The 56899-nt window shown below is 67.5% G+C and carries 51 protein-coding genes and 1 pseudogene (2 of these 52 cut by a window edge); 25 read left to right on the forward strand and 27 right to left on the reverse strand.

The annotated features are described in order from the left end of the window. Both ACWEV3_RS19810 and ACWEV3_RS19815 read right to left on the reverse strand, forming a co-directional pair. Positions 1-263 carry the 5' portion of an RNHCP domain-containing protein gene (locus ACWEV3_RS19810; RefSeq protein ID WP_452615288.1) on the reverse strand. It extends 106 nt beyond the left edge of the window, so the window shows 263 of its 369 coding nt (coding positions 1-263); the start codon lies at positions 261-263; its stop codon lies beyond the left edge, outside the window. 532 nt (positions 264-795) lie between these two features. Then, entirely contained in the window at positions 796-1203 is a 408-nt protein-coding gene (locus tag ACWEV3_RS19815) for a hypothetical protein (protein WP_452615289.1), read from the reverse strand. 399 nt (positions 1204-1602) lie between these two features. On the opposite strand from ACWEV3_RS19815, the gene ACWEV3_RS19820 reads away from it, so the two are divergent. Further along, positions 1603-2076, forward strand: a complete 474-nt coding sequence (locus tag ACWEV3_RS19820) for a hypothetical protein (RefSeq protein WP_452615290.1) — start codon at positions 1603-1605, stop codon at positions 2074-2076. Positions 2077-2714: 638 nt separating this feature from the next. Here the strand turns inward: ACWEV3_RS19820 and lepB are convergent. The 6 genes from lepB to ACWEV3_RS19850 all read right to left on the reverse strand — a co-directional run bounded on the left by lepB (position 2715) and on the right by ACWEV3_RS19850 (position 7690). Further along, on the reverse strand, positions 2715-3536 hold the full coding sequence (gene lepB / locus ACWEV3_RS19825) for a signal peptidase I (protein ID WP_452615291.1): 822 nt from the start codon (positions 3534-3536) through the stop codon (positions 2715-2717). Between the two features lie 343 nt (positions 3537-3879). Next, the gene (locus ACWEV3_RS19830) at positions 3880-4560 is read right to left on the reverse strand and encodes a hypothetical protein (protein WP_452615292.1); all 681 of its coding nucleotides are present in this window, start codon (positions 4558-4560) and stop codon (positions 3880-3882) included. 60 nt (positions 4561-4620) lie between these two features. After that, positions 4621-4779 (reverse strand): hypothetical protein, encoded by a 159-nt coding sequence (locus ACWEV3_RS19835; protein ID WP_010694616.1) that lies wholly within the window; start codon positions 4777-4779, stop codon positions 4621-4623. Then, positions 4780-5613 carry a class E sortase gene (locus tag ACWEV3_RS19840; protein WP_452615293.1) on the reverse strand — a complete coding sequence of 278 codons (834 nt, stop codon included), beginning with the start codon at positions 5611-5613 and terminating at the stop codon, positions 4780-4782. A gap of 145 nt (positions 5614-5758) precedes the next feature. Next, positions 5759-6298 carry a DUF2020 domain-containing protein gene (locus ACWEV3_RS19845; protein WP_452615294.1) on the reverse strand — a complete coding sequence of 180 codons (540 nt, stop codon included), beginning with the start codon at positions 6296-6298 and terminating at the stop codon, positions 5759-5761. 240 nt (positions 6299-6538) lie between these two features. Beyond that, the gene (locus ACWEV3_RS19850) at positions 6539-7690 is read right to left on the reverse strand and encodes a Dyp-type peroxidase (RefSeq protein ID WP_452615295.1); all 1152 of its coding nucleotides are present in this window, start codon (positions 7688-7690) and stop codon (positions 6539-6541) included. A gap of 81 nt (positions 7691-7771) precedes the next feature. Here ACWEV3_RS19850 and ACWEV3_RS19855 point away from each other — a divergent pair, with 81 nt between their 5' ends. Continuing rightward, positions 7772-9094 (forward strand): right-handed parallel beta-helix repeat-containing protein, encoded by a 1323-nt coding sequence (locus tag ACWEV3_RS19855; RefSeq protein WP_452615296.1) that lies wholly within the window; start codon positions 7772-7774, stop codon positions 9092-9094. A 7-nt stretch (positions 9095-9101) separates the two neighbouring features. Here the strand turns inward: ACWEV3_RS19855 and ACWEV3_RS19860 are convergent, their stop codons facing one another. After that, on the reverse strand, positions 9102-9812 hold the full coding sequence (locus tag ACWEV3_RS19860; protein ID WP_452615297.1) for a hypothetical protein: 711 nt from the start codon (positions 9810-9812) through the stop codon (positions 9102-9104). Positions 9813-10257: 445 nt separating this feature from the next. Between ACWEV3_RS19860 and ACWEV3_RS19865 the strand changes: the two genes are divergently transcribed. Beyond that, on the forward strand, positions 10258-12564 hold the full coding sequence (locus ACWEV3_RS19865; RefSeq protein WP_452615298.1) for an SdrD B-like domain-containing protein: 2307 nt from the start codon (positions 10258-10260) through the stop codon (positions 12562-12564). A 146-nt stretch (positions 12565-12710) separates the two neighbouring features. Here the strand turns inward: ACWEV3_RS19865 and ACWEV3_RS19870 are convergent, their stop codons facing one another. Continuing rightward, complete coding sequence (locus ACWEV3_RS19870) at positions 12711-13289, reverse strand: DUF4232 domain-containing protein (protein ID WP_452615299.1); 579 nt, start codon at positions 13287-13289, stop codon at positions 12711-12713. A gap of 239 nt (positions 13290-13528) precedes the next feature. Between ACWEV3_RS19870 and ACWEV3_RS19875 the strand changes: the two genes are divergently transcribed. Further along, complete coding sequence (locus ACWEV3_RS19875) at positions 13529-14113, forward strand: hypothetical protein (protein WP_452615300.1); 585 nt, start codon at positions 13529-13531, stop codon at positions 14111-14113. Between the two features lie 250 nt (positions 14114-14363). Here ACWEV3_RS19875 and ACWEV3_RS19880 read toward each other — a convergent pair whose 3' ends face one another. Then, positions 14364-14516: a hypothetical protein gene (locus tag ACWEV3_RS19880; protein ID WP_452615301.1), complete on the reverse strand. Its 153-nt coding sequence runs from the start codon at positions 14514-14516 to the stop codon at positions 14364-14366. A 64-nt stretch (positions 14517-14580) separates the two neighbouring features. Here ACWEV3_RS19880 and ACWEV3_RS19885 point away from each other — a divergent pair, with 64 nt between their 5' ends. After that, complete coding sequence (locus ACWEV3_RS19885) at positions 14581-14745, forward strand: hypothetical protein (protein ID WP_452615302.1); 165 nt, start codon at positions 14581-14583, stop codon at positions 14743-14745. Between the two features lie 36 nt (positions 14746-14781). Here the strand turns inward: ACWEV3_RS19885 and ACWEV3_RS19890 are convergent, their stop codons facing one another. Next, positions 14782-15540: a GntR family transcriptional regulator gene (locus ACWEV3_RS19890; protein ID WP_452615303.1), complete on the reverse strand. Its 759-nt coding sequence runs from the start codon at positions 15538-15540 to the stop codon at positions 14782-14784. Between the two features lie 77 nt (positions 15541-15617). Between ACWEV3_RS19890 and ACWEV3_RS19895 the strand changes: the two genes are divergently transcribed. From ACWEV3_RS19895 to ACWEV3_RS19905, 3 genes are read left to right on the forward strand one after another with little or no spacing between them, the layout of a single operon-like run. Beyond that, a complete protein-coding gene (locus ACWEV3_RS19895; protein ID WP_452615304.1) occupies positions 15618-16865 on the forward strand; it encodes an MFS transporter in 1248 nt (415 codons plus the stop codon). Then, positions 16865-18490: an N-acyl-D-amino-acid deacylase family protein gene (locus ACWEV3_RS19900; RefSeq protein WP_452615305.1), complete on the forward strand. Its 1626-nt coding sequence runs from the start codon at positions 16865-16867 to the stop codon at positions 18488-18490. The genes ACWEV3_RS19895 and ACWEV3_RS19900 overlap by 1 nt, the downstream gene beginning before the upstream one ends. Positions 18491-18530: 40 nt before the next feature. Continuing rightward, on the forward strand, positions 18531-19670 hold the full coding sequence (locus tag ACWEV3_RS19905; RefSeq protein WP_452615306.1) for a mandelate racemase/muconate lactonizing enzyme family protein: 1140 nt from the start codon (positions 18531-18533) through the stop codon (positions 19668-19670). 347 nt (positions 19671-20017) lie between these two features. Here the strand turns inward: ACWEV3_RS19905 and ACWEV3_RS19910 are convergent, their stop codons facing one another. Beyond that, the gene (locus ACWEV3_RS19910) at positions 20018-20938 is read right to left on the reverse strand and encodes a LysR family transcriptional regulator (protein ID WP_452615307.1); all 921 of its coding nucleotides are present in this window, start codon (positions 20936-20938) and stop codon (positions 20018-20020) included. 117 nt (positions 20939-21055) lie between these two features. Between ACWEV3_RS19910 and ACWEV3_RS19915 the strand changes: the two genes are divergently transcribed. Both ACWEV3_RS19915 and ACWEV3_RS19920 read left to right on the forward strand, forming a co-directional pair. Further along, the gene (locus ACWEV3_RS19915; RefSeq protein ID WP_452615308.1) at positions 21056-22384 is read left to right on the forward strand and encodes an MFS transporter; all 1329 of its coding nucleotides are present in this window, start codon (positions 21056-21058) and stop codon (positions 22382-22384) included. Positions 22385-22479: 95 nt separating this feature from the next. Then, positions 22480-24096, forward strand: a complete 1617-nt coding sequence (locus ACWEV3_RS19920) for an amidohydrolase (protein ID WP_452615309.1) — start codon at positions 22480-22482, stop codon at positions 24094-24096. A gap of 271 nt (positions 24097-24367) precedes the next feature. Here ACWEV3_RS19920 and ACWEV3_RS19925 read toward each other — a convergent pair whose 3' ends face one another. Continuing rightward, the gene (locus ACWEV3_RS19925; RefSeq protein WP_452615310.1) at positions 24368-24862 is read right to left on the reverse strand and encodes a M23 family metallopeptidase; all 495 of its coding nucleotides are present in this window, start codon (positions 24860-24862) and stop codon (positions 24368-24370) included. Between the two features lie 215 nt (positions 24863-25077). Further along, complete coding sequence (locus ACWEV3_RS19930; protein ID WP_452615311.1) at positions 25078-25578, reverse strand: M23 family metallopeptidase; 501 nt, start codon at positions 25576-25578, stop codon at positions 25078-25080. Between the two features lie 397 nt (positions 25579-25975). On the opposite strand from ACWEV3_RS19930, the gene ACWEV3_RS19935 reads away from it, so the two are divergent. Then, positions 25976-26443, forward strand: a complete 468-nt coding sequence (locus tag ACWEV3_RS19935) for a hypothetical protein (RefSeq protein WP_452615312.1) — start codon at positions 25976-25978, stop codon at positions 26441-26443. Continuing rightward, on the forward strand, positions 26443-27339 hold the full coding sequence (locus ACWEV3_RS19940; RefSeq protein ID WP_452615431.1) for a TIGR01777 family oxidoreductase: 897 nt from the start codon (positions 26443-26445) through the stop codon (positions 27337-27339). The genes ACWEV3_RS19935 and ACWEV3_RS19940 overlap by 1 nt, the downstream gene beginning before the upstream one ends. A gap of 102 nt (positions 27340-27441) precedes the next feature. Here ACWEV3_RS19940 and ACWEV3_RS19945 read toward each other — a convergent pair whose 3' ends face one another. Both ACWEV3_RS19945 and ACWEV3_RS19950 read right to left on the reverse strand, forming a co-directional pair. Continuing rightward, positions 27442-28278 (reverse strand): MBL fold metallo-hydrolase, encoded by an 837-nt coding sequence (locus ACWEV3_RS19945; RefSeq protein ID WP_452615313.1) that lies wholly within the window; start codon positions 28276-28278, stop codon positions 27442-27444. A gap of 37 nt (positions 28279-28315) precedes the next feature. After that, positions 28316-29650 (reverse strand): MFS transporter, encoded by a 1335-nt coding sequence (locus ACWEV3_RS19950; RefSeq protein ID WP_452615314.1) that lies wholly within the window; start codon positions 29648-29650, stop codon positions 28316-28318. A gap of 258 nt (positions 29651-29908) precedes the next feature. Here ACWEV3_RS19950 and ACWEV3_RS19955 point away from each other — a divergent pair, with 258 nt between their 5' ends. The 6 genes from ACWEV3_RS19955 to ACWEV3_RS19980 all read left to right on the forward strand — a co-directional run bounded on the left by ACWEV3_RS19955 (position 29909) and on the right by ACWEV3_RS19980 (position 34380). Beyond that, positions 29909-31384, forward strand: a complete 1476-nt coding sequence (locus tag ACWEV3_RS19955) for a 2-hydroxymuconic semialdehyde dehydrogenase (RefSeq protein WP_452615315.1) — start codon at positions 29909-29911, stop codon at positions 31382-31384. Beyond that, positions 31381-31512, forward strand: a complete 132-nt coding sequence (locus tag ACWEV3_RS19960; RefSeq protein WP_452615316.1) for a hypothetical protein — start codon at positions 31381-31383, stop codon at positions 31510-31512. The genes ACWEV3_RS19955 and ACWEV3_RS19960 overlap by 4 nt, the downstream gene beginning before the upstream one ends. Next, a complete protein-coding gene (locus tag ACWEV3_RS19965; RefSeq protein WP_452615317.1) occupies positions 31509-32276 on the forward strand; it encodes a 2-keto-4-pentenoate hydratase in 768 nt (255 codons plus the stop codon). The genes ACWEV3_RS19960 and ACWEV3_RS19965 overlap by 4 nt, the downstream gene beginning before the upstream one ends. Further along, on the forward strand, positions 32273-32686 hold the full coding sequence (locus ACWEV3_RS19970) for a RidA family protein (RefSeq protein ID WP_452615318.1): 414 nt from the start codon (positions 32273-32275) through the stop codon (positions 32684-32686). Before ACWEV3_RS19965 ends, ACWEV3_RS19970 begins: the two co-directional genes overlap by 4 nt. Before the next feature lie 150 nt (positions 32687-32836). Next, the gene (locus ACWEV3_RS19975; RefSeq protein ID WP_452615319.1) at positions 32837-33358 is read left to right on the forward strand and encodes a 3-hydroxyanthranilate 3,4-dioxygenase; all 522 of its coding nucleotides are present in this window, start codon (positions 32837-32839) and stop codon (positions 33356-33358) included. A 2-nt stretch (positions 33359-33360) separates the two neighbouring features. Further along, positions 33361-34380 carry an amidohydrolase family protein gene (locus ACWEV3_RS19980; protein ID WP_452615320.1) on the forward strand — a complete coding sequence of 340 codons (1020 nt, stop codon included), beginning with the start codon at positions 33361-33363 and terminating at the stop codon, positions 34378-34380. 203 nt (positions 34381-34583) lie between these two features. Here the strand turns inward: ACWEV3_RS19980 and ACWEV3_RS19985 are convergent, their stop codons facing one another. The 4 genes from ACWEV3_RS19985 to ACWEV3_RS20000 all read right to left on the reverse strand — a co-directional run bounded on the left by ACWEV3_RS19985 (position 34584) and on the right by ACWEV3_RS20000 (position 38712). Continuing rightward, positions 34584-35510, reverse strand: coding sequence for a LysR substrate-binding domain-containing protein (locus ACWEV3_RS19985; protein ID WP_452615321.1), 927 nt, complete (start codon positions 35508-35510; stop codon positions 34584-34586). A 473-nt stretch (positions 35511-35983) separates the two neighbouring features. Continuing rightward, positions 35984-37252, reverse strand: coding sequence for an alkyl sulfatase dimerization domain-containing protein (locus ACWEV3_RS19990; RefSeq protein ID WP_452615322.1), 1269 nt, complete (start codon positions 37250-37252; stop codon positions 35984-35986). A gap of 178 nt (positions 37253-37430) precedes the next feature. Continuing rightward, entirely contained in the window at positions 37431-37856 is a 426-nt protein-coding gene (locus tag ACWEV3_RS19995) for a hypothetical protein (protein ID WP_452615323.1), read from the reverse strand. 46 nt (positions 37857-37902) lie between these two features. Beyond that, the gene (locus tag ACWEV3_RS20000) at positions 37903-38712 is read right to left on the reverse strand and encodes a TetR/AcrR family transcriptional regulator (protein ID WP_452615324.1); all 810 of its coding nucleotides are present in this window, start codon (positions 38710-38712) and stop codon (positions 37903-37905) included. Between the two features lie 18 nt (positions 38713-38730). Between ACWEV3_RS20000 and ACWEV3_RS20005 the strand changes: the two genes are divergently transcribed. Further along, the gene (locus ACWEV3_RS20005) at positions 38731-40077 is read left to right on the forward strand and encodes an alkyl sulfatase dimerization domain-containing protein (protein WP_452615326.1); all 1347 of its coding nucleotides are present in this window, start codon (positions 38731-38733) and stop codon (positions 40075-40077) included. Between the two features lie 425 nt (positions 40078-40502). Next, positions 40503-41879, forward strand: coding sequence for a sugar porter family MFS transporter (locus tag ACWEV3_RS20010; protein ID WP_452615327.1), 1377 nt, complete (start codon positions 40503-40505; stop codon positions 41877-41879). A gap of 7 nt (positions 41880-41886) precedes the next feature. Here ACWEV3_RS20010 and ACWEV3_RS20015 read toward each other — a convergent pair whose 3' ends face one another. Then, positions 41887-43092 (reverse strand): ROK family transcriptional regulator, encoded by a 1206-nt coding sequence (locus tag ACWEV3_RS20015; protein WP_452615328.1) that lies wholly within the window; start codon positions 43090-43092, stop codon positions 41887-41889. A 106-nt stretch (positions 43093-43198) separates the two neighbouring features. Between ACWEV3_RS20015 and ACWEV3_RS20020 the strand changes: the two are divergent. The 3 genes and pseudogenes from ACWEV3_RS20020 (at position 43199) to ACWEV3_RS20030 (ending at position 47206) form a co-directional block, all read left to right on the forward strand. Then, positions 43199-44746: pseudogene (locus ACWEV3_RS20020) on the forward strand (arylsulfatase). Between the two features lie 26 nt (positions 44747-44772). Then, entirely contained in the window at positions 44773-46200 is a 1428-nt protein-coding gene (locus ACWEV3_RS20025) for a sulfatase family protein (RefSeq protein ID WP_452615329.1), read from the forward strand. Between the two features lie 97 nt (positions 46201-46297). Then, positions 46298-47206, forward strand: a complete 909-nt coding sequence (locus ACWEV3_RS20030) for a formylglycine-generating enzyme family protein (protein WP_452615330.1) — start codon at positions 46298-46300, stop codon at positions 47204-47206. A 170-nt stretch (positions 47207-47376) separates the two neighbouring features. On the opposite strand, the gene ACWEV3_RS20035 is transcribed toward ACWEV3_RS20030, so the two are convergent. The 4 genes from ACWEV3_RS20035 to ACWEV3_RS20050 form a co-directional block, all read right to left on the reverse strand. Further along, positions 47377-48699 (reverse strand): MFS transporter, encoded by a 1323-nt coding sequence (locus tag ACWEV3_RS20035; RefSeq protein ID WP_452615331.1) that lies wholly within the window; start codon positions 48697-48699, stop codon positions 47377-47379. Continuing rightward, positions 48696-49898 carry an acyl-CoA dehydrogenase family protein gene (locus ACWEV3_RS20040; protein WP_452615332.1) on the reverse strand — a complete coding sequence of 401 codons (1203 nt, stop codon included), beginning with the start codon at positions 49896-49898 and terminating at the stop codon, positions 48696-48698. The genes ACWEV3_RS20035 and ACWEV3_RS20040 overlap by 4 nt, the downstream gene beginning before the upstream one ends. A gap of 229 nt (positions 49899-50127) precedes the next feature. Beyond that, positions 50128-51684 carry an acyl-CoA synthetase gene (locus ACWEV3_RS20045; RefSeq protein WP_452615333.1) on the reverse strand — a complete coding sequence of 519 codons (1557 nt, stop codon included), beginning with the start codon at positions 51682-51684 and terminating at the stop codon, positions 50128-50130. 30 nt (positions 51685-51714) lie between these two features. After that, positions 51715-52956 (reverse strand): M20 metallopeptidase family protein, encoded by a 1242-nt coding sequence (locus tag ACWEV3_RS20050; RefSeq protein WP_452615334.1) that lies wholly within the window; start codon positions 52954-52956, stop codon positions 51715-51717. Between the two features lie 284 nt (positions 52957-53240). Between ACWEV3_RS20050 and ACWEV3_RS20055 the strand changes: the two genes are divergently transcribed. Further along, positions 53241-53846 (forward strand): TetR/AcrR family transcriptional regulator, encoded by a 606-nt coding sequence (locus ACWEV3_RS20055; RefSeq protein ID WP_452615335.1) that lies wholly within the window; start codon positions 53241-53243, stop codon positions 53844-53846. 96 nt (positions 53847-53942) lie between these two features. Here ACWEV3_RS20055 and ACWEV3_RS20060 read toward each other — a convergent pair whose 3' ends face one another. Then, positions 53943-54230, reverse strand: coding sequence for a hypothetical protein (locus ACWEV3_RS20060; protein ID WP_452615336.1), 288 nt, complete (start codon positions 54228-54230; stop codon positions 53943-53945). 269 nt (positions 54231-54499) lie between these two features. On the opposite strand from ACWEV3_RS20060, the gene ACWEV3_RS20065 reads away from it, so the two are divergent. Then, positions 54500-56899, forward strand: partial view of a toll/interleukin-1 receptor domain-containing protein gene (locus tag ACWEV3_RS20065; RefSeq protein WP_452615337.1) — the 5' portion only. Its footprint extends 351 nt past the window's final position; 2400 of the gene's 2751 nt are visible here — the first part of the coding sequence; the start codon lies at positions 54500-54502; its stop codon lies beyond the right edge, outside the window.

A 56899-nucleotide genomic window follows, 5' to 3' on the forward strand; every position in this document is an offset into this window, starting at 1 on the left:
GTGAGCTCGTCGCAGCGCGCGCAGCGGTGGATGAGCATCCAGTCGCCGGTGCGCAGCACCGCGATGGCGATCGGGCTCATCCGCGAGCCGCAGTCGGACGGGCCGCCCTCGACCTGGTCGATGACGTGCCGTGAGTGCAGGCATGCCGGGCAGTGGTTGCGCCGGCCGCCGTCAGGGACCAGGGCCGATACGGTCAGTCCGCACCGTACGCAGGTGAAGGTGTTGATGGTGCTCTGGTGGTGGGAGATGTCGTCGCTGGACACCCGGATGCTCCTTGCTGAGAGGTACGAGATGACAGCAAGAGCAGGCCGAGCGGCCTCGGAACACCCGCAATCCATTGCGGATGCGGGTTGGAGCAAGGCACCGGGATTCCGTCCCGGTAGGACGCCCTGGCGTCACGGCATCGGGGACGGCTACGCGGTGCGGCGAGGCGCGCTCGGCGCGATCCGGGGCACAAAAACACCTCTTCCAAGGCAAAGCGGTACAAAAGCAATCAGCTGGACTTCCGCAACGTAACACGCGGCCACCTGGCGAGGTCCAGTTCTTTTACGGCTCGGGAGGCGCATTTCGTGCGGGCTCATTCCGGGCAGGCCAGGAGGACAGTGGTGGTCGTTCTGGCCTGGTGCCCATGCAGAGAAGCGCGCCGTGCGTGGTGTTCATCCGCCGAGACCTTGTGCGGGTCAAGGGGTCGCAGGTTCAAGTCCTGTCGGCCCGACCGTGGGAGAGCCCGCTGACATGGCACGTAAATGCGGGTCAGCAGGCTATTTCGTGATTGCCGGCTGAAGCTGCTCCTCGCTAGGTGCAGACCGCGTACTCGCCCGTGAACGGCCTGCTGTCGGAGCTGCTGCCGCCCGGACGGATTCTCCAAGCGAGATTTCCGTTGGCATCGAAGAAATCCACGTAGACGGGCAGGTTGTTGCGGTAAGAGTTGACGTGATCGCGCAGCCCGTAGACGAGGTCGCCTGAACACCCGAGAGAAGCCTTGGTCATCGCGCCGCGCAGCAGGCAGTACGCCCGCAGCCCGACGTGCTGGGCTGCAGGACGTAGGAGCGATCGAACAGGACCGGATCCACCGCGCCGGCAGGGACATTCCGCCACCTCGATCGTGTGCGAGCTCGGCAGCGGCAGCTCGGCGAGGTCCTCCTCGGAGAGCACCAGAATCCGCCCGTCCGACAGCTCGTAGCCCTTGATGACGTCCTGCAAGCCATGCCGGATCTGGGCCGCATTCTCTGGGGGTGCGGTTGATGGGCGAGAGCTTCCGGCACCCGGGTGGTGGTGTGGCCTTCCGCGACGTGTGGAAGGTGGCCCACGCGTACCCCGCACCCGCCTCGGAGAGCGCTGCCCGCGGTCATCCTCGAGTTGGACGAAGACCTCCTTCGTGGGGAGGACCATCCCGCACCGGGCGGAGGATGTCAGAGGGCGGGACGGGCTGCGATCTTCGAAATGCGTCACGCGAACGATGCCTGACGAATCGAAGGAGCAGTGATGTCGAACCTCCGCCCCGAAACTCTCCCGGCGAACGGGTACCTGCGCACCACTCGGGGCGCCGGCCCTGTCCCCGTTTCCCCAGTGCCCCGCTGGGCGCGGATTGCCGCGCACGCCGTGCCCTTCGTGATCCTGCCCTCGGGACTGTGGCGCATGGGAGTGATGCTGGCCATCCCCGGCTTCGGCACAGCCGAGGCCCGCGACCACGGCGTCGGGCTCGATCTGTATCTGATCCTGCTCTTCGCGGTCTCCGAGGCGCTCGGGCTGCTCACCCTGGGATTGGTCCAGTCATGGGGCGAGTCGGTGCCGCGCTGGATACCGCTGCTGGGCGGACGCCGCATCCCACCGCTCGCCGCGGTGGTACCGGCCGCACTGGGCGCGCTCGCCTGCACGGGGGTCGTGTACTACTTCTTCCTCTCCATCCTGTTCGCAGGATTTCCCCCGGGACACACGACCGCTGAAGAGGTCATCTTGACGGTCTGCTACCTGCCGCTGCTGGCCTGGGGGCCGCTTCTGGGAGCGGTTGCACACGCCTACTACCGCCGACGCACGAGCGGACGAGGACAGGACGCACCCACCCCCTCTCCCTGAGCCCACGAACCACCGCCTTCGATCACTTGCAGTGGGCGCGAGAGCCTCGCTTCTGATGCAGCTGGGCCGTATTCCCGCAGCAAAGAGGCGACGCAGCGCGGAGACGAGACGAGGCGGTCGCAGCCCAACCAGGTGCGCCTTCGAAAGCCGCCTTCGCAGGCTGGACAGCAAGGGTTGGAGCGGACCGTCCTCATCGGTCGAACTCGGGTCGGACTCGCATCCGATGGAATTCGCCCCAAGCGGAGCAAGTCGGGTGCTGGGGATATCCGCTCTGGCGAGACGTTGCGCCAGCTCGGCATCACCTCCGCTTCAACCGGATTTCCTGCCACTGGCGCTTCGAGCGGGGCGGCGTCAAGCTCACCGGCGAGTTCAGCATCCGCAACCTGTTCACATCCTTGTTCGCGAAGCCGCCGGAACAGGACTGGGCGTCCTCCGAGTTCGAAGAACAGCTGTACTCGGAACTACGCGTGATCGACGAAAAGCCCGGCGGCGGGGGCGGCACGTTCGCAGCGTTGCGGCTGCAGCCGGACAACCCGTTTCCCGAGATCTGGTACCACGACTTCCGCATAGTTCAGACCCGCGGCAGGGGGTGCGGGTGGCGATCGGTGACAGGGTGTTTCCGCCGCGTTCAGCGCGGTCTAGAGGCCGTGGTGCGGGGGAGGACTCCCACCTTCCGGGCTGGACCGTCCTCGTCGCAGCCTGCGCACGAGCGTGGTCACTGCGAGGACCAGGAGCCACACGAACGCGATCCCGCAAAGCATTGCGCTGACGGGCGCGGCCCAGAGCAGGTAGCTGTAACGATGATCCGCCGGGGTGGGCGTGGCCAGGCCGACGTCGGCGAATGCCGAGGTCGTCGGCACGGGCCTCGGGGTGGTCCAGGGCTCGTGGATTCCCACGGCCCGTCCCGTGATCGCGGTAACGGGGATGCTTCCCCGCCCTTGCTGGTCGCGATGAACCCGGGAGTCTGCGGAGTTCGCCCGCCAGTCACCAAGGACGAAGACCATGCCCTGGGGCACGGCCTCCGCAAACGGCAACCGCCCGACTTGGTCGCCCCAAGGGTCGTCGTGGCGGACGTAGTCCTCGGAGATCGACGTACCGTTCACCTGAATCCGGCCCTGCTGGTCACAACAGGACACCGTGTCTCCGGCGATCGCGACGACCCTCTTGATGAACGGCCCGTCAAGGGACCAGGACGACCCGTCGAAGACGATGATGTCGCCCCGCTGCACGTCGCGATCACCGGTCACGGTGATGATCACATCGTCTCCGGACTGCACGGTGTTGCTCATGTCGGGAGAAGAGACGGGGTAGATCTCGTAGTCCGCCCAGAACACGATCGATGCCCCGACGTAGCCCAGCAGACCAACGGCCATGACCGTCGCAGCCAACGTCCACGAGATCCAGCGGGTGGTAGTGGACCTCATCGAGTGCCGATGGTCGTTTGCCTCCGCCGCGGCCATGCTGACCCGCCTTCTCTCAAAAGCGCCGCACTGGCCGGATCCTCGGCAACCCGACCGCCAGTCGAAGGAAGCACCACGAGAGTGCCGTGCCCTGGCGCGGATGACGAGACGTGGCCTGCACCTGGCGTCTCCCGTAGCTGTGGAACGCCAGACTATCCAAGGCCCTCTAGGTGCTTCCCTGCCACTGCACCGCCCCATAGAGGAGTTCAGATCACAGCGCTTCGCCGCCGTGGAGGGCGCCGCCGGAACCGAGCTCTTCGCGTCTCAAAATCCCGTGTCAGGGGGCGTGGCTGGTCTTGCCCGCCGTGGCTGCGCCTGCATTGGCGGCTCCAAGTGTTCAGCGTCAGTCTTCGAGCTCACCGTAGATTGCCGTCGCCCAGTGCATACCGCGCGATAGGTGCGCGAGGTAGCGTGCGTCGCGCGCGGTAAGGGTGAACTCGACGTACGGGTATCCGTCGAGGGTTTTGGGTGCCACGAGATCGTCGTCGGCGTCCCAGAAGGGCGGCATGTTGTGCGGTTCGCCTACTTCAAAGGCGTTGATGATTCCGTAGGCACGATCGAGGAAGGCTTCGCCGTCGCGCTCGCCCTGGATGTACCACTCGCGGTCGCTCATCCACCTCATGCGGAACTGCATCCCGTACTTCTCCGCGATGCGTAGACTCGCCTGCTCGTAGGCGTCCGCGCCTTCGGCGTCAGCTGCTGAAAGCATCGCCCCGTCGTCAGGTTCGATGCGGACTTCCGCCCCTTCGTCGAGTGCCTGGCACTCCTCGAACTCCTCCTTCATCTCATGCTCGGTCGCGATCGCGGCCGCCCGCTCGCGAGGTATGGGCAGCCGGTCGTCTCCGAGGTGGTGGCCGGTGAAGAAGTACCCGTGCTTCATGCGGTGCCATGCGTCGATGATGATCCGCAGCGGGAAGTCGAGTTCTTCCGGAAAGAATCCCGCATCGGGATTGATCATGTGGATCCGGCCGCGCAGGGTGGCATCCGTCTTGTCGTCGATGGAGATCCGGTAGAGGTCGGTCACGCTGTCGGGCTCCGTACTGATCGTTGGAAAGTGGCAGGCGTGGCAACAGCCCGAACGCTCCTAGTTCGGGACCGAGACCTGGTTGAACGGGAGCATCGGTTCCAGCCAGGGGAAGACCACGAACAGCAGCAGTGCGATCACTCCCAGGGCCAGTAGCAGCGCGAGCACCAGCTTCGCGCCCAGTGGCCCGGGGAGGTGACGCCAGATCCAGCCGTACATCTACGCCTCCCCGATCGCCTGCAACAACTGGGCATACGTGGCGTCGGCCGTCTTCGGGAACTGGTCGGTCAGCACTGCGTGCACGATCAGCCGTTGCCGGTCGGAGAACTGCGGGTGGCACGTGGTCAGCGTGAGCAGTGCGACCTGCTGTGCGGGCGGCAGGATGTCGGGCGGTTCGTGTGGCACCGGCGCCACGACATCGCCCTCGTTCGGGTTGACGATCTCGCGGCCGTAGGTCTCGCCGTATGGGCCGCCGCCGTCGGCCGCGTTCGTCCGCAGCGTGCCGACATGCGAGCACTGCGGTTGTGCGCCCTTCCCGGTCGACCAGTTCGCGATCTCGTCGGAGTGCGGCAGCACGCGGTAGACGAAGAAGTCGGTCTGCGTCTCCACTACGATCGCGTCGCAGGAGCTCAGCAGGTCCAGGTCGTTGAAGGGCGCACCCTTGCCGACCCGGTGCCCGGCGACCGCGAAGTTGCCTGGTTCGCCGGGCAGCGCGGTGCCCTTGTAGTGCCCCGGCCCGACCTCCAGTACCGCCGCTTCGGTGCCTTCCTGGATGGTGAAGTGGTAGTCGGCGCCGAAGCCCGGGATGTACAGCTTGGCGAACGCTTTGCCGTCGATCAGTTCGGGATGCGGCTGCCGGCCCTGTGCCCAGTCCCCGTCGAGCGTCGTCGTCGCGCCGGCCTGTTTCTTCGCCGAGAAGAAGTCGGTCACGTACAGCTCGTAGACGACGAACAGCAGGACGACCAGCCCAGCGGTGATCAGCAGCTCGCCGAAGGTTCGCACGATCTTCGCGCCGAGTCCCCCCGATGACTTCGGCGCTTCCAGAATCGCCACGTGTGCTCCTTTCCGGAACTCGCCTACGTTAACGTGCCAGATGTGGGGTGTCAGCCACGGATAGTTGTTTTTCTTCGCTTCGAGGTACACGGATCCGCTGCGGCGCTTGGCACACCGGACCCGGGTACTGGTCCTCCCGGCTTACCTAGAGCGCGAGAGCGGCGATCGCTTGCTCGGCAACGGTTCTCGCCTTCACGGTCAGCTTCTGGTTGGTCGTCACGATGATCGCCGCACCGCCTTTGACCACGGCGTACACCGCGCCGCCTTCCGTCGGCTGGTAGCCGCCCTGCCAGCCTGCCTGGTCGGTCGCGGGGTTGCTCGTGTCCACCGGCGCCGCTTTGTCGACGAGTGCCTTCGCCACGGCCGGGTCGCCGGAATACACCCGAACGGTGAGTTGGAGCTCCCCGGTGAGCGCGTAGAAGAAGCACGCCGGGTGTGGCTTGTCCGCCGAGACCTGGACCTTCGACACGCGCTGCCCGTTCGCGTCGGCCACGAAGGCGTTGGTCAGGTAGGGGCATGGCCCGCCGCCGGTGGGTTGCGGATCGGGCGGGAGTTGGACCGGTGTGGTCGTGGTGATCGGTGCAGAGCTGGTGGGCGGCGTGCTGGTGGGCGCGGACTGGCTTGTCTGCGAGCAAGCCGTTGTGAGGGCGGCGGTGATCCCGAGGGCAAGCATGGTTCGTCGCATGGCTCGCATTCTCCCGGCCAAAGACGGGTTGTCGGGTGTCACCCCTCTAGCACTGCGTACCAGAGCCACCCGAGCATCAACGGGTTCCGGTGCCTCACCCGTGATCACGACACGAAATGCGACGCCTCGTTCGACGCCGTGTTCACCTCCGAGAACGTCGACACCGTGAAGATCCCGCCACGAACTCCCCGCGCCGAGCCTCGGCCGACCGAGCACCACTGTCTACTGTGGTCCATCTGTTCAGTGGAACAGCGTGGTGCCAAGCGGGTGTTGTTGGTCGAAACCGGGGAGTATCAGGAAGGTTGCGCTGGCGGTGGTGGTGGTGAATTCCAGCAGTGCGTCGGAATGATCCATTCGGGTCAGGGTGTTGGTGAATGTTCGCACGTCGTTCTGGAAGCTGGTGAAAAGCAGGCCGGGGGCGGGTTCGTCGGTGCTGTAGGAACGACGGAGCATGAGGCCGACGCCAACGACGTTGGAGTGCGCTCTGCGGACGTGCGCGTCCGCCGGGATGAGGTAGCGTCCGTCCGGTGTTTTGGCGCCGAGGTTCGGGTCCGAGGTGATGGTGCCACCGGAGAGAGGCACGCCGGTGGCTCGGTACCGACCGAAGACTGCCTCCTGGTCGGCAACGGACAGCTTGGCGAACCGCGGCAGATCGAGTTCCATGCGTCGCAGCACGGCAATGGTGCCGCCGGCGACCGGCGCCGGCCCGGCCAGCCACAGGTCTCGTTGTTCTTGGCCGGCGGTGTGCGGGCCCACGATGCCGTCGATGAAACCGAACAGGTTCCGCGGCGCGGTAAGACCCTGATCTACGGGGATGTTCGAGCCGCGGCGCCCGGACTGCCGCCAGCGTTCGTGCATCCGGTCACCCGCCTGGTCCAAGAGCGCGGCGGCGACCATCGGTAATGCCAAGGCATCGCTGGCGCAGATCTGCATCAGCAGGTCACCGCCGCGTGCCTGCGGGGCGATCTGCTCGCGGGAGAACTCTGGGAGATCCACGGCGCCGGGTAGGGAAGGATCGAGCATGCGCACCAGTCGCGGGCCCACTCCGATCGTCACGGTGAGATCGCCCGGCGGTAGGCCCAGCAGTCGTGCATCGGTCCCCGCGGTGAGGGCCAGGATGGCCCGGCCGAGGTCGGCCAGCAATGGGCCGACAGCCACGGCATCGCCGAGGTCGGCCACCACGGCCAGCAGATTGGGCTGGGCCGGCTGCGGGAGCGTGATGCCCGCCTGGTGCTGGCCCGTCGGTGACACCGGCGTGGTTGACGCGGGGGCATCGAGTTGACCCGCCTGGGGGGAGCCCGATTCGCACCCGGCGGCGAGGCCGGCGGCCACTGCGGCACCGGTGACACCGAGGAACGCGCGGCGTGACGGGCGATGATCGGCTCGGCTCACGGTGTGGAGAGTGCCATATCCGCCCTCCCACAGGTGAATCGACCATGCCAAACTGCGATCATGCCTCGTTTCGGTCTTCGCGTGACAGTCGCGGTGCTGGGTACGCTGCTACTCGTATTGGCCGGCTGCGGCGCCGGCGATGACGGATCGGGCCAGGGCCGACGACCGACCGGTGCGCACGTGACGATCCGAGTGCCGGCTGACGCCCCGACGATCTCGGCTGCGGTGTCTCTCGCTCGGCCCGGTGACCTCGTGTTGGTCGCGCCGGGCGTGTACCAGGAGTCCGTGAAGATCGCCACGGCTCAAATCACCCTTCGTGGCGAGTCTCGGGGCCAGGTCATCATCGACGGGCGGTTGCAGCAGCCGAACGGCATCGTCGTCGCCGCACCCGGGGTGGCCGTGGAGAACCTGACAGTGGAGAACAACACGCAGAACGGGGTTCTGGTCACCGGTTCGGCGAAAGCGGTTGCCGGGTTGCCGGGGACGAGCGGCGGCTACGACACCGGCGACGAGCCCGTCACCTTCCTGAAGTCGTTCTCGGTTTCCCATGTGACCGCGACCCGCAACGGGCTGTACGGCATCTACGCGTTCTCCGCGCAGAACGGTGTCATCGAGCACTCGTACACGTCAGGTTCGGCTGACTCGGGGATCTACGTCGGGCAGTGCAAACCGTGCAACATCGTGGTGCGGGACAACATTGCCGAACTCAACGCGGTCGGTTACGAAGGCACCAACGCCAGTGGCGAGATGTACGTGGTCGGCAACCGCTTTGTCGGTAACCGCGTCGGACTCACCATCAACTCCGACCACCAGGAGAAGCTGCTCCCGCAGCGGGGTTCCGTCGTCGCCGGCAACCTGGTCGCGGACAACCAGCAGGCGTCGACCCCCGAGCAGGCCGACGGCGGGTGGGGCATCGGCATCGGCATCGATGGCGGCAGCGAGAATCAGTTCAGCCGCAACCGAATCGCCGGCAATATCAACGCCGGGATGGTGATCACCGCAACCGCGGACCTACCACCGGACGGAAACCAGGTCGTGGAAAACACCTTCGCCGCCAACGGCATCGACGTCGGCTGGACGTTTCCCACCGCCACGCAGGGACGGGGTAACTGCCTGCACGCCAATGATCTGCGCACGACGGTGCCCGCTCAGCTCGTGACGACCGCGTCCTGCCCGGTTCCTGCCCAGTCGCCCACGCCGTCCGGCACGTGGGTGATGCCGAAGGCACCCGGCGGCATCCCGTTCACCGATGTGGCTGCGCCTGACGCACAGCCACAGTTCCCGAATGCCACCACGACCGGCGCCACGGCTGTTCCGGCCGTTCCGGCGCTACCGGACACCGCAAGCATCCCGCTGCCGTCAGCGTCACTGCTCGCCGGCAGTGCGCTGGTGCAGACATCCTGAGCGGCGGCTACGGTGGCGGGCTGACGCCGGGGACCGGTTGAACCGGAACATATTTCTCGGTGTCGAAATCGATGACCACCGGCTGCGGTTCGGAAGCCACCTTGACTTGAACCCGGTACATGGTGCCGTCCGAGCCGATCCAGTAGCGCACGGTGCCCGCCGTACCGGGCTTGGCGCCGGCGTCCGGCCCGGTCATGACATCCACCTGGTGGCCGTCCAACTGGTCCTGGCCAATCCAGGTGGCGCCGTTCTGCGGCAGTAGTGCGGCGTTGTCAGGCCGGTCGCTGCCGAGACCGAGCGCGATGGCCAACGAGGTGTCCAGCGCGCTGCCGGTCGTTTGCAGCGGACGGCTGTACCAATCCGACCCGGGCGGCGATGCGGGTGCTTCCGCCGGGGCGTTCGCCATCGGGTGGACAAGCACGGTGGCGGCCGTCCATTCGATCAGCCCGTCGCTGGACGTATCGCGCCCGGTGCCGTGCACCACGCCGTAACCGAGTTCGGCGCGGTAGTCGATGGATCCCGTGATGACCAGCCCGCCAGCGGTACTCGGCACGGTGATCGTCACCCCGCGGCCCCCCGCTTGGTAATTGCGAAACCGCGTGATAGCCAGCCGGTTCGCCTCATCCGAGGTCAATGCACGTGGACCGGTAGGGCCTGAACCGGGGCCGGTGATCAGAAACGCGACCACCGCGGCACCCGCGATGCCCAGGGCGGCCACCACCCACCGCGGCCGCAGCCATCGGCGTCGGCCGGCCGCGATCCGCGGGAGACCTTGCCGGATTCTCATGCTCCGCACGCGGCGCGACGCTAACAGGTCCGCTGATGCGTCGCTAGATCACCTATCTTGGCAGTCGCACGGCTTTCTGGTTATATATAGCAGTTCGGGATGATCTCTCGGGGTAGATCGGCTGTCACCTGGGCTACGAAGCGGTTGTTGGTTGTTCAGCCCGAAGAGGGCTTGTTCATCATGACAAGGGGCAGCGATAGCTATGAGCCGAGCCGGTAGAGGATCGTGCCGGACAGCCGGAAAGCGGCTGGTGCGGTTGGGCTTGAGCATTCTGTTGTTAGGCAGCGCGACAGGTTCGATGGTGGGGGCGGCCGGGGCTTCGGCAATTGACGGCACGCTAACGGTTCAGGTTCTGCGAGATTTCTTCGGCACAGGCGTGATCAACACGGCAATGGACGTGCCGCAGCAGGGGATGAAGGTTGATGTTGCCGACCCGGCCGGCCATCGCGTCTCCGGCACCACGGATTCCACCGGAAAAGTCGTGGTGTCGCCGTCGACCGTGCTGACCGGCGGCCAGTACCGCGTCGATGTCACCATCCCCGCGCCGTACAGCGACTACCTGCAGGCGGCACCGGCCTCGACGGCGCCGAACCACTTCGACAGCTTCACCACGTTCGTCGACGTGTCAGCCGGCAAGAACGCCTCGGTGATCACCGGGGTCTGGGACGCGGCCGACTACGCACTGCCGGATTCGCGGTACTTCGTGCCGATCCAGAATGGCGCTGGTGGCGCGGACACCCGGTCTTTGGTGGCGTTCGGGACGAACCGCCGTGGCACGTGTCCCAGCGAGGTGGCGTGCCCGACCACGCTCACCACGCAATCCCAGGTGGGCACGACGTTCGGGCTGGCCTACGACAGGTACCGGGAGCGGCTGTTCCAGAGCGAGTTCGCCCGGCGGCACGCCCCGTACGGGCCGGATGGTGGTGGTGCGATCTACACCGTGCCGGCCGAAGGTGGGGGCGCGCCAACCTTGTTCGCGAAGGTGCCGGGCGCCGTGGTGACGCCGCACGACACCGCCAACATGAACAAGGACGCCGGGTTCACCAACGCGCCGGGTAAAGAGAGCATCGGCAGCCTGGCCCTGTCGGAGGACGGGTCGACCCTGTACGCGGTGAACCTGCTGACCCGGACCCTGGTGAGCTTCAATGCGACCGGGGCCACCGCATCGGTCCCCGAAGCGGTGGTGCCGATTCCGGACCCGGGCTGCGCGGCGCCCACCGACTGGCGGCCGTTCGGTCTTGAAACGCACAACAACACGCTCTACGTCGGTGGCGTGTGTTCCGCGGAGAGCACGCAGAACCGGGCGGACCTGAAGGCTGTTGTCTACACCTACGACGGCAAGCGATTCACCACGGTGCTGACCCAGCCGCTTGCTGCCGAGCGGGGTGCCGTCTTCGCCGGTAGCCCGAGCGCGGGACAGAACAACCACTGGAACCCGTGGAACACCAACCTGTTGACCTGGGACGAATTCCGCCTGGGCGGCGCCTTCATCAATCCGCAGCCGGAGTTGGCCAGCCTCGCCTTCGCCCGGGACGGTTCGATGATCCTGGGTTTCCGCGACCGGTTCATGGACGTTCTCAGCGCGAGGGGCCTGGACCCTCGGCCGGGCAACAACACCCCGGAACTCGGCATGTCCGGTGGTGACATCAACATGGCCTGCGCCAATCCCGCCGGTGGATACTCGTGGGAAGGCACCGGAAACTGCCCCAACCACGCGAAAACCGCCACCGACGGCGGACAGGGCGATGGTGTCGTCGAATACTTCCCGGGTGAATTCTTTTCCGGCGGGCACCAGGAAACCGCGCTGGGCTCGGTGGCCTACATCCCACAGCAGCAATGGGTCATCAGCACGGAGTTCGACCCGACCGTCAACATCGAAACCAGCGGAACCGGCTACCACAACATCAGGACCGGCGAGGGGCCCGGCAACAACCCGGCCGCCAACGCCTACGAGTTCGTCGGTCGGGCGGAGAACGGATTCGGCAAGGCCGGTGGGCTCGGCGATATCGCGTATGCGGCGGCGAATGCGCCGATCCAGATCGGCAACCTGGTGTGGTTCGACGGCGAACACAACGGGATCCAGGACCCCGGACAGGTGCCGCTGCCGGGTGCGACGATCAACCTGTTGGACGCCAGCGGCAAGCAGGTCGCCACGACCGAGACCGATGCCGCCGGCGAGTACTACTTCGGTGGGGTCGGCGCCGCCTACGAGCTCACGCCGGGCGCGAAGTACACGGTGCAGTTCGACGTGTGCACCGCGAACACCAGCAAGGTGCCAAGCCAGCCGCCGGCAACCGAGCTGCGGTTCACGCTCCCATTGGTCGGTGAGGACCGGGCACATGACTCCAATGTGATCCCGCCGACCACCGGGCAGCTGTGCAACGGATACGCACCTGTCACGGCGCCCGCCAACCCAGGAGGGGTCGATCACACGATCGACGCCGCCGTGTACATCCCACAGGAACCGCCGACGCCTACACCGCCGACGCCGCCGACGTCTACACCGCCGGCCTCCGCGCCTCCGGTGCCTACCACGCCGCCCTCATCCAACACGCGGACGGACTCGCTGGCCGACACCGGTATTTCCGGCCTGCCAGAGATGATCTTCCTCGGTGTGGTGCTCCTCGGTGCGGGCGCGGCATTCATGTTCATGAGCCGGAAGCGTCGCGCCAAGCGACGCTGAAAACGGGTGGCCTGCTCGCCTGCGCTCCGCCATTGGTGCGGGCGGGCAGACCACACCTGGTTGAGCTCTGTCCGGCTCGGCCTTCGAACGGTGCACCCGGTGGACTCGCCGGTTCCGAGGAAGCGCCGCTCCGCGGGCTTCGCGGGTCAGTCCTCCTGCCAGCTGCTGATCGTGGCCTCGCCGCCGCACAGGTCGAAGACTCCGTCGTTGGGCTCAACGGTCTTCGGCTCGCCGTTGTTCATCTTCAGGCTCACGGCCCAGACCCGGTTGCAGGCCGGCCCGTCAGGACCGCCCTGGTCGGCCGGCCACTCGACGTCCGCAGCGGCCGACTGGCCGGGCTTGAGGATGACCGGGCCACCCGTGCCCGGCTGGCCGTGGTTGATCTGGAGACCGTCGGACGGGGTCCCCTCCCGGTCCATGAACGTGATGTCCGGGAAGTCGTCGGTCAGGGTGCAGCTGGCCTCGCCGGCGTTCGTGACCTTCAGGTGGGCGTTCACGTGGCCGGTCGAAGAGAGCTCGAAAGACGGTGTCATGTCGTCGATTTCGCAGGGCCCCTGATCGTCAGGGCTTTCGCCGCCCTGCGAGTTCGTGCCCGCGGAGGTGCCACCCTGCGCACTGTCCAGGTGCGGGGCCGGCGGCGTCTGCTGGGCCGAGCCGCATGCGCTGAGAGAAAGTGCGAGGGCCGCGGCGGCGGTCAGGGTGGTCCCGATGGTGCGCAGGTTCATGTCACTGTCCTTAAAAGATCTGGTCTGCAACCTTTTTCAAGGACAGAGACGTGCGACCCCGCGGGTGGTTGCTTCCAACGAGTGTGACCGCAGACATACAGGACAGCAGAGTCCGTGTCCCGGACTGTCCCGGACGGCCGGAGATCTTGAAACGACGCTGATCAGACAGTTGCCTTGGTGACGCCGGCGAGAACCGACCGACCTGCGCAACCGCAGGCCCGCAAACGCCGAATCTCGGTGTGGTCGCGCCAGAACGTCGAGCCGGCAATCCACTCACGACCATGAACAGGAGCAATCCGATGCGAGCCAGTCACCAGGACGACGAGATCTCCACCGAGCCGAAAACCTGGACAAGGCGCATTGCCGCGCCACTCATCGCCGCTGCTGCCGCACTGGCAGCCGCCGGACTCACCGCAGCACCCGCCAACGCCGATGCGCACGGTGTCGAACCGATCCCCGCCTTCACGATCGATGCCGGCAAAGAGGGCACCGGCCTGTCCTTCCCGGTGCCGGTTCCCTCCGGATACCTCGCACACAGCGTGGTGGGCGACGGGAACAAGATCTCCAAGGAGTTCGCGGCCTACTCGATCGCCACCGGAGCCGGCGGACTGCGCGGCCAGATCTGCAACTGGCGGATCGACTTCGAATACAAGGCCAAGGGAAAGAAGTACAAGACCATCAAGGGCAGGACGAACTCCAGCTGTGACCTGATCGGGAGTTCGGTCGTCGTGTCACCGGGCAAGGTCAAATACGGCGAGGCGTGCGCTGTCCTGTACGTCGAGGGGAAGCGACGCGGCGCGCAATGCCACCACATCACCAAGTGAGCCGAGAAGGTGGACGAACCTGCTGGCCGGTGCAGGTCACGTAGGTGGTGGAAAGCGGCTTCGTCGCTCGCCTGACGCCAACAGGCGATCTGCGCGAGCGGTAATCCCGAAGCCAGGAGCGCCCGCTGACCCCTTCGCGCGCCAGATCCCGTGAGTGCTTTTGGGCGTTGTCACGCGCGGAAGCACTCACGGGACGCACGGTGTTACGAGCCCGAGCGCTGCACCGGTCTGCTCGGCGCCACCCGGAGAATCATCTCGCGGGCAGGGCGATTTCGTCGATGCTGCTGTACTTCTGCTGGCCCAGCACGTAGGTCGCGCGGACCGTTCGCTCGTCACCGAGGGCCATGAGCGCGAACAGGCGCTCCTGGAAGTCCGCGAAGATCTCGGTCCGCCGCTTCGGCACCGACGTGGCCGCCCAGTCCAGGACGACGAAGTCGGCTTCCTGTCGTCCATCGAGATCAGGATGCGTGTCGGTACTCGTTCAGGATGCCGCCCAGGCGCGCGTGTGCAGCGAGGCGGTCACCGCCGCGCTCGGCGAGGGCAACGTCGACCAGGCCGAGGCGATCTTTGCCGAGCCGGCGCAGTGCCTCGCCCGGCGGAGGCGATCATCTCGGATTCTTGGCAGACTCTGATGGCCGTCGCAGCGGCACGCCGCTGACGTCGTGCCGTCAGTCGTCGAGGTAGGTGCCGATGTGCTCGGTGATCTCGGCCTCGGCGCGTTGCGGGTCGCCGGAGCTGAGGGCGTCGAGGAGTGCGCGATGCTGTTCGACCACGGCGTGCGGGCTGTCATGGTGTGGGGCGTCGCGGAGGAAGTATGCCCGCACCCGAGGCTGGATCGTGCGCCAGATCTGCAGCGACTGCGTGTGCCGCATGGCCGCGATCACGGTCTCGTGGAACGCGACATCGAGGTCCGCGAGACGTCGCGCGTCGAGCGGGTGAGCCGCTGATTCCATTTGCTGGACGATCACCTCGAGCGCAGCGCGGAGCTCCTCGTTCCCCGCCTTCGCCGCATCGCGGAACGCGACTTTCTCGATGACGAGGCGGATCGGCACGAGAATATCGGAGATCTCAGTCTGGGGGATTTCTGCGACGACGGCACCGCGATAGGAGTGCGAGACGACGAGGCCCTCTTGTTCGAGGACCATGATCGCTTCGCGGACCGGTCCGCGGCTGATGCCGTAGTTCGCTGAGATGTCGCGCTCGACGAGCCTTTCGCCGGCGGCGAGTTCACCCGAGGCGATGCGTTCGCGCAGGTTGCGCAGGACCCAGTCGCGCCTCGACTCGGGTGGCGAAGCAGGCAGTGCGGACATCGTGCAGGACTCCTTGGTTGGGCGTCCCAGCCTAGCAGATGGCCGATGGTTGACCATCTGCCATTTGCGGCCTACTGTCAGCGTCTCGTCAGGAAGTCCCGTGGAGAGGCTGGGCAATGAAGCTAGGGACATCAGCACGGCAGAGGCGCACGGACACCGGCCATCGAGTACCGGGCAAGGTCACGACCGCGGCGGTGCTGGGAACGGTGCTCGAGTGGTACGACTTTGCGATCTACGGCGCGATGGCCGCTGTCATCGGACGCCTTTTCTTCCCGACGGACGATCCGACGGTCTCGCTGCTGGTAGCCCTCGCCTCGTATGCGGTGGGATTCGTGTGCCGCCCCCTCGGCGCGATCTTCCTGGGTCGTCTCGGCGACCGTGCCGGCCGTCGGAGCATGCTCGCTCTGACGATGGTGATCGTCGGCGTCTCGAGCCTGCTCATCGGTCTGCTCCCGACGTACGCCTCGGTCGGTTTGCTCGCCCCGGCGCTGCTCGTGGCGTTGCGGATGATCCAGGGTCTGGCGGTGGGCGCCGAGTGGACCGGCGGGGCGACGTATCTCCTCGAGCACGCGCGCACTGGTCGGCGTGGGTTGTTCTCAGGCATAGTGCAGGCATCGACGGTTACCGGATTCCTGCTTGGGACGGGCATTGCCACCGTCATCGTCCGAGTCATACCTGAGCAGGCAGTCGACGCGTGGGGGTGGCGCGTCCCGTTCCTCGTCGGCGGCGTCGTCGCGGTGATCGGGCTGTTCGTCCGCCTCCAGCTCGACGAGTCCCCGGCCTACCGAGAGCTCGGCGAAGACCTGCGCTCGCATCAGCAGAGCACGAACGATGTCCCTGCCGCCGACGACGAGTGGCGAACACCAACGCGCCGCAACTGGCTGCTCGTGCTCGGCATCGTCTTCGGCGTGACCCTCTACGGGTACACGGCGACCAGTTTCCCGGCGTTCCTGGCCGGCGTCGACACCCTTCCCCTGGCGGATGCCCTGACGACCAACGTCGTAGCTCTGCTGATCGAAGTGCCGCTGATCATCGCCGCGGGTGCCCTGTCCGACCGTGTCGGGCGCAAGAAGCTGATGGTGGGCGCCATGGCGCTCTTCGCGCTCGGCACCTACCCGGTCTTCGCGCTCGTCGCCAGCGGCACCATCGCCGGTGCCTTCCTCGGCCAGGTCGTCTTCGTCGTCTTGTTCGCCACGGTCTCGGGCCCGATGGCAGCGATGTTCATCGAGTTGTTCCCCACTCGGGTCCGTTCGACCGCGTTCTCCAGCTCGTACAACATCGGCGTGGCGGTCTTCGGTGGCACTGCGCCCTTCGTGAACACGTTCCTCGCGAAATCGACAGGTGTCGACGTCGCCCCAGCGTTCTACCTCACCTTCGGGGCGCTGATCTCGCTCGCCTTCCTCAGCCGCGTGCGAGACCGTCACGATCAGGAGCTCCGCTGATGCCCGCGGTCGTCGCTCCCGTCGTCGACCTCGTCCTGCTCGGCGGGAAGCTCGTCGACGGCACGGGCGCACCCGCACGGGTGGCCGACGTCGCTGTCAAGGACGGGCGAGTAGTCGCCGTCGAGAGCGGTCTGCGCGCCGAGGCGGGGCAATGCATCGATGTCACGGGGTTGACCGTTGCCCCCGGCTTCATCGACCCGCACAGTCACAGCGACTGGTCGGTCCTCGGCAACCGCGATGCCCAGAGCACCATCCGCCAGGGCGTGACGACCGAGGTCGTCGGCAACTGCGGCGTCACGTACGCACCCGTCGCTCCGGCTGGCGTCGACGCGGCCCGCAACGCGCTGAGCGCGTACGGGTACGACGGAGAGGTCACGTGGCGCCGCTTCACAGATCTGCTCGACGTCGTGCATCGTCACGACGGGGGAACATCTCAGAACTTGGCGTGGTTCGTCGGGCACACGGCTCTGCGCGATGCAGCCGCGGTACGCGGTACCGGCGCCGACGCCGGCGGCGTCACGCGGATGGTCCGACACCTTGAGGAGGCGATGGACGCGGGGGCGCTCGGAATGTCGAGCGGCCTGGAGTACGGCTCCGGGCGTGATGCGACCACCGATGAGCTCACCGGCGTCGCCACAGCGCTCTCCCGGTACGACGGCATCTACGCCAGCCACATCCGCAACCGCGACGCCCACCTCCTCGACGCCGTGGATGAGTTCCTCGCCGTCGCACGGCGCGACAACCTTCGTGCGCAGCTGTCGCATCTCAATGTTCGCCACGACACCGGCGCGTCGCCGGATGCCTGGCAGGAGGCCGTCGGCCGACTCGCCGCCGAGCGGAAGGCGGGGATGGACGTGCTTGCCGACATGACTCCCTACCCGCACGGCATCGGCCTCGCCACCGGCTTGCTGCCGGGATGGATTCTCGCCGACGGTCCTGCCCAGACCGCACGGCTACTGGATGACGCCGAGGTTCGGGGTCGGCTGCGCGGCGACTGCGACCGGTACTGGCGGTTCGTGCACAAAGGACAGTGGGACCGCGTCGTCCTCGCGACCAGTCCGGCGACACCGGAACTGGAGGGCTTGTCCTTCCCGCAGATCGCCGGGCGCCGGGGACAGGACTGTTGGGACGCGTTCTTCGATGTCCTCCAGGCAGCCGGGGCGGACATGCACGCCGTGCAGCTGATGGGTCGATTGTTCACCCCCGAGCACGTCGCCGAGGCGATCGCCCATCCGCTGTTCTGCCTCGGCGTCGACGGGTTCACCAGCCGCACCGACGGACCTCTCGCCGAACGCACGCGCCACCCGCTCTTCTTCACCGGGCACACCCATTACATCGCGCACCACGTCCTGCGGGCCGGCACCCTCACCCTCGAGGAGGCACTGCGGAAGATGACCTCGATGGTCGCCGACCGCTTCGCACTGCACGGGCGTGGGCGCGTCCAAGTGGGAGCACACGCCGATCTCGCCGTGCTCGATCTCAAAGTCCTCGCAGCCCAGGACACGTTCGCGTTCACCGGGCGCTACGCGGCTGGGGTACCCCACGTGATCGTCAACGGCCGGCTCGTCGTCCACGACGGACAGCACCTCGGCACCCGTGCAGGGCAGTACCTGCCGCGAAGCTGACCACACATCAGAACACCACTACACCGCGAAAAGGGAAACAGTGAAGATCATCGACGTCAGGGTCACCGGACTGCGCGGCGCGACGCCTGAAGGAGGCTGGCAAGAGGAGCTGACGCAGGACGATGTGGTGCACACCCTCGTCACCGTCCACGCCGAGGACGGATTGGTCGGCATCGGCAGCGTCTTCACCAGCGAGAACTTGGTGCGGGGCGCGCTTGAGGTGCTGCGTCCCCTGATCATTGGTTCCAACGCGCTGGAGCCTGAGCGCACCAGTGAGCGGCTGCACCGCAGCACGTTCTGGATGGGGCGTGGTGGATCGATCACACACGCCATCAGTGGCATCGACACCGCGCTGTGGGACATCCTGGGCAAGGTCACCGGCCAACCGGTTGGCCGTCTCCTCGGCGGCCGCTATCGCGAGCGTGTCCGCCCGTACGCCTCCCTGCTCATGGACCAGCCCGAACCGCTGCGCGACCACCTGCTCCAACTGCGGAACGCCGGCTGGACGGCGTTCAAGATCGGCTGGGGGCCGTTCGGCCGCACCGATGAGCGCCTCGACGAGCGCATCGTCGCGGCCGCACGCGACGCCATCGGGCCCGACGCGATGCTCATGGTCGACGCCGGCGCCAGCGACAGCGCCTGGGCCCAGGGATACAAGTGGGCACTGCGCACCGCACACATGCTGCGCGACTACGACGTCGCCTGGTTCGAGGAACCCCTGCCTCCGGACGCGCTCGACGACTACGCACACCTGCGCCGCCTCGCCCTCGTCGCGATCTCCGGCGGAGAAGTGCTGACTCGCCGGCAGTCGTTCCACCCGTGGATCGAGGCCGGCGCGCTCGACATCGTCCAGCCCGACGTCACCAAGGTCGGCGGCACCAGCGAGCTGCGGCGCATCGGGTGGGCGGCCCACGATCACGGTGTCAAGCTCATCCCTCACGGCTGGAACACCGCCGTCGGCCTCGCGACCGATCTCCAGCTCGCGTCCGCGCTGCCCGACACGGACCTCGTCGAGTACGTCACCGGATCGCCGTACATCGACGACCTCACCGCTCGGCCCTGGCAACTCGACGACGACGGCATGCTCGCCATCCCTGACGAACCCGGCCTCGGCATCGACCTCGACCCCGGCAAGCTCGCCCAGTACACCGACGCCGCCCACCTGCTGGGCGCAGCATGACGCACCCGGTCCGCACATCAGGCAGGAGAGCACGAATCGACCTGGTTCTGGTGGACATCACTGATTAGCTGAGTACTCCAGCACGAAGCTCTCCGCTCTTGGACCAGGCCGACCACGGCCGACCTGGCCTGCCCGCAGGCGCCCCGGCCAGGGAAGTGCCAGCGGGCGCCGGTCCAGGGAGCGCGTTGTACTGCGCTGAACGGTAGTGAGTTGCACCGTTCATCCTGCGGTTTCTCGTTTTTCGCGAGTCACTGTCTCCTGTGGACGGAATTCGGGTGGTGCGGAATCGTCCGCAGGGCGGCGGGCACGCCGCGGGAAGGTCTCGCGGTAAGGGCAACCTCGGGCCGTTACTCCGAGCGGTCGCCCGGTGCGTTCTCGAAGAGACGGATGCGCGCGAGCACTTCTCGGTGGAAGCGGGAGACCGAGTCGACGAGCGCAGCTACCTGTGTGCCGGCCCAGTGGGTCCTGTCCCAGCCGGCGTACAGGGTCACGGAGAGCAGGCTCTCGCCTACCCGGATGGCGACCGGGGTGAGTCCGAAAATCGCTTTGTCGGTGAGCACGGCGATCCCGTGGCCCGAGGCTGCCAAGGCACGGGCCACGACGGTCGTCGAGACCACTCGCGGCTCGTTGTAGACCAGACCCTCGCGTGCGGCAGCCGCGTCGAGCGCCAGTCGACCCGCGTTGACGGGATGCATCAGGATCAGTTGCTCATGGACGAGCTCGGTCAGCTCGACTTCGCCGATTCGCGCCAGCGGGTGGGTTGGTGGCACCAGTGCGAGCACGGGGGCGTGACCCACGACGCGTGATTCCATCGATCCGGGTGGCGGGATGGGCGCGACGCCGAGATCGGCATCTCCGCGCGCAACGACGTCGTACACGCTGCGCGCGTCGCGTTCGAGGATGTCGCGAATTGACGAGGCGGCGCCTCGGTCGGCGAGGTATGGCGCCAGAAAGTCGGCGATCGTGGTCGGGGGTGCGGCGACGGTCAACGGCACGTCATGCCCTTGGGTCATGGCCTTGACCGCGCCCAGCGTGCGGTCGGCCCGGGCCACCAGGTCACGGGCGAGGGGCAGGAAGCGCTCCCCGGCGGCGGTGAGCTTTCGCGGCCCCGGCGTGCGTGAGAAGAGTTCCACTCCCAGGCTGCGTTCGAGGTTGCGCAGTTGGCGGGAGAGCGAGGGCTGTGCGATTCGGACATCGCGCGCGGCCGCCGTGATCGAGCCTTGGTCGACCACTGCCAGGAAGTACCGCAGAACTCTGATCTCCACCATGCCTCCGAGGTATGGGCAGCGATGCTAACGGGCATTAGACGGCTATGCCACATGCGCCCAGAATCAGATCCCGTTCCGGTCACCGAGCCTCAACGCTCTCGTCGTCGAGGAGACGGCATGTCCAGTTCTTCTGATCTCCGCGCAGCCCGCCGGGCGGGCCTCGGATCGTTCATCGGCACCGCGATCGAGTGGTACGACTTCTTCATCTTCGGAACCGCTGCGGCGCTCGTCTTCGGGGAGGTCTTCTTCCCCACGGCGTCACCGGTAGCCGGTCTGCTCGCATCCTTCGCGACCTTCTGGACGGGTTTCCTGGCCCGGCCGCTGGGAGGCGTGGTCTTCGGTCATCTCGGCGATCGGATCGGCCGCAAGAAGACGCTCGTCACCACGCTGGTCCTCATGGGCGTCTCCAGTACCGCCATTGGTCTGGTGCCCAGCTATGCCTCGATCGGGATGGCTGCCCCGGCCCTCCTCATCCTGCTCCGATTGGTGCAGGGCCTGGCGCTCGGCGGTGAATGGGGAGGAGCTGTGCTGATCGCGGCTGAGCACGCGCCACCGAGCCGTCGAATCCTCTTCGGCGCCTTCGCCCAGCAGGGCTCGCCGGCGGGTGGCCTGCTGGCGACCCTGGTCTTCCTGGGCGTGAGCCGGCTGTCGGCCGAGGACTTCGCCGCCTGGGGGTGGCGTGTTCCGTTCCTCGTGTCTGCGGTCCTGCTGGTGGTGGGCCTGGTGATCAGGCTGACCGTGGCCGAGTCGCCGGAGTTCTTGGCGGCCAAGCGACGCGGCGAGATCGTCAAGGCGCCGGCGGCAGAAGTGCTGCGGACGGCCCCGGCCGCAGTCCTGTTGGGAATCGGGGCATCGGCTATCGGGATCGGCGCAGCGTACTTCCTGAACGCGTTCCTGATCGCTTGGACCACGACCGAGCTCGGCGTGACCCGGGAGACGATCCTGTCGGCCCTGCTGGTGGGCACCGTCATCCAGTTCTGCGCGCAACCGGTGGCAGCGCTGATCGCGCACCGCGTCGGCGCCACGCGGTTCATGATCGTGGCCCTGGTGGCGAGCGCCCTCCTCATCCCGGTCTTCTACCTGCTCGTCAGCACGGGTGACGGGAGCAAGATCGTCATCGGCATAGTCGTCATCAACATCGTCGCGCCGGCCTACTTCGCCGTCCTCGCCGGCTTCCTCACGCACGCGTTCCCCGCCAGGATCCGGTACACCGGAATCTCGTTGGCCTACCAGCTTTCCGCAACGGTGATCGGCGGCTCGGTCCCGCTCATCGCGCAGTCCCTGCTCTCCAGCGGTGGGATCGGCCTGGTCGTCGCCTACCACGTCGGGCTGATCGTCTTGACCTTGGTGTGCGTGGCCGCGTTGGGCCGCAGGACAGCGAAGTCCCAAGGCGTTGCGGATCTGCCGGACAACTCGGACCTTCGCGCCAGCGATGCGCCCGCATGAGACTCGGTGCGACACCCCCTGCGCGCCAGTAGACGTGAACATGCCGGCAGGCGCGGTCCCAGCGTCCTCAGCACCGAAAACCTGGAAGGAATCGCATGCATCCGTCAGCCGAGCCGCGCATCTTCCGTGCGCGTCGGGTCATCACGCCGTCCTCCCCATCCGCTGACGCGGTCGCGGTGCTCGGGGACAGAATCGTTGCGGTGGGCGATGCGGACGACCTTCGGCGGTCGCTGCCTCTCGCGCGGCTCGTGGACCTGGGCGACGCAGTTGTCACCCCTGGCTTCAACGACGCGCACGTGCACCTGTCGATGGCCGCCGACAGCGAGCTCCAGGTCGACGTGTCCTCCGCGGAGGTGTCCTCCCTCGCGGAGCTGACCGCGAAGGTCGGGGCCGCTGCAAGGCGCGACCCGGTGGACGGCTGGGTCCAAGCCTTCGGCTACGACGATGCGCGGATGGCCGAGGGGCGCCGACTTACCCGTTGGGACCTGGACGAGGTCACCGGTGATGTCCCGGCGATCGTGCTGCACGTCGCCTGTCACTGGGGTGTGGTCAACTCGGCAGCGCTGGCCGCAGGCGGCATCACCGATGAGTCGCTACCTCCGAGTGGTGGCGAGTACGGCCGCGACGCGACCGGGCGGCTCGACGGCGTCCTCTACGAACGTGCGTTGAACGAATTCGCCTACGGTCACGTCGATGCGGCGGGCGGTCCAGTCGTACCGCAGTCCCGGTTCGACGACCGCGTAGAGGCGCTTGGACGCGTGGTGCGCCGCTGGCACGCGGCCGGCGTGACATCGGTGTGCGACGCACTCGTGGGGCCAGACGACATCCGCCTCTTCGCCGCGGCGCGGGAGCAGGGGCTGCTGACGATGAGGGTCGGGTTCCTCCTGGCCGCGGAGCACTACGACACCTTGCGCCGGCTCGGCCTTCGTTCGGGCTTCGGGGACGCCGGGCTTCGTTTCGTCGGTGTCAAGACCTTCGCCGATGGCGCGGTCGGCGGCCGGACGTGCCTGCTCGACGAGCCGCACCACGGCACTGGCGATCACGGCATCCAGGTGCTCACGCGGGAGGAACTCGCCGACATCGTCCGGGCGGTGCACGGCGATGGCAACCGGGTCTGCGTCCACGCCAATGGGGACAGGGCGATCCGGCTCGTGCTCGACGAACTCGAACGCGCCCACCGGGAAATGCCGAAACCTGGTCTGCGGCACCGCATCGAGCACTGCAGCCTGGTGGACGACGACATCCTCGGCCGGATCCGAGCCCTGTCCGCGATCGCTGTGCCGTTCGGCAACTACGTTCACCAGCATGGCGCGCACTTGATCGATTGGTACGGCGAGGCCCGGGTGGAGCGGATGTTCGCCCACCGCTCCTTCCTGGACGCCGGCATCACCGTCGCCGGTTCGTCCGACTATCCGTGCGGTCCGGTGGAACCCCTCCTGGCGGTGCAGAGCATGGTCACGCGGACCGGCTGGGATGGGGCGGTCGTCGGTGCGGGGCAGCGGGTATCTCCGGCCGAGGCGTTGTCGGTCTACACAACTGGATCAGCGGCCAGCACCGGTGAGGAAGGGCTGAAGGGCTCACTGGTCGTCGGTCAGCTCGCCGATTTCGCGGTGCTCGAAGACGACCCGCTCGAGGTGCCCCACGACCAGATCTCGAAGATCGCAGTCCGGGCCACCTACGTCGGTGGTGCGGAGGTCTACGCGCGCGAATGAAGATCGATCGCCGGCCGGATCATCGGACGTCACGATCGCCCGGGTCGAACCGGATGACCGCATTCTCGACCAGGAAGGGCAATTCCACGCATCCGGTCCGAAGAGGACAGTGCCGCTCGACGAGCCTGCGCCGGCCTTCCGCTTGACTCCTCCACGCGGCAGACGGGGGTTGACCTCGTTCGAGATCAACCCCCGCCGTTGCGTGCTCGTTCAGTTCAGATCCTGTTGGGCCGCAAGGAGGTGCAACAGGATCGCGTCCGCGTTCAGCCGGTCAGGATCGGGCGTTCACGCTCACCGGCGACGTGCCGGTGCCGGGCGTCTGCCCCTGCACCATGGCGGGAATGCCTACGCGGGTGTTGCAGTCGATCACCTGGAAGTGCAGGTGTGGATCAGTCGACGCTCCAGTGCTCCCCGACAAGCCGATGACCCGCCCCTGCGGAACCTGGTCGCCGGTGTTGTAGATCGCCTTGTTGAGGTGCGCGTAGTGGGTGCACTGGCCGTTCGGGTGCTGGATGATGACCTCGATGCCGTTCTGCCAGTACGGCGACCAGTCCGACGCGAGGATGGTCCCGCCCTGGGCGGCTGACACCTCGTAGTTGGCGGGAAGACCGAAGTCCCAGGCGTACTCGTTGTACGGGCCGACGTGCGAGAAGGTGCCCTCCGGCCCCTGGGTCACCACGTACGACTCACCAGCGGGATACGGCAGTGCGTAGCCGTCCGCGGCCGAAGCCGGCGTCGCACTCCCCAACATGAACGTTGCGCCCATGAACACCGGCGCGACAGCGCCGACAATTCTCCTGAATGAATTCTTCCGGTTCACCACGTCGTTACCTTTCGAAAAGAACGGACTGCACGAACAAGCCGGCCGCGATGACGAATTGCTCCGGGGTCGCAGGAGGGAACAGGGACTCCAGTTCCGCTTCGGAGCTGCTGATCGTCGTCGGCAGCGGCATGCGCCTGGCGGCGCACTGGGGATGTGGATCAGGCGGGCAAGCCCAAAGAGGACCACACCACGAACGGGTCCACATCGTCGCAGGGGCCGATGGGCGAGGCGCCCCAGTTGCCGTGCGCTGCGCGGTAATGGACGTGCGAGAAGGTGAGTCCGTCCGCCGTCGTCCCGACCTGCGCCCACACATCACCTTCTTCGAAGGTGCGGCCAACCGGCAGCTGGGAACCGTCCAGCAGGTGGCCCATGGTCATCGTCATGTCGATCGACGGGAAGTAGACCTGGATCCAGCGGTGATATCCGCCGGTGTCATAACCGGTGCCTACGACCTGGCCCGATCCCCAAGCGTGGATGTTGGTTCCGGTGGGGGCTGAGATGTCGAGGCCCTTGTGGCGCTGATCGCCATTGCAGCCGAACTGGTAACCGGGAACGTAGAGGTCGTACGCGGCTTCGGTTGCGCCGTTCGGCACGCCCCACCAGGTGTTGTCGGGCAGTCCGGTCGCCTGCGCAGAGGCGACGGTCGCGGTGGTCGTCATGTTCGGGGCGGCGGCGGCGAGGCCGACTCCTGCGAAGGTACCGATTGCAAGAGTCGAGGCGATCGCGGCCGCCCTGAGTAAATTGTTCACGAACGGGACAATATGGCGGTCAATAATCTACTGCAACAAGCTATTAAGTGATCCCGATCACATTTCATTGCCAATAGGTAACGCGGCTGAACTCAGTTCCTTGGCAATAATCCCAGATTAAACATTTTGGACTCGTCGGCTGGATGCGACGCAGGCTCGGTTCGGCCGACGGAACGTGGCGCAAAACCGAAACCGGACTCGTACCGCCTACCCGGGCCGAAGAACGCTCCGCCTGATGCGGCGGGTCCGTGACCACTTCGGTGGTCAACCGGCTACGCGAGATCGGCCGAATGATTAGTCTTCGGGAATGTCCACCTCCGTGGGAGCGTTAGCCGCGATCCTCGTTCTGGTTCATCTGACCCTCGCCGCTGTGTGGCTGGGATCGATGGTGTACAGCCTGGTGGTGGTTCAGCCGCGGGTGGCGCGGTTCTTTCCCGACGAACATCGACGTGAGGATTTCCTGCTCGAGTTGGCGAGCGGGAACCGGTGGCCGGTGGCGGGCATGATCTGCACCCTCTTGCTGACCGCCTCCGCCCTTGCCGCTCTCGTGCCGCAGCGGGTGGTCGCCTACGGCGCCGTCGCCGTGCTGTACGCGGCTGCCGGTGCGGTGTTCTGCAACGTTTCGTGGCGGCATTGGCCTGCACGGGTCTTCGCCTCCGCCAACGAGTTGGCGGGGTTTCGCCAGCGGCTGCGGTGGCAGGCGTGGATCATGTTGGGGCTGGTCAGCACCGCGTTCGTCGTCGCGTTGGCCGCTAGCGCGGGGATGGTGGCGTGATGCTCGTGGTCATGGCGGGAGCCGGCGGGTTGATCGGTACGGCACTGCGCCGATCACTGGAAAGCGATGGCCACACGGTCCGAAGGCTCGTGCGGCGGCAGCCGGCGTCACCGGATGAAGTGCGGTGGGACCCGGTTGCCGAGCCCAGGCCGGCGTGGGTCGCGGGAGCCGAGGTCATCGTCAATCTGGCCGGTGCGCCGCTGGGTGGGCAGCGCTGGACGCGAGGGTACAAGTCCCTGCTGCTGCGCAGCCGGATCGATAGTGCTCGCACGCTTGCGGTCGCGGCAGCGGCGGCGCATCGACCACCTCGGGTGATGCTCTCGGCTTCCGGCATTCGGTTTTACGGCGTCGACCGTGGTGACGAGGTGCTGGGCGAATCCGCGAGTGGTGTGGCGGACGGTTTCCTCCCCGCGGTCACACGCGCCTGGGAGGAGGCGACCAGCCCGGCGAGTGCTGCGGGAATCGCCGTATGCCACTTGCGACTCGGCCTGGTGGTCTCCCGTTGCGGCGGATTCCTGCCCAGGCTGCTGCCCATGTTCCGAGCGGGGCTGGGGGCCACCTTGGGCAGCGGGAGCGAGTTCTGGAGCTGCGCATCACTCGCCGACGCGGTCCGCGCGACCCGGTTTCTCATGGACCGTCCAGGAGTCGAAGGGCCTTACAACATCGCCGTGCCCAACCCGATCCGAAGCCGGGCATTCACCCACGCGTTGGCGAGCGCGATCGGGAAGCAAGCGTTGCTGCGTGTGCCTACCGGATTGCTTCGGGTAGCCATGGGTCAGGTGGCTCCCGAGGTCATGGGCAGCTTGCGGGTCGTCCCTACCCGCCTGACCGAAGCGGGTTTCGAGAGCCGGCACCCGGACATCGCCTCCGTCTTGGATGACGCGTTGCACCACTGACGCATCCTGGCGCCGCCTGGCGATGCCGCTGCCGCATCGGCGCCAACGCGACCAATGCCCCGAAGGTTGGCAGGAGCCCGAAACCGCGTCGGCTGTGGCGCTCTACTCGACGGGAATCCGCATCAGGTCCCGGGCGACGATGATCTCGCCGTCGAAGTGGTGGCTCGCCTGCCTGATCCATTCGTCCTCGTCGAGGTCGTACGGGATGAGGTGCCAGAGGACGAGGGTGCGCACACCCGCCTGCTTCGCGATCTTCCCCGCGCTTTCGGCATCGGTGTGCGCGCGGGCGAAGTGCCGCTGCAGCTCGGCGACCCCGGCGTTCGTGCCCGCGAGCAGCCGGTCGAGGTGGTTCGGCGAGTACACCTCGTGCACGAGGACGTCGGCGCCCCTGGCGAGTTCGGCGACCTGCTCGGAGGCAGCGGTGTCGCCGGACACGACCACCGAGGAGTCGTCGGCGTCGACCCGGTAGGCGAAGGCGGGCATCGGCGGATGCAGCGCCGTGCCGGCGGTGATGGTCATCGCCGGCGTGGTGATGACGACCCCGGGTTCCGCCACTTCGCGGGTGCGCAACAGTCCGGCGAGCTTCGGCCTGCCGAGCAGCTCGCGATGCTCGATGTCGGGCCTGCCAGCCTCCAGGAGCAGTTCGACCATTCGCGCCAGCGGCGGCGGTCCGCACACGTCGACGGGGCTGACCAGGCCCGCGGTCCACGCGAGGTGGAGCAGGGCCCCGAGATCCGCGTTGTGATCGACGTGGTGGTGCGTCACGAGCACGGATCGAAGGTTCCGCAGGCGGAGGCCCGCCGCCACCAGCTGCCGCGCGACGCCGTTTCCGCAGTCGATCACGTGGATGTCGTCGCCGCGCACGATCGCCGTCGCGGGAGCGGATCGTTCGCGATTCGGCTGCGGTCCGCCGGAGCTGCCCAGGATGACGAGTTCCATCTTCCCTCTTTCCAAAACGGTTGTTCGACGACGTGGTTCAGCGCACCTCGGTCGGAGCGCTCGCTTCGCGGACGGGTGCGGCATTCCGGCGCGGAATCGCGCTCGACGCCACGAGGCTCAGCACGGAGATCGCCAGGAGGTAGGCCGTCACCGGCCACGACGATCGCGTCGTCGTGAACAGCGCGGAGGCCACCAACGGCGTGATGCCGCCGCCGAGCAGCGAACCGATCTGATAGCTGATCGATGCACCGGAATATCTGACTTCCACGGGGAAGAACCCCGCGGTCAACGTGCCGATGGGTGCGTTGGTCACGGACAGGACGAGCCCCATCGACACCATGAACAGCAGGATGACCGGCTCGTTCCCGGTGTCGACGATGGGGAAGAAGGCCAGGCACCAGACGAGGCGGACGACCGATCCGTGCACGAACACGGCCCGCAGGCCGAACCTGTCACCGAGGCGCGCCCAGAACGGCACGGACACCAGCCACGCAGCCGAGCCGAGGATCACGCACCCGAGCACGAACGGCCGGCTCAGGTTCTGCGCAGTCGTGCCGTACGACAGCACGTAGACCATGAAGATGTACGCAGCGGTGCTGTTGCCGACGATGACGAGGGTCGCGTGGACGAGCGGCTTCCAGTGCCGGGAGAAGACGACCGCTGCCGGTGCTCGGTCGACCTGCTTGCGCTGCGCGGTCCGCACGTACTCCGGACTCTCCTGGACGTGCACGCGGAGGTAGAGACCGACGGCCACGAGCGCGATGCTGATCAGGAAGACGATGCGCCATCCCCATTGGACGAATTCCTCCTTCCCGACGACTGCGAGGCAGCCGAGGAACGCACCGTTGGCGAGGATGAGCCCGGCCGGGGTGCTCAGTTGCGGGAACGAGCCGTAGAAACCCTTCCTGTCCTCGGGAGCGTGTTCGAGCGTGAGCACGATGGCTCCGCCCCATTCGCCGCCGAGACCGATCCCCTGGACCAGTCGCAGGAGCACCAGGAGGACCGGAGCCCAGATGCCGACGTCGGCGTAGGTGGGCAGCGCTCCGACCATCGTGGTGGCCAGGCCCATGAGCAGCAGGGACACGATCAGCGTGTTGCGCCTGCCGGCGCGGTCTCCGAAGTGGCCGAAGATCACGCCACCCAACGGGCGGGCCAGGAATCCCGCGGTGAGCGTGCCGAACGCGGCGATGGTGCCCACTGCGGGATCCAGCTCGGGGAAGAACTGGCTGTCGAACACGAGCGCGGCCGCGGTGCCGTAGAGGAAGAAGTCGTACCACTCGATGGTGCTGCCGATCGCCGATGCCCAGGCGACCTTCCGTGCTGAGCCGTTCCGCGATGTCGAGCGGCCGGGATCTGTTGTTGCCGAACACATCTCCAGGAACCTCCGTGGTGACGAGCCGGGATCAGGGAGCGTCGCCGGGTCGCGTCGAGGATGTGCCGAGGATCCGGCGGAAGCGAATGCCCATCTCGTCCGGGGCCATGTGGTGGATGCATAGCTGCAGGTCGCGGCGATGTCGTCGGAGCGCCCGTGGCTGCGGTGGCGGCTTGACCCCCGGGTATGCGGACTGGGTATGGCTCGCGCGGAAAAGCGCATTTGATCGCTATGGGCGCGGCGGTCAGATTGGAACGCATGACGGCACAGCACGGGCTCTGGACGCGCAACTTCGTCGACGGGCAGTTCGTCGAACCCGACACCGACCGGGGTTTCGAGCAGGTCGATCCGGCGACGGGGCGGCTGATCGCCCGCGTGCACGAGGCGGATGCCGCGCTCGTCGATCGCGCGGTCCAGGCCGCTCGCCGGGCCCTGGCCAACGGTTGGGCGGACACCGCGGTGCGCGAGCGGGCCGCGCTGCTGCGCCGCGCCGCCGACCGGATCGAGGAACGGTTCGAGGAGTTCGTCGCCGCGGAAGTCGCCGACACCGGCAAGCCCGTCACGCAGGCGCGAGAGCTGGACGTCGCACGCGCGTTGACCAACTTCCGGACCTTCGCAGACGTGGTGGCCGCGGCGGGACTGGAATCCTTCCTCACCGATCTGGCGGGCGGCGGGCAGGCGCTCAACTACGCGGTGCGCAAGCCGCTGGGCGTGGTCGCGGTGATCGTGCCGTGGAACTTGCCGCTGTTGCTGCTGACCTGGAAGGTCGCGCCGGCGCTGGCGTGCGGCAACGCGGTCGTGGTCAAGCCGAGCGAGGAGACCCCCGCGACGGCGACGCTGCTGGCCGAGGTCCTCGCCGAGGTCGGACTGCCGCCGGGCGTCTACAACGTGGTGCACGGCTTCGGCCAGGACTCCGCCGGCGAGCACCTCGTCACGCACCCCGGCATCGACGGCGTGACCTTCACCGGATCATCGGCTACCGGGTCGCACGTGATGAAGGCGGTTGCGCCAAGGGTGCGTCCGGTGTCCTTCGAACTCGGCGGGAAGAACGCCGCGATCGTGTTCGACGACGTCGATCTCGACGAGGCGTTGACCGGGTTGACCAAGTCGGTGTTCACCAACACCGGTCAGGTTTGCCTGTGCACCGAAAGGGTTTACGTCCAGCGAGGCGTTCTCGACGACATCGCGGCCGGGCTGGTCGAGCGCGCCCGAGCGCTGCGGCTGGGGCCGCCGGGGGACCCGCAGACCACCACCGGCCCGTTGATCTCGCACGCTCACCGCAAGAAGGTGCTCAACTACTTCGCACTGGCCGAACAGGACGGCGCCACCGTGCTCACCGGCGGAGGGGTGCCCGCGCTCGGCACCGAACTCGGCGGGGGATCGTGGATCGAGCCGACCATCTGGACCGGGCTGACCAATGCCCATCGTCCCGTGCGGGAGGAGATCTTCGGCCCGGTGGCCGCGCTGATCCCCTTCAGCACCGAGGAGGAAGCGATCGCGCTGGCCAACGACACCGATTACGGTCTCGCGGCTTCGGTGTGGACGAACGACCTGCGCCGTGGACATCGGGTCGCGCAACGGATGAACGTCGGCATGTCCTGGATCAACACCTGGTTCCTGCGCGATCTCCGGTCACCCTTCGGCGGTGTCGGCCTTTCCGGCATCGGCCGCGAAGGTGGCGAATCCTCCCTCCACTTCTACACCGAACCGACGAATGTGTGCGTGCAGCTATGACAGTTCTCCATGTCGCGACCGACAACCGGATCGCCGCGGCCGAAACGCGGTTGATCGCCGCGATCGTCGACATCGCGCTCGATCTCGCCGCACGGCGCGACGCAGCAGCAGTGGGGAGCAACGAATGATCTCTACCGAGCAGGTCGAGGCACTGGCCGATCGACTGCACGCCGCGGAGGCGAACCGCCAGGACACGCCGAGTCTCGCGGACGACCACGAGTTCGGCATCGAGGAGGCCTACGCGATCCAGGCCGCGCTGATCGCCCGCCGGGAGGCGCGAGGTGAACGAGTGGTCGGGGTGAAGCTCGGCTTCACCAGCAAGGCCAAGATGGCTCAGATGGGCGTCTCCGACGTGATCGTGGGCAGGCTCACCGATGCCATGCGCATCGCGGACGGTGCCGACGTCGACCTCTCCCGCTTCATTCACCCGAAGATCGAGCCCGAGGTCGCCTACCGGCTGAGCCGCGACGTCGACGTGGACGACCCGGCGACGGACATCGAGTCCTGTGTGGACGCTCTCGCCCCCGCGCTGGAGATCATCGATTCCCGCTACCGGGACTTCCGGTTCACCTACACCGACGTGGTCGCCGACAACACCTCGGCCTCGGCTTATGCGGTGGGGCCCTGGCGTCCGCTAGAAGACGTGTCGAACCGCGCCGTGAAACTGCGGGTGGGGAACACCGAGGTGGTCGGGTCGACCGCCGCCGTTCTCGGGAACCCTGTCCGCGCGTTGCACGCCTTGCTGGACATGTGCCGCCGTCGCAGAATCCAGCTGAGGGCAGGACAGGTCGTGCTCGCCGGGGCGGCGACCGCGGCAGCAACGCTCACTGCGGGAGTCGCGGAATGCCGGGTTGCGGGAATCGGATCGGTATCGGTGAAAGGACGAGCATGAAAACCGCACGCGTTGTCGAAGGACGTGCCACACCGCGGGGACGTTTTCCGCACGTGAAGGTCGTCGGGGACCTGATCTTCGTCTCCGGCACGAGCTCCAGGCGACCGGACAACACGTTCGCCGGCGTCGAGGTGGACGAATTCGGCACGACCGATCTGGACATCCGCGAGCAGACGAGAGCCGTGATCGAGAACATCCGCGAGATCCTGCGCGACGTCGGGGCGGATCTGTCCGATATCGCGCAGATCACCACGTTCCTGGTCTCCATGAACGACTTCGGCGGATACAACGAGGTTTACGGCGAGTACTTCGACGAGCAGGGACCCACCCGCACGACGGTGGCCGTGCACCAATTGCCGCACCCGCACCTGCTGATCGAGATCCAGGCCATCGCACGCCGGAAGCAATGAAGTTCTTCCAGCCTCGATGTGCGTGGCGGTGCGGGTGTCGTGGGTGGGCTATGCGCCTGCGGCGCATGCGACAGCCCATCGACGTGCAGCTTTACGACCCGCGGCCGCGGGCCGACCAGGTTGAAAATGGCTCAATGAGGAGAGATCGCCATGACGAGACTGCCGCGGACCATCAACTTCCAAGGGTGGATCAAGGAGCACGAACACCTGCTCAAGCCGCCGGTGAACAACCGCACGATGGCGCTCGGAAAGGACTTCATCGTTCAGATCGTCGGCGGCCCGAACCAGCGGACGGATTACCACTTCGACCCGTACGAGGAATGGTTCTTCCAGGTCAAGGGAGACATGCACGTCGATGTCATGACCGGGGACGGGAAGGAGACGGTGCACATCCGGGAGGGCGAGACCTGGCTGCTTCCGGGAAACGTCCCGCACTCGCCGCAGCGGCCCGACCCGGACTCGATCGGACTGGTCATCGAACGGGTTCGAGAGGAAGGAACGCTCGAACGCTTCCAGTGGTACTGCCTCGAATGCGACTCGTTGCTCCACGAGATCGAGTTGCAGGTCCGGGACATCGTCGAGGACCTGCCTCCGGTGTTCGCCGAGTTCTACGCCGACGAGACGGCGCGGACCTGCCGGAAGTGCGGCGCGCTGCACCCGGGTAGGGGCTGATCGTGGACGGCATCATCGATGTGCACAGCCACTACGTCCCGAACGGGTGGCCGGATCTGACGACCGAAGCCGGCTCGGGTGCGCCATGGCTGAAGGTCGAATCGGAGTCCGAAGCCGTGATCATGATGGGGACCAAGGAGTTCCGCCGGATCCAGGCCGACTGCTGGGATGCCGGGAGGAGGCTGGCCGACATGGACGCCGACGGCGTGCAGGCGCAAGTGGTCTCTCCGACCCCGGCGTTCTTCAACTACGGCCGCACCGGTGCGCAAGCCGCGAAGATCTCCCGCATCTTCAACGACCTGGCCCTGGACATCGTCGCGCCCGCGCCTGACCGGCTCATCCCGTTCTGCCAAGTTCCCCTGCAGGACACCGACGCGGCCTGCAGGGAACTGGAACGCTGCGTGGCGAACGGGCACCGCGGCGTCGAGATCGGCAACCACGTCGGAGATCTCGACCTGGACAGCGAAGGCGTCGTCACGTTCCTGCAGCACTGCGCCTCGTTGAACGTTCCGGTTTTCGTGCACCCGTGGGACATGGCCAGCTCGCCGCGGCTGGACCGCTGGATGGCGCAATGGCTCACGGCGATGCCCGCCGAGACGCACCTGTCCATCCTCGCGTTGATCCTCGGCGGCGTCTTCGACAGGATCGACGACAGCCTGAAGATCTGCTTCGCGCACGGCGGCGGGTCCTTCGCGTTCTGGCTCGGCCGGATGGAGAACGCCTGGCACGGCCGCAACGACATCATCGGCACGTCGGAATTCCCGCCGACGCACTACCTGGACCGGTTCTCCGTCGATTCGGTGGTGTTCGACGAGCGCGCGCTCCGGTTGCTGGTCGACACGCTGGGCGCGGACGGGGTCATGGTGGGCAGCGACTACCCGTACCCGCTGGGCGAGCGCCCGGTGGGGGACGTCGTGCGCAAGAGCGCGTTCCTCGACGACGTGGCGCGGGACCAGATCGTCAGGCAGAACGCCGAGCGATTCCTCGGGATTTCCCGGAAGATCAGCTCGACGGCGGGGTAGTCGGACACGAGGTCCGATTCTGCGCCGCCGTACCGCGCGGGCTGCAACATCCGGAAGAACCTGGTCTCTCCGCTATGTCCTTCCGGATCCCGCTCGCGAAACCGGTCGCCCGCCGTGCCGTCCATACTGGACAAGTGCCTATTGCGGAATCGGATTCCCAAATGGGCACGCGTGGGTCGTTGAGGCGATCGCAGGGCTGGGGCCTACTTGTCGGCCATGGTCGCCGACACGCTGCGCAGTTCCGTCACCAACGCGAGGCTGGACGGGCTCAGCCGCCGTTCGGCCGAGAGGGTGATCCCCACGCTGTGGCCGACGTGCTCCAGTGCGACAGGCAAGGTGGTCAGCCGCATGTCGTCGCGCGGGATCAGCGTCGGCAGGGCCGCGATGACATCGGTTTCGAGCAGCAAGTGGCGCACGGTGAGGAACGAGGTGCACTCGACGCGGTTCTCCGGCAGGGGCACGCCGTGCCTGGTGAAGAACTCCTCCAGTTCGCGGCGCAGGGCCGTCTCGACTCCCGGCAGAATCCACGGGTAGTCCAACAGCTCACCCAGGCCCAGTTCGTGCTTGGCGGTGAGCGGGTGCTCCGCGCGGACGACGAGTTGGACCGACTCGTGGTAGAGCGGCGTGCGGGTCACCGATTCGCTGCTCGGCGCGGTCAGGCGCCCGATCATCAGGTCGATCCGCCCGGCTTCGAGCTCGATCAGCAGGCTCTCCGGGGTGCCCTCCCGCACCACGACGGTGAGCAGCGGCCGTGCTGCTTTCAGCCTGGCGATCGCCGCTGGCAGCAGCACGTTCGATCCGGCCAGGTGGGTGCCGACGACCACCGTGCCCCGGGATGCGTCGGCGAGCTCGCCGATGTGGCGGCTGGCCTGGTTGAGTTGGGCGAGCACAGCGCGGGCGTGCTCGGTGAACGCCTCGCCGTACACGGTCGGCGTCACGCCCCGCGGTCCCCGCTCGTAGAGCTGCACCCCGAGGATCTCCTCGAGTTCGTGCAGACTCCTGGTCGCCACCGGTTGCGTAACGTGCAGCGCGGCCGCCGCACCCACTACGCTCCGCTGCTTGCTCAGAGCGTCCACGAGGACGAGGTGCCGAAGCTTGAGCCGGCCGTCGAGGAGTCGGGGCAAATCCATCAGAAGTCCTACCGGGGGCAGCGGGATCGGTGGCGGCGCCGCCTGCCGCGCAATGCCCGGAGTCGACGAATGCGTCGACTATGTATGCCTGAAAGGCTATGCGTCAAGGGTTCCGTCGCGCGTCGCGGATATCGCAGAGGACACGCAGGCGGAGGTACCGGTGCAGCAGCGGGATGTCCTGTTCGGCCACCTATCGGTACACGCCCGGCCCGGAGCGGAGCCTGGCGAATTAAGGGCGAATTCCCTTGGCACGTACGATCTTTCGGTGCTCGTCGTAAGGCGCGGTGGCCGGTCAGCCCGGCCTGCAGGCGGCCTTGACCGGGCAGGAAACCGCCTTGCCCGGTCAACCCCAACCTGATTCGTCCTCTTTGGACGTCAATACACCGAAACCTGGAAAAACGGCCGATTCGTTCGACCGCTGGCCGCGGAGGAACATCCGCGTTCAGCGGTCGAACGCAATCGGTGGGCGCTTCCTATGCGAAGGGGCGCTTGGCCTTGGCGCTGGCTGCAGCGGACCTGTAGAGGTTCGTCGCCATCAAGCTGGTCTCCTGGGCGGCGCGGTCGGCGTAGAGACGTGCTACGCCCTCGGCGACGTCGGCATCATCAGGAGCCGCTTCCACGGCGTAATCCGCGAGATGGCAGGCCAGCGCCATGTCGCGGGGCGCGAGTTCGGTGGCCCGTGCGAGCAGTGCGCCGGCGCCGCCGGCCAGGGTGGCGAGTTCGGTGGCCACGTCGGCGCGCGGGGCCGGCTTGAGTTCGCTCGGACGCCCGCTCCACCAACCGCCGAAGTAGCGGATGACGTTGCGGACGATGAATTCGGCCTCGTCGTAGACGGGCTGCAGCCAAGGTGCGTCGGATTCCGGCAGGTCCACGCGGCGCACGATGTCCACGTGCGGGGGCGAACCGTCTTCGAGGACTGCCAGCGTGCGTTCGACGATGTCCTCGAGGAAGCCCGCCGTGTCCAGGAGGATGCGGCGGACGAGTCCGGGGTCGTTCACGACCGGCCCGCCGTGGCCGGGGCACAGCGAGGCTGCACCGGTCTCGGCCATCGCGCGCAGTCCCTTGGCCCAGTCCCAGGGATAGCGCTGTGCTTTCTGCGGATTGCCCGCGTTGGGCACACCCCAGATGATCAAGTCGCCGGTGCACAGGACGCGGCGTTCGGGGCAGTAGACCCAGGTGTGGTCGTCGGTTTCCCCGCGACACGCGTGCAGCTCGAAGGTCGTTTCGCCGACGCGGAGTTCGAGGGACTGCTGGTAGTAGCGCGTCGGCGGGTATTCGGGAAAACCGAAGCGCAGATCCTCGGACTCGAAGGTGGGGTCGTCGGTGCGGCCGCCGAACTGGCGGCTGTTGATCGTCGCGTTGTGCCGCGGGCTGCGCGCGTAACGTGCGAAGCGTTCGACCATGTTGGCCTGGGCGACGATCTGCGGTGCGGTCTGACCTTCGGTGAGGAAGGCGCCGAGGCCGAAGGCGTGATCGACGTGACCGTGCGTGTAGATCGCGGTGTGCACTGGTAGGTCGGTGCGGCTTCGGATGTGCTCGGCCATCTCGCCCGCGAACAGGCGGGTGCCCGAGTCGACCAGCACCAGGCCCTCGTGGGTGGCGAAGGCCGTGACGCCGGAACCGATCGACGCGAACCAGGTCTCCTGTGCGACCTCGATCGGTCCGCCCGTCCAGAAGAACTTCGCTTCCTGCGGGGTCCGTTGGGCCGTGGACGTCCACTGACTTGCGGGATTCTCTGCCATTCGGGGTTTCCTTCGTGCGTGGGATCTTCTCGGTGCAGCGTGGAGTGCGGCGTGACCTGGCGTTGTGGACGCGGTTTTGCTCCGCGGCTCGGCCGGCGTGTGGATGCCCATCCGGGCGTTTTGGCAGCCCTTGTCAGCCGGCACTGCGGTACTGGGCCGTTCTTCGTACCCGGTGTGCCTAGCGGCGCTTCCGGTCACCTGGGGTTGCGCGCGGGACGGGCGCGGCACGCCGGTGCAGCTTCCGGTGCCATGGCGGCCCGCCGACGGCCACCGCGACGGCGAGGCCTGCGGCGGTGATGAAGGGCGCCCACCAAGTCCATTGGTCCAGCAGCAACTCCAGCCCGACGGCACCCACGACGAGGAGCACCTTGGCGACGACCAGGTGGCGCAGCGGCGGGTATGCGGAAGCCAACCGCCCCAGCCGCCTCCGCGCGAGGTGCACGATGGGCGGTAGTACCAGGACGAGTACGAAGAGGCGTAGGGCGTGCTCCCAGACCGGAACGTCCCAACCGAACGCCCAAGCCCCGCCGATCACCAGTGCGGCAACGGCATAACCGAGACGCACCGCTTTCCCGATCGGGTCGGCGTCTTCTTCCACTCTCATCGGGAAGTCTCCTCACTGGTCGATATGACGCCGCCCGCGGTCGATCTCACCCGCGTGGAGTGGATACGGCGGCCGTCAGCAGGCCGGTGACCGCGTCGATCAGCGCCACGACGAAGATTTCGGTGCCAGGCCCGTCGCTCCGGGTTTCCGCGGACGCGTTCCGCTGCTCCAGGTCGGCGAGCGCCGAGATGATCAGTTGTCCGGCCCACCGAATTCGGGGGCGGACCTGGGGGTGGGACAGGAATGGAAGGCGATCGGTGACCAGATGACCGACGGCTACCGCTTCGTCCAGCCCGGCGATCTCGGGCAGCGCGGCCACATCGCGCCCGACGTACTCGAAAACCTGATTGAGAAAACGGACGTAATGACTGCCGGATTCAGCGGCCTGCTCGGCCAGCGGCCGAACCAGCACCTCGACCAGATGCCACGGTTCGTCGAGGCGCCCCTCGTCCTCGGCCAGTTTCAGCAACTGTCCGCGGCGGGTGTCGATGGCGTTGAGGCGATAGTCGAAGATCGCCCTGATCAGCGTCGGCTTGTTCTGGAAATGGTATTTGGCCGCCGCCGTATTGCGCTGCTCGGCGTCCGCGCTGATCTGGCGAAGCGAGGTCGCATCGATTCCCTGCGTCGCAAACAATCGCTCGGCCGTGCACAGAATTTGCAAACGCGTTGATATTTCCAACGTGATCCAGCTTCTTTCCGTTTCATCCGGCCGGTGACCTGAGTCCGCCAGGCGACGGATTTGCAACTCTGCGAACAATATAACAGTGCCGCTCGGGTATGCCTCCGATCGATCCTCGCTATCGCTGTAGGCGAGTAAATCATGTGGTTTAATGAGTGTCAACGCGCCGTCCAACATCACAGCGAGGAGATTCTCATGTCTGATTCGTCCAGCGGAGCGGCCGGGGCGCAGGCCCAGCAGAAATCGGTGGACTCGCGACTGGGCTCGGGTGCGCATGCCCTGATGCGGCAGAACTTCGGCAACATCGGCAACGCGCAGTTCCAGCACGTCGCGGCGCGCGAGGTCGCTGCCCCGAATCCGCCGAAGGTCGTGGAGGTCGCGCCGCGTACCTTCATGATCCAGCCCGGGATGGCCAACGTCGCGCTGTTCGAGACCGATGACGGCCTGCTCATGGTCGACTCCGGCTGCGCAGGCGACGGCCCCGCGCTCCTGCGCGCGGTCCGTCAGCTGAGCGCTCAACCCCTGCACACCGTCGTGTTCACGCACGGGCACGTGGACCACGCCTTCGGGCTGTGGGCGTTCCTGGAGGCAGGGGAACGGCCTCGGGTGGTCGCGCACGAGAACCTGCTCGACCACTTCGCGCGCTACACCAAGACGGCGGGCCTGAACGCCGCCATCAACGGACAGCGCCCCGGCGCCAACGGCCGCAGCTGGCCGAGCGCCCCGGAAGACTTCGTCGTTCCAGACGTCACGTTCCGTGACACCCTGGAGCTGCGCATCGGTGGCGAGCGATTCGTGGTGCGCCACGCCAAGGGGGAGACCGACGATGCCGCGTGGGTCTGGGCACCGCAGCGGCGGGTGATCGCGGCAGGAGACCTGGTGGTCGGCTACCTGCCCAACGCCGGCAATCCCCGCAAGGTCCAGCGGTACGCGGAAGAGTGGGCCGACGCCGCCGAGCAGATGGCAGCTCTCGGCGCCGACTACGTGATCACCGGCCATGGCGACTGCGTGCATGGCGCCGAAACGATCCGCGACGAGCTGCTGGCGATGGCCGAATACCTCCGGTACATCGTGCGCCACGCGCTCGACGGCCTCAACGCAGGCATGCGACCCGATGACATCGTGGAATCCCTGGTGATCCCACCGCACCTGGCCGCACACCCGCGCCTGCAGCCCCACTACGACCGCCCGGAATTCATCTGCCGCAACGTGATCCGCCGCTACGGTGGTTGGTGGGACGGCAATCCCGCAAACCTGCTGCCTGCACCGATGGCTGCTCAGGTGGGGGAGATCGCGCGCCTCGCCGGCGGTGTCGACGCGTTGGTCGCACGGGCCAACGAGCTGGCCGACAGCGATCTGCGACTGGCCTGCCACCTGGCCGAGTGGGCGTTCCTGGCCGACCCGCGCTCATCCGCGGCCCAGGACTGCTACGTCGCGGTGTTCGACCGCCGTCGGGACGGCGAGCGGTCGCTGATGGGCAAGCTCGCGTTCTCCGAACCGAGCCAACGCGTCAACGAGCAGCGCGCGGAAGCGGGCCGCTGACCGGTTTTCCCAGGCTGGTCCGGCGAACCCACCGCCCGCGTCCTCGGGCGCGGGCGGTGGGTTCGGCCGGTCAGCGACTGCCCACCATCGCGTGCTTGGCTGGTCGATCCGCTTCCTGCGGGATTCACATCGGATTGACTTGTGGGGTGCCAGGAGTCGGCCACCGGCGTTGACCAGAAGCTTTGCGCTGCACGTTCGCATTCGTAGATCAAGCCGCCAAGCACTGGCAGCACCAGGAGTCCGACGTCTTCGGACGCCGACGAGCGGCGGCGATCGAGTGCTCGACGCCAAGCGAGACGTCAGGTCTCGCGTTCACTCGGATGGTTGTGCCGCGGGCCACTCGATGTTAATTTCGTTCCTGGATTTAAAAAGTCCATGCAGGTTGTCTGCGTGTGGCAGTCCTCCAGCGAAGGTGGGTCCCGAGTATGAAGCAGGTCGCGTCTCAGCAGGCGCCCGTCAAGCAGAGCCGTGAAGTGCCGCCCGGTCTGGTGTACTTCCTCGGTGCTCTCGGGGCGATCCTCTGGGGTTACGACAACGGCGTCATCGCGGGCGCGCTGCTGTTCATGACCGAGGAATTCCACCTCGGTCCCGCCGCGCAGGGGGTGGTCTCGTCGTCGCTGGCGATCGGCTCAGGGGTGGGGGCCGTCGTGAGCGGCGCGCTGGCCAGTCCGTTGGGGCGCAAGCGACTCGTTTTCATCGCCAGCCTGGTCTTCATGGGCGGGACGATTGCCTGGGCCACGGCCGGTTCTGTGGCGATGCTCGTGGTCGGCCGGGTCGTGATCGGGGTCGGGATCGGCATCGTGGCCGTGTCCGTCCCGATCTACCTCGCCGAGATCTCGCCCGCGCGGATTCGCGGGCGGATCGGGGCGCTCACCCAGCTGATGATCGCCTCCGGGATCCTGCTGTCCTATGTGGTCGGATATGCGATGTCCCCGTCCGGGGCGTGGCGGTGGATGGTCGCCTTCGCGCTGGTGCCCGCGCTCGTCTTGATCGCGGGGGTCTGGGTGCTGCCGGAGAGTCCGCGCTGGCTGCTCACGCGGGGGAGGGACGAAGAAGCGCGGGCGGGGCTCGCGCGACAGGTCGCTGCGCACGAGGTCGAGCAGGCGATGCGCGAGATGCGCGAGACCTTCCACCGGGCGAAGCCGTCGTGGCGGGAGGGGTTCCGGCCGGGGGTTCGCCGCATCGTCCTCGTCGCCGTGGGAATGGCGGTGCTCGCCCAGCTGCTCGGCATCAACACGATCACCTACTACGCCCCGACGATTCTGAAGTCGATCGGGTTCAGCGAGGAAGCGTCCCTGCTCAACACGATCGGCTTCGGTATCGTTTCGATCATCTTCACGGTGCTCGCGTCCAGGCTCCTCGACGGCTGGGGGCGCAGGCCGCTGTTGATGGTCGGGGCGCTCGTGATGGGGCTGAGCATGACGACCATGGCGGTGCTGTCCTGGACTGCCGGACTCACCCTCGGTGTCAGCGGATTCGTCGCGATCGCGTGTCTGCTCGTCTTCAAAGCGATGTATTCGCTGTCCTGGGGCACTGTCGCGCGGATCGTGATCGCTGAGATCCTGCCGCTGCGGGTCCGCGGGTCGGCCCTCGGCATCGCGGAGGTCTTCAACTTCGCATCGACGTTCGCGCTGTCACTGACATTCCCGATTCTGCTCGCGGTCGGGAGCGGGCTGGCTTTCATCCTCTTCGGTGTCATGGGCCTGCTCGCGTGCCTGTTCGTCGGCGTGCTCGTTCCTGAGACGAAGGGCAAGACCCTGGAGGAGATCGAGGCCGAAATGCTTCCGGGTGGTATGCGGTGATTGGAGCTCAACCCAGTCGGGGCGCGCCTCGGCCGCGTCCCGCTGGGAGCTCGGAAGGTGGCGGGCCGTAGTAGAAGGTCTCGAAAGCGCTCGCGGCTGCTCCGACGATCCCTGGGGTGTCGAACGATGTCCGCTTGAGGCTCAACGAGTCTCGCAGCAAGGGGAAGACCCGATCGCGCGTGCGCTCCGTCAAGTCGTGCAAGAAGGGCTCGGGTGCCTCCGCGAGCAGGCCCCCGACGACGATCAGCGTCGGATTGAGCAAGTTCGCGACGGCGGCGAGGCCGGTGGAGAGGTGTCGCAGTACGGAGTCGCGGAGATCGGCGACGTCCTTGTCGGTGGTTGCGGCGTCTTCCAGAGCATTGAGGAGTTCGCCGGCATCCTTCACGCCGAGTCGGGACAGGTTCCGCCGGAGCGCAGGCTCCGCCACGATCGTTTCGAGGCAGCCGTGCGCTCCGCACGCGCATTTCTCCCCTTCGGACACGACTTGGATGTGGCCGAGTTCGCTGACTCCGTGCTCGCCGCACAGGAAGGGTTCGTCGTGGAGCACGAGGCCGAGACCGACACCGGTTTTGACGTAGACGAAGGCGATGCTCCGGGCGCCGTGGCCGAACCTGTTCTCGGCCAGCGCCATCGCGCGCACGTTGTGCTCGACGACGGTGGGCAGGCCGCAGGTCTCCTCGCTGATGGTCGCCATCGGAACGTCGTTCCAGCCGAGGTTGAGCGACATGAGGTTGACCCGGTTGGTCGTGTCGACCGCGCCGGCCGCCCCGATGCCGATGCCGATCAGTTCCGATGCGGCCAGTGGCAACAAGTCCTCCCGCACCCGCTCCGCGATCTGCTTCATGACGGCCTCTGCCGGTGCCGACGGATCGAACGTCCAAGTCCGCACGTCGTGGGTGCGTCCCAGGGCGTCGACGAGTCCGGCCCGGGCGGTGCCGACGCCGATCTGGATACCGCAGACCTCGACGGCCTCCGGGACCAGGCGCAGCCCGATCGCGGGACGGCCGATGCGGGACTCGGCTTCGGGGCTCGACTCCTTGATGTAGCCCTTGCTGATCAGCGGTGTGACCGCCTTGGTCACCGTGGTGGGAGACAGGCCGGTGATGTCGGAGATCGCACTGCGGGAGAGCGCCTCGCCAGAGCGAAGCAAGGTGAGGATCAAGCCATCGTGGCGTCCTCGGGTCGGAAGGGTGACAGGAGTCGAACGGGACATCGTCTTCCTCACGGAGCCATGTGGACCAGGCAGCTTGATCCTACCGCCCCGCGATGTTAATTTCTCTACAGGAGAAAATAAATCTTCGCTGGGGAATGGTGGTCTTATGGATATCGGGCCAGCAAGGCGGCGGACCAACGTGGTGCTCGTCGTCGCCGACGACCTCGGGTTCTCGGACCTGGGCTGCTACGGCGGCGAGATCGACACCCCGCACCTCGACCGGCTCGGCCGCTCCGGGGTCCGGATGTCGTCGTTCTACAACACCGCCCGATGTTCACCGTCGAGGGCCTCGCTGCTGACGGGCCGGCATCCCCACGAGACCGGGATCGGCATCCTCACCGACGACCAGCGGCCCTGGGGGTACCCGGGTTCGCTCGACGTGGCGGTGCCGACCGCCGCCGAAATCTTCCGGGAAGCAGGCTATGCGACGCACCTGTCCGGAAAATGGCACCTGTCCAGCGATACGAGCACGCCCAATGAGACCTGGCCGACCCGGCGCGGATTCGACGAGTTCTACGGGATCCTCCCGGGGGCGGACGACTACTTCCACCCCCGCAACCTGCATGCGGGAGAGGAGCGGCAGCCGCCGCCCGTCGGCGATTACTACTTCACCGACGCCATCGGCGAGCGCGCAGCGGACTTCGTCGCCCGCCAAACCGACGCAGGCCGGCCATTCTTCCTCTATCTCGCCTTCACCGCGCCGCACTGGCCGCTGCACGCTCCCGAAGGCGAAGTGCACCACTACGCCGAGCGGTTCACCGCGGGGTGGGACGAGCTGCGCGCCGCCCGGCGTGAACGCCTGGTGGAAGAAGGAATCCTGGGCGACGAAGCCCCGCTGAGCGAACGGGATCCCGAGCAGTTGTCGTGGTCCGAGGCCGAAGCGCAGGCGTGGGAAGCGCGCCGCATGGCGGTCTACGCGGCTCAGGTGACCGCGATGGACCGCGCGATCGGCTGAGTGATGTCCACTTTGGAGCATAGCGGTGCCGCGGACGACACCCTCGTGGTGTTCTTGTCCGACAACGGAGGGTGCGCGGAGGAGCTGCCACCTCCGGACGCACCCAAGTTTCGCGACCGGCAGCCCGCGCACACGCCGGACGGTGTTCCGATCAAGCTCGGGAACGATCCCGGTATCTGGCCCGGCGGGGAAGATACCTTCTGCAGCTACGGCAAGGCATGGGCGAACCTGTCGAACACCCCGTTCCGCTACTACAAGAGATGGGTCCACGAGGGAGGAATCGCCACTCCGCTAATCGCCCACTGGCCAGGCGGAGGGCTCGACACCGGAAGAATCGTGCACGCTCCGCACCAGCTCACCGACGTGCTACCGACCCTGCTCGAGGCCGCCGGCATCCCGTTCGCGGCCGGCCCGGGCGGCTCGATGCTCGCTGAACTCCGGGGGGAGTCCTGCGAAGAAGGGCGCATGTTGTTCTGGGAACACATCGGCAACGCCGCAGCCCGCCGCGGTCGCTGGAAGATCGTTCGGGAAGCCGACCGCGCCTGGGAGCTCTACGACATGGCGAACGACCGCACCGAGCGGCACGACCTCGCCGCGCAAGAACCCGGTTTGGTCGAAGAACTCGCTGCGCGCTGGCAGGAATGGGCCGACTCCGTCGGCGTCGTCCCGTGGGACACCATCCGCGCCGCAGGCCGCTGACGAACGACGGAAGGGAATTGATCAGCATGCCCACCAGTTCGGAGCGCCGCCCGAACATCGTGATGATCTTGACCGATGACCACGCCGCGCACTCGATCGGGGCGTACGGCTCGGTTGTCAACAAGACACCGCGGATCGACGAGATCGGCCAGCACGGCTGGCGGTTCGACAACTGCTATGCCACCAACGCGCTGTGCTCGCCGAGCCGAGCGTCGATCCTGACCGGCACCTACAGCCACGTCAACGGGGTGACCACTTTGGACACCCCCATCGATGCGAGTCAGCCGACGTTCATCAGCCAGCTGCGGCAGGCCGGTTACCGCACGGCCATGATCGGGAAGTGGCACATGGGCCACGGCGATGGCCACGACCCGCAAGGGTTCGACTACTGGGATGTGGTGATCGAACAGGGCGAGTACTGGAACCCGCGGTTCCTGTCCGAAGACGGCTTGCGCACCGTCGAGGGCTACGCCACGGACATCGTCACCGACCTCGCCTTGGACTGGGTGGAGGGGCTCGACGGCGACGAGCCCTGGTGCGTGCTGATCTACCACAAGGCACCGCACCGTCCGTGGGAGCCGAACCACGAGCACAAGGGCATGTACTCGGATCCGGTTCCGGTGCCGGAAACGTTCCACGACGACTACGCCACCCGCTCGGCCTCCGCTCGTCGGGCCGCGGTGCGGATGGCGGAAAACCTGAACGAGGAGGACCTCAAGGTCCAGCCGCCGGAAGGGTTGACCTACGACGAGCTGGCCGTGTGGAAGTACCAGCGGTTCATGGAGGACTACCTGGCCTGCGTCGCGAGCGTCGACGACAACGTGGGCCGGGTCATCGACTGGTTGCGGGAGCGAGGGGAGTTCGACGACACCCTCCTGATGTACGCCTCCGACCAAGGCTTCTTCCTCGGCGACCACGGATGGTTCGACAAGCGGTTCATGTACGAGGAATCGCTGCGCATGCCGTTCCTGCTCAGCTACCCGCGCCGGTTGCCCGGGGGTGAGGTCTCCACCGGCATGGTCACCAACGTCGACTTCGCGCAGACAATCCTCGATGCCGCCGGCGTGGCCCACCACCCGCGCATGCAGGGACGGAGCTTCTGGCCCGATCTGCTCGGTGCTCCTGCCGCACCGGTGGAGGGCATCTACTACCGCTACTGGGAACACGACGACCAGTTCCACCGGGCACCAGCGCACTACGGGTACCGCTCCGAGCGCTACAAGCTGATCTACTTCTACAACGACGGACTCGGGCTCCCCGGAACCGGCCCGTTCACCTACCCGCCGGAATGGGAACTGTACGACATGCAGGCGGATCCGGACGAGCTGCGCAACGTCTACGACGACCCCGCGTACCGTCAAGTCCGTGAAGAGCTGAAAGCCGCCATGTGGCGCGAACAGGCCAGGCTCGGTGACGAGCCCCACCCCAGCCAGCCCAGACCCGCGGGGGTTTGAGCGTGGACATTTGCTGGCCGCTTGCGCTCATCGGTACGTGCAGAACACGCTCGTCGTCGTGCAGTTGGTCCTGATCGAAACGTAGGAGGGTGGGGTCGTGCCCCATTGCTGTCCGCCATCTCGCTCCGCCGTCGGGGACGAACCGGAACCGGTCGTGCACCTCCGGTCAGGTTCCGATGTGGACGGATTGATCGCGTTGCCCGGCGGCGTCTTCCTGATGGGCACCGACGATGAAGAGGGGTTCACCGCGGACCGGGAAGGGCCGGTGCGCGAGGTGACCGTCGCGCCGTTCGCGATCGATCCGCATTGCGTCTCCAACGCGCGCTTTGCCCGGTTCGTCGAGGAGACCGGATATCGCACCGAGGCGGAGGCCTTCGGCTGGACCTACGTGTTCGCCAAGTTCCTGACCGGAGATGCGCGGAAGCGTTCGCTGCGACCGCCGCAGGCACCCTGGTGGTGCGCGGTGCCGGGTGCTTGCTGGCGCGAGCCGGAGGGCCCGGGTAGCGGTCTTGACGGCCGATGGGACCATCCGGTCGTCCACGTCTCCTGGAACGATGCGGTCGCTTACTGCTCGTGGGCGGGTCGTCGGTTGCCCACCGAGGTCGAGTGGGAGTACGCCGCCCGGGGAGGCTTGCGGCAGGCTCGGTACCCGTGGGGCGACGAGCTCGTCCCAGGAGGCGAGCACCGCTGCAACATCTGGCAGGGGCGCTTTCCCGTCCGGAATACCGGGGAGGACGGCTACGTCGGCACGGCCCCGGTGGATGCCTTCCCACCCAACGGTTTCGGTCTCCACAACACTTCTGGCAACGTGTGGGAGTGGTGCGCCGACCTGTTCGACCCGGCATTGCCTGGCCGGTCGATGCGCGGCGGTTCCTACCTCTGCCACGACTCCTACTGCAACCGCTACCGGGTGGCCGCGCGCACCTCGAACACGCCCGACAGCGCGAGCGGGAACCTCGGCTTCCGCGTCGCGGCGGATCTTCGCCCGGTCGGACGCCGGCACTGAGCGGATTACCGCAGACGTCAGCCGCGGTCGAGAAGACCCACATCAACGACGGCTTCCTCTTCCTGGGCTTCCACATCCAGGCGAGAACCCGGGGCGACGGACGGTCCCGATCAGTCCTTTGGAACGGCGGACTGCCTGTGGTGCAGGGGTTTGCCGCCTGCGGGAATGCGTCATCCTTTGCTGGTGGTGACTTCCCAGCGTGCCTGCTCGGTGGTGTCGCGGGCATAAGGGCGGTACAGGGCGGCCGAGGCGAGGCCGTTCGCCGCGGTGAGCGCGACCGTGATGAGCAGCAGCGCGGGTTGCAGCCCGATCTGGTCACCGAGGTAGCCCGCGAGCAGCGCGTAGCCGCCATATGCGACGGATTCGACCAGGTAGACGGACACGGCGAAGGCCAGGGAACGCAGGTGCGGTGGGACGACCGCCATCACGAGCGGGCGGTTCACCACCGGGACCTGCCCTTGGAGCAGTCCGAGCATCGCGAACAGCACCACGTACGGCGTGATGCCCTCCGCCGTGACCTGCAGCGTGACGAAGGCGATGGCGGCGAAGGCGAGCTGGCTGGCCTGGAGCATGATCACGCGGCCGCTTCGGGGGAGGGCCAGGTGGAGGCGGTCCAGGAGTCGCCCCCCGAGGAGGGTGCCGGCGACGTACCCCAGCGAGAACGGCAGCGCGGCCAGCGATGCCGTCGAGGTCGAGAACCCGCGTTCCTCGACCAGGAACACGATCCCGAAGCTCATCATCACGTTCTGGCCCGAGAACAGCCGCTGCGCCAGCAGGTAGCGGAAGCTGCGGATGCGAAGCAGTTCGCGCAGGCCGTCGCGCGCCTTTCGCGCCTTGGTCCCGAGTTCGTCGCGATGCGGTGCGCTGCTGTCGGCGGTTGGCCTGGGATCGTCGAGGAAAGCCAGGATCAGGACACCGATCACCAGGCAGACCGCGCCCGAGCTGAGGTAGCCGTAGCGCCAGCCGTTGTCGAGGTGCGCCAGCAATCCGAACACCGGGGCGCTGGCGCCGGTGATGATCGCGACCCCGGCGTAGAGGATCCCGGTGGCGCGGCCGCGGTGGTGGTCGTCGTAGACGTCGCCGAGGATCTCCAGGGCAATGGCGCCGGAACCGGCGAAGCCGGCGGCGCCGATGCCGTAGAACACGAGGAACAGGGTGAAGTTCGCGGACATGCCGGCGGCGATGATCCAGACTCCCCAGAACCCGGAGCAGATCGCCAGGACCGTCCGTCGCGAGTACCGGCGGCCGAGCATCGCCCACGGGACGCTCGTGGCGGCGCCTGCGACCTTGGCGACCGCGACGATCGTGCCCAGTGCTGCCGCCGACAGCCCGAAGGCGTCGCGCATGAGCGGGAACATCACCGTGGTGATGCTGTTCTCGGCGTTGTCCATGGAGGTCGATGCGGTGAGCAGGGCGAGGTTCTTGCCACGTGACCACCGGGTTCCGTGCCCGGGTGCCACGGCGGCCCCCTCGGTCCGGGTGGCGGCGCTCACCGCGAGGCTCCGGCTGCCGTTGCGGCCCTTCCCGCGAGGCCCTTGGCGATGGCGTTCTTGTGGATCTCGGTGGTGCCGGTGACGATCCGGAACATGCGCAGGGTGCGGAAGATCTGCTCCACCTCGTGCCCCTGCGTGACGCCGGTCTTGCCGTGGATCTGCACGGCGAGGTCGGCCACCCGGAAGGCCGCTTCGGCGGTGAACAGCTTGCACATGTTGGCCTCGACGACGATCGGCTCACCGCGGTCGGCCTGGGCCGCGGTGGCCAGCACCATCGCGCGGGCGGCATGCAGGTCGGTGGACATCTGCGCGAGGTGGTGCTGGATCGCCTGCAACTCGACCATGGGGCCGCCGAAGACGGTGCGGTTGCGGGCGTAGTCCAGCGACAGCTGCAGGGCGCGCCGGGCGAGGCCGATCATGGTGGGGCAGTGCAGCAGGCGGTTCATGTTGATCCGGCCGACACCGACCTGCAGCCCCTTGCCGAGGGGACCGAGCACGTTCGCCGCGGGCACGAAGCAGTCTTCGAGGAGGATGTCGCCCTCGATGTGCTGGCCGGACATGGGGGTGTCGCCGTCGAGCACGGTGCAGCCCGCAGCATCGAAGTCGACGATGAACGCGCTGTACGTCTCGCCCTCGTCGTGATGGCGGGCGACCACGATCGCGAAGTCGGCGAAGGGAGCTGCGGAGCTGAACACCTTGCGGCCGGTCAGCCGATACCCGTCTTCGTCGCGCCGGGCGGTCGTCGTCATCCGGCGGATGTCGGAGCCGGCCTGGGGTTCGGTGAGCGAGAAGCAGCAGGCCCGCTCGCCGCGGACGACCGGTAGGAAGTACCGCTCCAGCTGCTCCTGGGTGGCGACGTTGAGCGCCACGCCCACCCGCAGCGGCCCGCCCATGTCGCCGAGGACGTTCGGGAACAGCGACGACCCGCGGGCCGCGGCTTCCTCCTTGAGCACGCACAGGTCGTGGTTCGACAGTCCGTGGCCGCCCAGCTCCGGAGGCAGGTTGATGCCGTAGAAGCCCAGCTCGCGGCTGCGGCGCCACACCTGCTGCAGGGTCGCCCGGTCGATCCGGGTTTCGGCGGTGATGCCGCGCTCGCGCTCGAACGGGATCAGTTCCTCGTCGAGGTAGGCCCGCAGCTCGGCGACCCAGCCCTGCAGCTCGGGCAGGTGGCGGTAATCGGGTTCCAGCGTGAAGTTCATCGGGCACTCCTCGGAGTTTGTTGGCGGATTCGTTGCTCGCGCACTCTCTTAGCGGAACCTCAGGCGCTTCCTGGACTGCGGCTGCCCCTCCTGATGTATGTCCAATACACGGCGGAGGGGCCGCCCTCGCCAGGAAACCCCTGAGAACCCGCCGGTGGTTGCGCTGCACAGGTGGATGCAAGCGGCTGCCGCCGCTTCACAAACGCGGACGGCATTCGCCGACAGGCTCTCAGTTGACCCGGCGGTCGGCGCCGGCCCAGTAGGTCTCGCGGATCGCCTTCCGGTCGATCTTCCCGTTCTGGTTGATCGGCAGCGCATCGACGAAGTCGACCGATCGCGGGCGCTTCATGCGTGCCAGGTGTTCGCCGCAGAACTCGATCAGCGCCTCGGCGTCCACAGTGGAACCCGGACGCCGCACCGCGACGGCTTTGACCGCCTCGCCCCACTGGTCGTCGGGTACGCCGACGACGACGGCGTCGTAGACGTCGGGGTGGCGGTGCAGCACCGCCTCCACCTCGACGCAGTAGATGTTGAAGCCGCCAGAAATGATCATGTCCTTCTTCCGGTCGACGATGAACACGTAGCCGTCCTCGCGGCGGGTGGCCAGGTCGCCGGTGCGGAACCAGCCGTCCTGGAAGCTGCGCGCGGTCAGCTCCGGGGCCTCGTGGTAGCCGGGCACCACGTCCGGGCCGCGGACCACGATCTCGCCCACCTCGCCGGGCGGCACCTCCCGGAAGTCGTCGTCCACGACGAGGACCTCGGCTTCGGTGGCCGGTCTTCCGCACGAGGACAGCAGCTCCTGCTCGCCGTCCTCGATGGCCCGCCGGTGGTCCTCGGTGGTGAGGAACATGACCGCCGAGGTGGTTTCGCCCGCCCCGTACGCCTGCGCCAGGACGGGGCCGAAGAAGTCCCAGGCCGCACGAATCCGGGTCGGCGTCATCGGTGCGGCGCCGTACACCACGCGCTCCAGGCTGCTCAGGTCGAAGTCGTCGCGCGAACAGGTCTGCAGGATGAAATTGATCATCGTCGGGATGAGCAGCGCGTGCGTCACCCGCTCCCGCTCGATGGTTTCCAGCACCTGCTCGGGCTCGAAACCGCGCAGCACCACGAGGCAGCCACCGGCGAACACGATGCCGACGATCGGCATTCCCGACGCGTGCGTGATCGGGCCGACCAGCAGTTGCCGCCCGCCGGGGCCGACGCGGACTTCGGGGCTGGAGACCAACTTGCGCATGAGGGCCAGCCGGTTGCCCTGCGTCTGCACCGCCGCCTTGAGGGCTCCGGTGGAGCCGGAGGTGAAGTGCAGCACCGCAGGGTCCTCCGGGCGTACGTCGGCCCAGACGGGCGGCGCGTCGGTCCGGGCCAGGAAGTCGGCGTACCCGTGCTGCGCGCCCACGGCGCCGGGTAGCCCGATCACGTGCTCGACCGGGCTGTCGGCCGCCGCGGCAACCGCCACCGCGACGTGCTCGGGACCGGCGAGCAGGACGCGGGCGCCGGATTCGCGCAACAGGTGCGCGACCTCGCCCTCGCTCAGCCGGGCGTTGATCGGCACCCGTACGAAACCGCCCTTGTAGAGCCCGAATTCGGTCACCACGAGTTCGGCGCAGTTCCACGACAACGTGGCGACCCGGTCACCTGCGGCCAAGCCGAGGTCTTGGAGAGCGGCGGCGAGCCGGTCGGAGTCGTGGTCCAGCTGGGCGTAGGTCATCCGGGTCTGCTCGCAGACGACGGCCTCGGCTCCCGGCTGGTGCACCGCATTGCGGCGCAGGAACTGGGCAAGGTTCATGGGGGGCTCTCTTCCGGTGAATCGGGAAAGTCAGCGGGCTGCCGGTGCGTGTGCGGCGAGGGTCTGCGCGGCGAGAAGCGCGAGCGCGGCAGCCTGGTCGCCGAGGACGGCGTCGTCGAACATCGCGTGCGGGGAGTGGTTCGGCGCGGGATCCCCGTCGAGATCGGGCGGACTCGCCAGCAGCATCAGCATCGTGGCCGGCACGTGCTGGGCGACGTAGGAGAAGTCCTCGGCGCCCATGGTGGGATGCGGCGCCGCGAGGACCCGGCCGCCGAACGCCGCACGCAGGACTTCAAGAGCGCGCTCAGTGGTCGCCTGATCGTTGACGACGCTTGGATAGCCGGTGGTGATCTCCGCGGTCGCCGTGGCGGAGTGCGCCTCGGCGATCCCGGCGACGACGCGGGGAAGCTCGGCCTCGACCCTGGCAAGCGCCTCGGGGGACGTGGTCCGCACGGTCCCGCTGAGCCGGGCGGAGCCGGGGATGATGTTGCTGGCGCCCGTCCCCGCGGCGAGGTTGGTCACCGACAGCACCACCGGGTCGAAGACGTCGAACCGGCGGGTGACGTAGGACTGGAGTCCCAACACGATTTCGGCCAGCACCGGAACCGGGTCGACCGCCTCGTGCGGCCGGGAGCCGTGGCCCCCGCGTCCGGACACCTCTGCGGAGAACGTGCTCGAACTCGCGGTCACCGTGCCGGCCCTGGTCAGGAAGGTGCCGCGGGGACCGGGGCCGACGTGCGCGGCGTACGCCGCGACCGGGCGTTCACCGGTCACGTCGAGCAGACCCTCGTCCAGCATGAGCCGGGCTCCGCCGAACCCTTCTTCGCCGGGCTGGAACATGAATACGACGTCGCCGGCGAGCTCGTCGCGGTGCGCGTGCAGGAGGTGGGCAGCGCCCACGAGTCCGGCGACGTGGAGGTCGTGGCCGCAGGCGTGCATGGCTCCGTTGGTCGACCGGAAGGGCAGGTCGGTCGCCTCCTGCAGCGGCAGGGCGTCCATGTCGGCGCGCAGCAGCACGGTCGGGCCCGGGTGGGTGCCGCGGAGGACCGCGACCACCGAGGTCAGTGCCGTTCCGGTGCGCACCTCCAGATCGAGGGGGGCGAGCGCCGCGATCACCTTCCGCTGGGTCTCCGGCAGGTGCAGGCCCAGTTCGGGTTCCGCGTGGATCGCCCGTCGCAGCGCCACCAGCTCGGGCAGCAGTGCCTTTCCCCGGGCGATGAAGCGTTCGGCCGGCGTGGCCGGGGATCGAGGACCGTCCGCAGTGATCTTCACGGGGCAGCTCCATGAGTGGACATGAATTGAACAATATGTATATTCTTGAACAATGTGTTCGCGATCGTACGGTGGGTCGCATCGGCCGTCAATGCGCTTCTGCCGCTGCGAATCGCCGCTGCGGCGACGGCGATCGTGGTCTCGAAAGGTCGGTGCGGGCGCCAGCCCGGCGACGTGCAGGCCATGCAGATTCGGGCGTGGCCCTCTGCATCGGCGCCCGCAGGGTGGGGAATCATGAGTTCGAGACCCGCCGAACCGAGGACCTGACGGAGAGGAGCCGGGCCATGTCACCGCAGTCCGGAGGCGGCGACCGACGGGTGCGCCGCACCCGCAGGGCGATCCGCGAGGCGCTCGTGGAGCTGTGCGCCGAACAGGGCTTCGGCTCGCTCACGGTCGAGGACATCCTCGATCGCGCGGACGTGGCAAGGGCGACCTTCTACGCCCACTACAAGGCCAAGGAGGACGTCCTCGTCGACATCGTCCGCTCGCTCACCGAGGATCGAGCGGCGTGGATGGCGGAGTACGAGGCCCAGCGCCCCGATGGCTTCACCGGCTACCCCCTGCGCAGCATCTTCACGCACGCCGAGAAGAACGCCGCGGTCTACCGGGTGATCCTCCAGGGCGCCGGTGACGGCCGGCCGTTGCGCGAGTTCTACGAACGGACCAGTGAAGAAGCCCAGGCCCTGTTCCAGGCGCGTGCTGAAGAATCCGGCCACACCCCGCGCATCCCCGTGGAACTCGTCGCGCGCGCGTGGGCGGGCGAGCTGATCGGGACACTCGTGTGGTGGCTCCAGGGCGACACGGGATACACCGCTGACCAGGTGGCCGGAATGCTCAGCGACCTCTCCATCCACGGCCGCCGCTGGGCTGCGGAGCCGGCATCCGGCTGAGCCGGCAGCGAGCACATCGACATCCCGGCTACCCGGCTATGCGGTCGGGTCGTGCCTGATCGCCATATCCGACCGCCCTCTGCCGCTTCCCCTCGCTCAGAAGACCGCGCCGAGGTGCAGCCAGACCTCGTAGCTTTCCACGTCCTCGATGCTCTGGCCGCTCTCCACAGCGATCTGCGTGCGGATCTTGTCGCCGTCTTCGCCGCTGGTCTGCGCGTTCTCCGGGGTATCCCAGAAAGTGAGCGTCACCAGCTTGCCGGAACCGCGGGCCACTAGGACATAAGCACCCTGAAAGCCCTTCAGCTGCTGTACCTCGGCCGCAATCCGGTGAAGGCCGTCGAGAAGCTCGTCGAACCGCTTCGCCGGGCCCCGGTAGGTGCTCATCCGCGCTTCCATGACTGACTCCCGCGCTCGCCTGTTGGCCCGTGCCGTCCCCGCGTCTCCGCCGAAGACCACCACGGGACGTGCGCCCCGTCTGCTGAGGACTACCCGCATAACCACGGCGAGACCCGGTGGAAATGGCCACCGGGGTTCCGCAAGCATCCGAGCCGGCGGAGACGCCACCAGGCTGAGGGCCCTCAGCTTGCCGCAGTGGGCAGCACTGAGTTGATCGATCTGGATAGCATCCGCATGGTCGGCATCGAGGGGGAGTGATGAGCCAACCAGAGCCGGTCCGACCAGCGCACTACAACGCATTCATCTCCTACAGCCACGACAGTGACGATGTCTTCGCGCCCGCTTTCCAACGACAGCTGGAAGCATTCGCCCGGACCGGACGCAAGGCGCGGGAGCTGCGGGTCTTCCGCGACGACGCGAACCTCGCCGCCGACCCCGATCTGTGGCGGGGCATCGAGCGGGCACTGGCCACTTCCGAATGGCTGGTGGTGCTGGCATCCCCGGACGCCGCGCACTCCCCTTGGGTGGGCAAGGAAATCGAGTGGTGGCTGGAGCACCGCTCACCTGAGCGGATTCTCATCGGCCTCACCGCCGGTGAGCTGGCTTGGGACACTGCCGGCGGCGATTTCAGCCGCGACAGCACCGCCGTGCATCCAGCGCTGCGCGGTGCGTTGCCCGGCGAGCCGAGGTGGATCGATCTGCGCAGGCTGCGGGCGACGCCGAAGCTTGACGACAGCGATCCCGGCCTGCAGGAAGCGGTCGCGGAGTTCGCAGCCCCGCTGCGCGGTGTCGAGAAGGACGAACTCATCGGGGAGCACATCACCTGGCTGAAGCGGGACCGGAAGCGGACCCGGACCGCGCTCGCGGTGGTCTTGGTACTGCTCCTGCTGGCCGTGGTGGCCGGCGTGCTCGCGGAATCGCAGCGTCGGCGGGCGAACGAGGAGAACAGGGTCGCCACCGCCCGGTTGCTCGCGGCGACCGCGGTCGACGAGTCCTCGACGAACTCGGCCGCGGCGCAGCTGCTGGCCGCCGAGGGCTACCGCCTGCACCGCGACCAGCGCACCTCGGCCGCGTTGTTCCAGACCGTCAACGACAACCCCGATCTCGTGCGGCAGCGCGTACTTCCCGCCCCGGTCACCGCGCTCGCTGCCACCGCCAGCGGACTCGCGTTCGCGGGAACTACCGACGGGCGGCTCATCCGCTGGGACCAGAACACCGGCACCACGACCGAAGCACGGCTGGGTGACCTGCCCGTCACCGACGTGGCCGCCAGCGACGACGGCGCGGTCGCCGCCGCGACCGACGGGCAGCGGATGGCGCTCTGGCGCGTCGGTTCGGAGCCGGTCAACCTCGACGCGCAGCAACCGGGAAAGGTGGCGGTGTCGCCGCAGGGCACGACAGTCGTGGTGCTGACGGCCGCTGAGATCGAGCCGCAGCACGTCGCGGTCTTCGATGCCACGACCGGCATTTCGCGCGGGCACACCCCGTTGGTCGACCGGTACTGGGACGAGGTCGGCATGCCGGACGAGGCGACGATCGCACTGGCCGGCGGCAACGGGGGAGTCTGGCAGCGCCTGCGGCTCGCGGACCTGTCCGTCGGCGTCAGCCAGTACGAGCAGGCGTCCCCGCCCGGCTCGGGTGTCTCGGCGGCCTCCGATGACGGTGCCTTCACCGGTTTCCTGGCCGACGGGTGGGGAAGGGTCTTCGACACCGGCACCAACTCGACCGAGGCCGGCTACTCGGCGGCCAACAGCCCCTTCACCCCGGAGTCGTTCGAGATCCGCCGGGACGGCAGGAAGATCGCCGCGTCGGGTGGCGGCGAGCTCTGGCTGTCCGATGTCGGCGCCCTGCACGAGAACCGGGAGAACCGGGAACTGCTCGGCGCGGGAGGCGCCCAGCACGTGGCCTTCGTGGGCGACTCGGACCGGCTGATCACCGCGAAAGGCGCCACGGTTTCCGCCTGGGATCCGGACCAACGCCCTCGATTGCGGACCGACACGGGCCAGCTCACCGTCCCAGACACCTCGCGCTCAAGCGCCCCCGTCCGGCTGGCGGTCTCGCCCGACGGACGTCGGGCGCTGCTGGTCGGTGCAGACGGCGAAGTGGTGCTGCACGACCTGCGAAACGGCACGAGCACGGAGATGTCGAGCCCGGCAGACGAACTGGTCCCGGCCTGGCTTCCCGACGGCACGCCGGCGGTGATCGGACGAGCGGGCTGCAGCATGTACGAAATGCGGGGCGACGACACGAACATGGTGTTGGATGCCGGCGGGCCGTACGCGGTCGACGCCCGGATCACCGCCGACGGCCTGCACGTCGTCTGCATGGACCAATACGGCGGGACGTCGATGCGGCGCATCGGCGACGGGGAGACCGTCGGCAGCGTCGGTCAGGAACAACCGGTGGACGCGAACCTCGGCGACAGCGTCGGTGCCACCACGATCAGCGCGGACGGCCGGTTCACGGCGTGGCTCAACGGGCCGAGCGTGACCGTGAACGACACCGAGGAAGTCGAGCAGGTGACCGTGCCTGGCGATGCGCTGACGGTGAACTACGCCGGCGACCGGCTGCTGGTGGGCCGCGCCGATGGATCGCTGGACGTGCGGGATGCCTCTGGCGCCAACCTGATCCGGACCATCCCGGGCGGCACCGCGTTC

It is taken from the genome of Saccharopolyspora sp. NPDC003752 (assembly GCF_053605825.1).

Bases quoted from the DNA above. Each gene is read 5' to 3' on its own strand.
- ACWEV3_RS20000 (WP_452615324.1), bottom strand. From the start codon at position 38,712: ATGTTGGACGGCGCGTTGACACTCATTAAACCACATGATTTACTCGCC.
- ACWEV3_RS19965 (WP_452615317.1), top strand. From the start codon at position 31,509: ATGATCTCTACCGAGCAGGTCGAGGCACTGGCCGATCGACTGCACGCC.
- ACWEV3_RS19975 (WP_452615319.1), top strand. From the start codon at position 32,837: ATGACGAGACTGCCGCGGACCATCAACTTCCAAGGGTGGATCAAGGAG.
- ACWEV3_RS19935 (WP_452615312.1), top strand. From the start codon at position 25,976: ATGTCCACCTCCGTGGGAGCGTTAGCCGCGATCCTCGTTCTGGTTCAT.
- ACWEV3_RS19930 (WP_452615311.1), bottom strand. From the start codon at position 25,578: ATGACGACCACCGCGACCGTCGCCTCTGCGCAGGCGACCGGACTGCCC.
- ACWEV3_RS19940 (WP_452615431.1), top strand. From the start codon at position 26,443: ATGCTCGTGGTCATGGCGGGAGCCGGCGGGTTGATCGGTACGGCACTG.
- ACWEV3_RS19925 (WP_452615310.1), bottom strand. From the start codon at position 24,862: ATGGGCGCAACGTTCATGTTGGGGAGTGCGACGCCGGCTTCGGCCGCG.
- ACWEV3_RS20005 (WP_452615326.1), top strand. From the start codon at position 38,731: ATGTCTGATTCGTCCAGCGGAGCGGCCGGGGCGCAGGCCCAGCAGAAA.
- ACWEV3_RS19845 (WP_452615294.1), bottom strand. From the start codon at position 6,298: ATGCGACGAACCATGCTTGCCCTCGGGATCACCGCCGCCCTCACAACG.
- ACWEV3_RS19950 (WP_452615314.1), bottom strand. From the start codon at position 29,650: ATGTGTTCGGCAACAACAGATCCCGGCCGCTCGACATCGCGGAACGGC.
- ACWEV3_RS20015 (WP_452615328.1), bottom strand. From the start codon at position 43,092: ATGTCCCGTTCGACTCCTGTCACCCTTCCGACCCGAGGACGCCACGAT.
- ACWEV3_RS19835 (WP_010694616.1), bottom strand. From the start codon at position 4,779: ATGTACGGCTGGATCTGGCGTCACCTCCCCGGGCCACTGGGCGCGAAG.
- ACWEV3_RS19900 (WP_452615305.1), top strand. From the start codon at position 16,865: ATGCCCGCGGTCGTCGCTCCCGTCGTCGACCTCGTCCTGCTCGGCGGG.
- ACWEV3_RS20055 (WP_452615335.1), top strand. From the start codon at position 53,241: ATGTCACCGCAGTCCGGAGGCGGCGACCGACGGGTGCGCCGCACCCGC.
- ACWEV3_RS19960 (WP_452615316.1), top strand. From the start codon at position 31,381: ATGACAGTTCTCCATGTCGCGACCGACAACCGGATCGCCGCGGCCGAA.
- ACWEV3_RS19955 (WP_452615315.1), top strand. From the start codon at position 29,909: ATGACGGCACAGCACGGGCTCTGGACGCGCAACTTCGTCGACGGGCAG.
- ACWEV3_RS20045 (WP_452615333.1), bottom strand. From the start codon at position 51,684: ATGAACCTTGCCCAGTTCCTGCGCCGCAATGCGGTGCACCAGCCGGGA.
- ACWEV3_RS19995 (WP_452615323.1), bottom strand. From the start codon at position 37,856: ATGAGAGTGGAAGAAGACGCCGACCCGATCGGGAAAGCGGTGCGTCTC.
- ACWEV3_RS19970 (WP_452615318.1), top strand. From the start codon at position 32,273: ATGAAAACCGCACGCGTTGTCGAAGGACGTGCCACACCGCGGGGACGT.
- ACWEV3_RS19920 (WP_452615309.1), top strand. From the start codon at position 22,480: ATGCATCCGTCAGCCGAGCCGCGCATCTTCCGTGCGCGTCGGGTCATC.
- ACWEV3_RS20040 (WP_452615332.1), bottom strand. From the start codon at position 49,898: ATGAACTTCACGCTGGAACCCGATTACCGCCACCTGCCCGAGCTGCAG.
- ACWEV3_RS19870 (WP_452615299.1), bottom strand. From the start codon at position 13,289: ATGAACCTGCGCACCATCGGGACCACCCTGACCGCCGCCGCGGCCCTC.
- ACWEV3_RS20010 (WP_452615327.1), top strand. From the start codon at position 40,503: ATGAAGCAGGTCGCGTCTCAGCAGGCGCCCGTCAAGCAGAGCCGTGAA.
- lepB (WP_452615291.1), bottom strand. From the start codon at position 3,536: ATGGCCGCGGCGGAGGCAAACGACCATCGGCACTCGATGAGGTCCACT.
- ACWEV3_RS19985 (WP_452615321.1), bottom strand. From the start codon at position 35,510: ATGGATTTGCCCCGACTCCTCGACGGCCGGCTCAAGCTTCGGCACCTC.
- ACWEV3_RS19910 (WP_452615307.1), bottom strand. From the start codon at position 20,938: ATGGTGGAGATCAGAGTTCTGCGGTACTTCCTGGCAGTGGTCGACCAA.
- ACWEV3_RS20025 (WP_452615329.1), top strand. From the start codon at position 44,773: ATGCCCACCAGTTCGGAGCGCCGCCCGAACATCGTGATGATCTTGACC.
- ACWEV3_RS19915 (WP_452615308.1), top strand. From the start codon at position 21,056: ATGTCCAGTTCTTCTGATCTCCGCGCAGCCCGCCGGGCGGGCCTCGGA.
- ACWEV3_RS19945 (WP_452615313.1), bottom strand. From the start codon at position 28,278: ATGGAACTCGTCATCCTGGGCAGCTCCGGCGGACCGCAGCCGAATCGC.
- ACWEV3_RS19990 (WP_452615322.1), bottom strand. From the start codon at position 37,252: ATGGCAGAGAATCCCGCAAGTCAGTGGACGTCCACGGCCCAACGGACC.
- ACWEV3_RS20060 (WP_452615336.1), bottom strand. From the start codon at position 54,230: ATGAGCACCTACCGGGGCCCGGCGAAGCGGTTCGACGAGCTTCTCGAC.